This window comes from Enterococcus montenegrensis, assembly GCF_029983095.1.
GTDB lineage: Bacteria > Bacillota > Bacilli > Lactobacillales > Enterococcaceae > Enterococcus_C > Enterococcus_C montenegrensis.
On sequence record NZ_CP120467.1, the window covers coordinates 1,102,672 to 1,160,342 of the forward strand.

A 57,671-nucleotide genomic window follows, 5' to 3' on the forward strand; every position below is an offset into this window, starting at 1 on the left:
CCCCAACAATTGAGACGATTCAACGTCGTTACTATGTAAAATTACAGCAAAAACGCTTTGAACCAACGGAATTAGGCGAAATTGTCAACTCCTTAATTGAAGATTTCTTCCCACAAATCGTGGATGTTAACTTTACGGCTGAAATGGAAACAGACTTGGATAAAGTAGAAGATGGCAAAGAAAACTGGGTTAAGGTCGTGGATCGTTTTTATAAGCCATTTGAAACTGAGTTGACAAATGCAGAAGAAAAAATTGAAAAAATTCAAATCAAAGATGAACCCGCTGGCTTTGACTGTGACGTTTGTGGGCATCCAATGGTGATTAAACTGGGGCGTTATGGTAAGTTTTATGCGTGTAGCAATTTCCCTGATTGCCGCAACACCAAACCGATTGTAAAAGAAATCGGCGTTATTTGTCCGGTTTGTCACAAAGGACAAGTTATCGAAAGAAAGTCTAAGAAAAATCGCTTATTCTATGGCTGCTCTCGTTATCCAGATTGTGACTTTACTTCTTGGGATAAACCAGTTGGGCGCGATTGTCCAAAATGTGGTCAATATTTAGTTGAGAAAAAAGTTAAAGGTGGCAAACAAGTCGTTTGTATTAATGGCGACTATGAAGAAAACGTCCAAAAATAAGTAATACAAAAATAAGTGGCGCACTTTTTTACCCGTATCCAATCACTGCTAAAAATTCGCTTAGTGTGGCACTTTTTTTGTTAAAAATATAAGAACGGAAGAATAAAATGACTGAATTTGTAAATGTAATTGGTGCCGGCCTAGCCGGTAGTGAAGCAGCTTGGCAAATTGCTGAAGCAGGGGTTTTAGTACGTCTATATGAAATGCGTCCAGAAAAATCAACAGAAGCCCATCATACTTCAGATTTTGCAGAATTGGTATGTTCTAATTCCTTAAGAGGAAATAGTTTGGCCAATGCAGTTGGCGTTTTAAAAGAAGAAATGCGGCGGTTAAACTCAGTAATTATTCAATCGGCTGACGAAACGGCAGTTCCAGCCGGGGGTGCTTTGGCAGTGGATCGTGATTCTTTTTCCGCTACTGTCACAAAAAAAGTGAAAAACCATCCAAATGTGACCGTTATTTCAGAAGAAATCACGGAAATCCCAAGCGGAGTTACCGTGATTGCGACCGGTCCTTTGACTTCTTCTAAATTAGCAGAAGCCATTAAAGCATTTAATGGCTCTGACGGTTTTTATTTTTACGATGCTGCAGCACCAATTATTGATAAAAGTACCATCGATATGGATAAAGTGTATCTGAAATCTCGTTATGATAAAGGAGAAGCGGCTTATCTCAATTGTCCAATGAACAAAGAAGAATTTGACGCTTTTCGCGAAGCCTTGATTACAGCTGAAGTTGCGCCGTTAAAAACTTTTGAAAAAGAGAAATACTTCGAAGGTTGTATGCCAATTGAAGTTATGGCTGCTCGTGGTGAAAAAACGATGCTTTTTGGTCCGATGAAACCAGTGGGACTAGAAGATCCTAAAACCGGCAAACGTCCCTATGCCGTGATTCAATTACGACAAGATAATGCTGCGGCATCGTTGTATAATATCGTTGGTTTTCAAACTCATTTAAAATGGGGCGAGCAAAAGCGAGTTTTCCAAATGATTCCAGGTTTAGAAAATGCTGAATTTGTTCGCTATGGTGTCATGCACCGCAATAGTTTTATGAATTCACCAGAATTATTACGGCCAACTTATCAGTCAGTTAAACGGGATGATTTATTTTTTGCTGGTCAAATGACCGGCGTAGAAGGGTATGTAGAAAGTGCGGCTAGCGGCTTGTTAGCTGGGCGTAACGCTGCGTTATTAGCGTTGGGACAAGCAGTACAAACCATGCCAAAAGAAACAGTTATGGGTTCAATGGCTTACTACATTACCCATGCAGAAGGCAAACACTTCCAGCCAATGAATGCTAATTTTGGATTATTGCCAGAATTGCCAGAGCGTATTCGCGATAAAAAATTACGCTATCAAACATTAGCAAAGAGAGCCCTAAGTCACTTGAATACTCCAGCAGAAGTAGTTTCAGAATAATTTAGTCTAAAACTACACTAGGCCGTCAACATTTGTTGGCGGTTTTTTACTGCTTATTTTCTTTTGTTAAGTTAGGAGATGGCTTAATAAATTTCTGAGTGTCTTTAGTCAATAGAGCGAAAGTCTAATAGAAATAAAAATAAGATTGAAAAAATATGAAAGTTTTGTTAATTTGTAAGATGCTGATCTGACATCTAAATGTTAGGCTAGCAAATTTTGATTCGGTGAAAATCTTGCCGTGTTAAGCTTATTAAGCTTTATTTTGTCGTGAAAAAAGTATGACAATATTGTGTAAATTGTGACGAAAGAAGGAAATATTGTTTAAATTCTGACAATTTGTTTGTTTTTTAATTCGTTGTATGCTACATTAATTGCGGACAGAAGTGAGGTGTAAAATGACAGCTTTTGACTGGCCACAAGAATTTTTACGCTACTTGCAATTTGAACGGGGGTATTCGCAATTAACGACAGCGGCCTACCAAGAAGACTTGCAAGATTTTCGTGAGTTTTTAAAAGAAAGTGGCGATAGTGATTTTTTGAAGATTGATCATCGGGATGTGCGGGTTTACCTTAGTTTTTTAAATGAAAAAAAGTACAGTCGAAATTCGATTAGTCGTAAAATTGCCAGTCTGCGTTCTTTTTATCAATATCTGCTAAAACAAGAAGTTATTGAAGAAAATCCCTTTGCCTATATTCATTTGAAGAAACAAAATAGTAAGTTACCACGGTTTTTTTATGAAAATGAAATGGCAGCGCTCTTTCAAGCCGCACAAGGGGATAAACCTTTAGAAATTCGCAACCGTGCCTTATTAGAAATTATGTATGGCGCAGGCTTACGGGTTAGTGAGTGTGCTAATTTAACCTTGGCTGCCGTTGATTGGCAAGGAGAGGTTTTATTAATTCATGGTAAGGGCAATAAAGATCGTTATGTTCCTTTTGGCACTTATGCCCAAGTAGCATTGCAAGAATATTTAACCCTAGCCAGACCGCGTCTAATGGAAAAAGTGGCGGATCATGCTTTTATTTTTGTAAATCAAAGAGGAACTCCGATTACAAGTCGCGGCATTGAATACGTTTTTAGTCAACTGATCAAAAAAAGCAGTTTAGATAGTAAAATTCATCCCCACATGTTACGCCATACATTTGCTACCCATCTATTAAATAATGGTGCGGATATGCGAACGGTTCAAGAATTACTCGGACACGCTAATTTATCGTCAACCCAAATTTATGCCCACGTCACAAAGGAGAGTTTACAAAATAATTATCGTAAATTTCATCCGCGGGCGCATGAATAAGCTATTTCACAATTTAGGAGGAACAAGATGGAATCACAATTTCATTCCACCACAATTTGTGCAGTGGAAAAAGATGGCCAATTTGCTATGGCTGGTGACGGTCAAGTCACGATGGGAGAACAAGTAGTTATGAAGGGCACAGCCCGTAAGGTTCGCCGTATATATAACGGTGAAGTTGTTGTTGGCTTTGCCGGCAGCGTAGCTGATGCGTTTACTTTGGAAGAAAAATTTGAAGCAAAATTAAATGAATATAATGGCAACTTACAACGTGCTGCTGTTGAATTAGCCCAAGAGTGGCGGACACAACAAGCCATGCAAAAATTAGAAGCGATGTTAATTGTAATGAATAAAGAAGAAATGTTGTTAGTTTCTGGGACAGGGGAAGTTATTACACCTGATGATGGTATTTTGGCAATCGGCTCTGGTGGTAATTATGCACTAGCTGCGGCAAGAGCGATGAAAAAATACAATACTGATGAAATGACAGCAAAAGAAATCGCAGAAAACGCATTAAATATCGCCGCAGATATTTGTATTTTTACCAACCACAATATTATTGTGGAAGAAATGTAGTGAGGGATTTTTTATGAATGAAATGACAAAATCACCCCGCCAAATCGTGGCGGAATTAGATCAATATATCGTAGGACAACAAGATGCAAAAAAAGCAGTTGCTGTGGCTTTACGCAATCGTTATCGTCGCCTGCAATTAGACGAAGAAATGCAACAAGATGTGACACCCAAAAACATTTTGCTAATTGGTCCGACAGGTGTCGGTAAAACAGAGATTGCACGTCGGTTGGCAAAAATTGTTCAAGCTCCTTTTATTAAGGTGGAAGCTACTAAATTCACGGAAGTCGGCTATGTTGGCCGCGATGTTGAATCAATGGTGCGCGATTTAGTCGAAAGTGCCATTCAAATTGTTAAAAAAGAACAATACAGCCGTGTTTATACTCGTGCCGTGAAAAAAGCCAATCGTCGGTTAGTCAAAGTTTTGGTTCCTGGTATTAAAAAAGAACAGAAAAAATCGAGCAATCCTTATGAGCAGATGATGAACATTTTTAATACGCAACAAGAAGAACCAAAAGAAGAGTTGACTGAGGAAATCAAAACCAATCGACAAGCAATCTTTGAGCAATTAGAGCGCGGTGTTTTAGATGATCGTGAAGTTACAATTGAAATTGACGAGCCAAAGACCAAAGGCCCAATGATGAACAACGGTTTAGAACAAATGGGAATTGATTTAAACGAAACACTTGATGCTTTAAAACCGCAAAAGAAAGTTGAACGAACGGTAACTGTTAAAGAAGCACGGGAGCTTTTGGTGCAAGAAGAATCTGCTAAACTAGTCAATGACGCAGACATTCACAGTGAAGCCATTAGACTTGCCCAAGCAAATGGGATCATCTTTATTGATGAATTTGATAAAATCACCTCACGTTCCCAACAGTCCGGCGAAGTTTCAAGAGAAGGCGTCCAACGAGATATTTTACCAATCGTAGAAGGGTCACAAGTGAATACTAAGTATGGAACTATTCAGACCGATTATATTTTATTTATTGCCTCTGGTGCCTTCCATGTGGCAAAACCTAGTGATTTGATACCAGAATTGCAAGGCCGTTTCCCAATTCGAGTTGAATTGGATGACTTGACAGCTGCTGATTTTGTTAAGATTTTAACTGAACCGAATAATTCTTTGGTTAAGCAATATATCGCATTACTTAAAACCGAGAATATTAAAGTGATCTTTACTAAAGAAGCCATTGAAAAAATTGCAACAATTGCTTTTGATGTCAATCGAGATACCGATAATATCGGGGCTAGACGTTTGCATACGATTTTGGAAAAATTGTTGGAAGATCTATTATTTGAAGCACCAGATATGCAAATGGGTGAGATCACCATTACTGCAGCTTATGTAGAAGAAAAACTCGACGCTATTGTTGAAAATCAAGATTTAAGCCGTTACATTTTGTAATTACAGGAAGGAAAATGAAAAAGATGACAACTTTATTAGATAAAACTCGCCGTATCAACCAATTATTACAACAAAAAAATACGTTTGATATGACTTTGGATCTACCTTATAACAATATGGCGCTAATTTTAGGGGATATTTTAGATAGCAACGCCTATATTATCAGTAGTGAGGGTGTCTTGTTGGGCTTTAATGAAAAACACGATGTCAACAATGACCGCGTCAAAAATATGTTTGAAGAAAAACAATTTCCACAAATCTATACCGATATGGTAGATCATTTAACGAAAACCGAAGCAAATATTCCAATCTCTTCTGATATGACGGCATTTCCTGTTGAACAACGGGAAAAATATCCCAATGGCTTAACTACCGTTGTCCCAATTTTTGGTGCGGGAGAACGTTTGGGAACTATTATTTTAGCCCGGATGGATGCAGCTTTTAACGAAGATGACTTGGTTTTAGCTGAATATGGCGCTACCGTAGTCGGAATGCAATTCCTATATCAAAAATCTCGTGATATTGAAGCGGACGTCAGAAGTGCAACGGCTGTTCAAATGGCGATTAGTACACTTTCTTATAGTGAATTAAAAGCAGTCCAAGCGATTTTTGCCGCTTTGCAAGGGGATGAAGGACGCTTAACTGCTTCTAGTATTGCCGATGAAATTGGCATTACCCGTTCGGTGATTGTCAATGCCCTACGAAAACTAGAATCTGCTGGGATTATTGAGTCACGTTCTTTAGGTATGAAGGGAACGTATTTGCGCGTTTTAAATAAACGCTTCAAAGAAGAATTGGATAAACACAGTCACTAGGATTATAATGAAGTGTATGGTAGCAAAAAGGAAATGTTAAATTAGGAGGTGCCGTAAATGACGGTCACAATTGAAAATGATCAACTAAAAGCCCAAATTGCCTTACACGGGGCAGAGTTACAAAGTTTAGTTAGCAAAACAAACGGATTGGAATATATTTGGCAAGCAGATCCGAAATATTGGGGAAAACATGCGCCGGTTTTATTTCCAATTGTAGGTGCTTTAAAAGAAGATAGCTATCGTTATAAAGATAAAACATATCAGCTGCCAAAGCATGGTTTTGCGCGCAATATGGACTTTGAACTTTTAGAAGAGACCGGGGATGCCGCTAGCTTTGTTTTAACTGCTACGGCTGAAACTAAGGCAGTTTTTCCTTTTGATTTTGAACTGATTATTCGCTATGAACTAGGTGGCGATGGTCTAACAGTAAAATATGAAGTGGAAAACTTGGACGAAGAAGAAATGTTCTTTTCAATTGGGGGGCATCCAGCCTTTAATGTTCCTTTAGAAGAAGGATTAAGTTTTGAGGATTACTATTTAGCTTTTTCACCTCGTAAATCGCGGTTAAGCTTGCCTCTTGACGGCAATTATATCAATTTGGAACAACGGACTTTGGGACAAACCAATACGAATTTAGCCTTAACCCATGATATGTTCAAAAATGATGCAGTTATTTTTGAGACAAAAGGATTAAACGCGATTTCTATTTGTAGTGAAAAATCACCCCATAGTGTTACTTTAAGTTATAAAGATATGCCCTATGTGGGTGTTTGGTCACCTTATCCAACTGAGTCACCTTTTGTATGTATTGAACCGTGGTGTGGGATTGCTGATACGACAGACGCAACTGGCGAACTAGTTGAAAAACTAGGCATTCAACAATTAGCTGGTCGCGAAAAATTTGCTACAAAATATGCAATTACCGTTAAATAGCTAATAAAAGACCTCTAAAAGTCTTAAGACTTTTAGAGGTCTTTTTAAACTGTGAAGAGAGTACGAATTTTTTAAAGAAAAAAATTGATTTGACTCCTTTGTGCTGTCTGGCTTCATCCACTAGCTCTTGGCGGCAATAAGTCAAAATATCGAAAAATTTGAAAAGCGATTTAGAAAAATTTCGCCTTATTGCTGACAGAAAAAACGAGTTTTAAAAAACTTCTCTTATTCGAGGTAAAAAGGGGGGAGTTTACACTATCTCTTTTTTTTACTGTTTAAACCAAAAGGAATCCGACTTTCACTGCCATCTTTAATCCGTTTGATGTTGTCGCGGTGTCGATAAAAAATGAAAAGTGTCAGACCAGTTGCAATAATTGTTAACAGCCAGTTGTGTTGTGGTAAAATTTGTGGCCAGACTAGCGGCAAAATAACAGTTGATAGGGTAATTAGAACGGCTGCAATCATACTTGTTAAGCTCACCATACTTGTGATAAAGAGGCAAACAACAAAAATTGTCGCGGAGTAGATAAAAAAGATAGGGCTATAGCCTAATAACATCCCAGCACTGGTCGCGACCGCCTTGCCACCTTTAAAGCCGGCAAAAATCGGGAAGGTATGACCTAAAATTGCGCAAACGCCAAACCATAACGGGTTAATATTTGTTACATGAAATAAGCTTGGCAATAGTGTGGCTAAAGTTCCCTTCAAAATATCCATCAGTAAAACGACAGTTCCAGCTGGCTTTCCTAAAACACGAAATGTATTAGTAGTACCAGTATTACCGCTGCCGAACTGGCGAATATCTTTTTTGTAAAATAGTTTCCCAATCCAAACACCAGAAGGAATAGATCCTAATAAATAGGCGATTATCATTAAAATAATTACTTTCATAAATAACCTCAATTCTTCAAACTAGCGTAATTTTAGCATGAAAGAAATGCAGGAACAACTCTTTGCCAATATTTCTTCAATAGGATATAGTCTAGGTGGTTGATAATTAAACTTCTAAAGGAGTGGTAGTATGTTTCAAAATCCTAGTCAAGAAAAAATTCTTCAAATTTTAAAAGAAGCAAAAACGATTGCGGTAGTTGGCTTGAGCCCAAAGGAAGATCGTACCAGTTTTCAAATCGCACGGCTACTACAAAACTACGGTTATCGAATTATTCCGGTGAATCCACAACATGCTGGTAGTGAAATTTTAGGTGAAAAAGTTTATTCTGATTTAGCCAGTGTTCCTGAAAAAATTGACATTGTGGATATCTTCCGTCGCAGCGAGTTTTTGCCAGACGTTGCAGCAGACTTTTTAAAGATAGATGCCAAGGTTTACTGGGCGCAACTTGGTTTAGAAAATGAGCAAGCTTGGGAAATGCTGCATGAAGCAAAACGAGATGATGTAATTATGAATCGTTGTATCAAAATTGAGTTAAACAAAATGGGCGCATAATATTTTTAATAAAAAAATCACTAAGCAAACTTGAGGCTAAAAGAGCAGTTACAAAAAGTTTGCTTAGTTTTTTTGTCTGAAAAGGCGTGACTTTGACTGTATAACGAATACGTAAAAATTTGACGTTTAAGTAAAATAAGCTTTATTTTGAATTGTAATTGCATTTATACGTATTTTTCTTTAAAATAAAACAAGAACGTATGTTTGTGTTTTTCTTTGTGGTTTGAACATCTCCTGTACTCTTGCCTATTTAATACTTTTTTTCACAGGTTTTTTAGAGTAAGATAGAAGGAGCGCTTTTGAATTGCGCTAAAATAGTGTAGTATAACAGGGCTTGTCCCATTACTTTTATCAAAGGAGCGTTTGCTTTGGCAAAAAAAACAACTGAGTATAATGACGCCTCCATTCAAGTCTTGGAAGGACTTGAGGCTGTCAGAAAACGACCAGGAATGTATATCGGCTCGACGGATAGTCGTGGATTACATCATTTAGTTTACGAAATTGTCGACAATTCTGTCGATGAGGCTTTATCTGGTTTTGGTAATGAAATAGATGTTACGCTTAATCAAGACAATAGTATTACTGTTAGCGATAATGGACGCGGCATGCCTGTGGGAATGCACGCTTCTGGTATTCCAACTGTAGAAGTTATTTTTACTGTGTTACATGCCGGCGGTAAATTTGGTCAAGGCGGTTATAAAACTTCTGGTGGTCTTCATGGTGTAGGGGCCAGTGTTGTGAATGCTTTATCAAAATGGCTTACCGTAACCATCGTCAGAGATGGTGTAGCTTATGAAGAAAAATTTAAAGACGGCGGTAAACCCCAAGGAACGTTGAAAAAAATCGGGAAAACAAAAAAGAAAAACGGGACTACCGTCACTTTCTTACCGGATGATAGCATTTTTTCAACAATAAAATTTTCTTATGAGACATTGGCTGAACGCCTGCGAGAATCTGCCTTTTTATTACGTGGGGTCAAAATTACATTGACGGATCTTCGGGGAGAAGAACCTGTTTCAGAAGTTTTTCATTTTGAAGAAGGAATCAAAGAATTTGTTGATTACCTCAATGAAGAAAAAGATACCCTGACACCAGTAATTTATTTTAATGGGGAAAAAGATGGTATTGAAGTAGAAATCGCGATGCAATATAACGACGGCTACTCAGAAAATATTTTATCCTTTGTTAATAATGTCCGCACCAAAGACGGCGGAACTCACGAAGCTGGTATGAAGGCTTCTTTAACGAAAGCTTTTAATGAATATGCTCGTAAAGTAAGTTTATTAAAAGAAAAAGATCGTAACCTAGAAGGTAGTGACTTTCGTGAAGGGTTAGCGGCGGTACTTTCCATTCGAGTGCCAGAAAACTTGTTACAATTTGAAGGACAAACAAAAGAAAAACTAGGCACACCAAGCGCTCGAAATGCAGTGGATGGTGTCTTAGGCGAACAGCTTGGGTTTTACCTACAAGAAAATAGCGAAATGAGTCAAATGCTGGTCCGTAAAGCGATTAAAGCTCGTGAGGCTCGTGAAGCAGCTCGTAAGGCTAGAGAAGAAAGTCGTACCGGTAAAAAGCGTAAAAAAGGTGAATCTTTACTTTCTGGTAAACTAACGCCAGCTCAATCGCGAAATCCAAAGAAAAATGAATTGTATTTGGTCGAAGGAGACTCTGCCGGTGGTTCGGCAAAACAAGGACGAGATCGCAAATTTCAAGCAATTTTACCATTGCGGGGAAAAGTAATTAATACCGAAAAGGCGAAACTACAAGATATTTTGAAAAACGAAGAAATTAACACTATGATTTATACAATTGGTGCTGGTGTAGGGCCAGAGTTTTCTATTGAAGATTGCAATTACGACAAAGTTATTATCATGACCGATGCGGATACAGATGGCGCCCACATTCAAGTGTTGCTGCTAACCTTCTTTTATCGCTATATGAAACCGTTAATTGAAGCAGGAAAAGTTTATATTGCGTTACCACCACTTTATAAAGTTTCAAAAGGTGTTGGCAAAAAGGCAGTGACAGAATATGCTTGGACAGATGAAGAATTACAACAAGTCATTCAACAAGTTGGTAAAGGCTATATGCTACAACGCTACAAAGGGTTAGGGGAGATGAATGCGGAGCAGTTGTGGGAAACCACCATGGATCCTGAAACTCGTACGTTAATTCGTGTGCGAATCGATGACGCCGCCAAGGCTGAACGTCGCGTTACCACGTTAATGGGGGATAAAGTTGAACCAAGACGTAAGTGGATTGAAAGCCACGTTCAATTTTCTTTAGAAGAAGATGGCAGTATTTTAGAAAAAAAAGCAGATGAAGAAGTATCTAGTAGTGAAATTTTTGATGAAGAAAAAGCACATGCAAAAAATGCAGATGGTGCCAAAGATAATTTTGCAGAAATCAGTTTATTTGAAGAATAGGAGGTGGCAAAGTGGAACACAATCATAATATTCAAGAATTAACACTTGAGGAAGTCATGGGCGACCGCTTTGGCCGCTATTCAAAATATATTATTCAAGAACGTGCATTACCAGATATCAGAGACGGTTTAAAACCGGTACAACGCCGGATTTTATATGCTATGAACAAAGATGGTAATACTTACGAAAAAGCCTTTCGTAAGTCAGCGAAGTCTGTCGGCAATATCATGGGGAATTACCACCCCCATGGTGACAGTAGTATTTACGAAGCCATGGTTCGGATGAGTCAAGACTGGAAACTACGAGCCATCTTAATTGAAATGCACGGTAACAACGGGAGTATGGATGGTGATCCTCCTGCGGCAATGCGTTATACAGAAGCGCGCTTATCACAATTAAGTGGTGAAATGCTAAAAGATATTGAAAAAGAAACAGTTGATATGGTTTGGAATTTTGATGATACTGAAAAAGAACCGACTGTTTTACCAGCAAAATTTCCTAACCTTTTGGTGAATGGTTCAACTGGGATTTCTGCTGGTTATGCCACCGAAATTCCAACACACAATTTAGCTGAAGTAATTAACGGTACGATTTATCTCATTGACCATCCTAATGCTAGTTTGGATAAATTAATGGAATTTATTCCGGGTCCAGATTTTCCTACTGGCGGAATTTTACAAGGTAAAGCAGAACTGAAAAAAGCTTATGAAACTGGAAAAGGCAAAGCGATTGTCCGCTCTCAAACGGAGATTGAAAAAATCAAAGGGAATAAAGAGCAGATCGTTGTGAATGAAATTCCTTATGAAGTGAATAAAGCTACCTTGGTGAAGAAAATCGATGAAATTCGTTTGGCAAAAAAAATTGACGGAATTGCTGAGGTTCGGGATGAAACAGATAGAACTGGGTTGCGAATTGTTGTAGAATTGAAAAAAGATGCCAACGCCGAGGGTATTTTAAATTATCTGTTTAAAAATACGGAACTGCAAATTAACTACAACTTTAATATGGTTGCTATTGATGAGATGCGGCCAAAACAAGTTGGATTAGTCACAATTTTGCAAAGCTATGTCAAACATCGAAGAGACGTTGTGATAAAACGGAGTCGGTTTGAGTTAGATAAAGCGCAAAAACGTCAGCATATCGTTGATGGTTTAATGAAAGCATTGTCGATTTTAGATGAAGTCATCGCCACGATTCGTGGTAGTAAAGACAAAAAAGATGCTAAAAATAATTTAATTGTAGCTCATGGCTTTACTGAAGCCCAAGCTGAAGCAATTGTTAATTTGCAATTGTATCGTCTAACCAATACAGATATTACGCAATTACAACAAGAGGCAAAAGAATTAGCTGCGTATATTACGGAATTAAAAAAGATCTTGGATGATGAGACTGAACTTTTAAGCGTGATAAAAAAAGAGCTAAAAGAAGTGAAAAAACAATATGGACAGCCGCGGCTAACGCAAATTGAAGCGGAAATTAAAGAGCTGAAAATTGAGACAGAGGTTTTAGTCGCTCAAGAAGATGTTATTGTTTCTGTTACCCATGAAGGATATATCAAACGCAGTAGTCTGCGTTCTTATGCAGCTTCTAAACCAGAAGAGCTGGGAATGAAAGATGGGGACTTTGTGTTATATACAGGTGAGGTCAACACTTTGGACCATATACTGCTAATTACTAACAAAGGAAATGTTATTTATCGTCCAGTTCATGAACTACCTGATTTACGTTGGAAAGAAATTGGGGAACATATTTCGCAAACGATGTTGAATATGGCAGTGGATGAGGCGATTATTGCCGTTTATCCTTACAAGCAAATAGATCCGGCTAAAAACTTTGTTGTGATAACAAAAAATGGTTTTATTAAGCAGACGAAAATGTCGGAATTTGAGCCATGGCGAACTTATAAGAGTCGTCCGTTAGCGATTGTGAAATTCAAAGATGCTGATGATGTTATAACAGATGTCTTTTTAGTCGATGAAAACGATACGTTAGATGTTTTTCTAGTAAGTCATCGTGGTTTTGGTTTACGCTATCCACTAAGCGAGGTACCACTAGTAGGTCCAAAAGCTGCTGGCGTTAAGTCAATTAATTTAAAAGCCGAGGATTTTGTAGTAAACGGCTTGTTGGTATATCCGATGGGGGATAATCCGGTAGTTATCGTAACCCAAAGAGGTGGCGTGAAACGAATGCTAGCTCAAGAGTTAAATCAATTAGGCCGAGCTAAGCGTGGCTTAATGGTGCTAAGAGAACTTAAAAATAATCCTCATCGCATCATTTATATGGGTGATGGTGTGGATCAAACATTGTTATTAACCAATCAAAAAGGGCAACAAACAGAAATTGACGTCAAGGATTTTAATATTTCTGATCGAACTTCAAATGGTTCATTTGTTATGGATGAAAAAAATGGCGGGCAAGTAATCGATGTTAAAGAAATTAAACAGCCGGTTGTTGTCAAAAATTAATCTGTTATAATAGTTGTATTTAAAAAGCATTTCTGTGTTAATACAGAAATGCTTTTTTGTGAGCATGAAGAAGAGTGAAAGGGCTTATTTAACAAAATAATAAGATGTTTACATATGGGGTAATCATTGATTTAATGGGGTTTATAAGGACGTTCATAAGATAACGAGGTGAATAGTTCATCTACACACAAGAAAATGCTTGCAAAGTCAAAGTGATGTGTTATACTGTGTTCGTAAAGCTGTTACATAAGTATAGCTAATTTTTAAGGAGGTCCATTCAATGGAACAATGGAACGGATTTAAAGGCAAAGCTTGGCAAAACGAAGTTAACGTACGTGATTTTATCCAAGCAAACTACACACAATTTGACGGCACAGATGAATTTCTAGCTGGCCCAACAGAAGCTACCACAAAACTTTGGGATCAAGTAATGGAATTAAACAAACAAGAACGCGACAACGGTGGCGTTTTAGACATGGACACAAAAGTAGTTTCAACGATTACTTCTCATGGTCCTGGTTATTTAAATAAAGATTTAGAAACAGTGGTTGGTTTCCAAACAGACAAACCTTTCAAACGTGGTTTACAACCATTCGGTGGAATTCGTATGTCTGAACAAGCCGCTGAAGAATACGGTTTTGAAATCGATCCTGAAATTTCACATATCTTCCGCGACTACCGCAAAACTCATAACCAAGGGGTCTTTGATGCATATACACCAGAAATGCGCGCAGCACGCCGCTCAGGTGTCATTACTGGTTTACCAGATGCCTATGGCCGTGGCCGTATTATCGGCGACTACCGTCGGATTGCATTATACGGGGTGGACTTTTTAATTAAAGAAAAACAAAAAGATTTAGCCAACTGTGGGAACGGTACAATGTCAGAAGACATCATCCGTCAACGGGAAGAATTAAGCGAACAAATTCGTGCGTTAGCTGAATTAAAAGAATTAGGTAACATTTACGGTTTTGATATTTCACAACCTGCGACAAACGCAAAAGAAGCTTTCCAATGGTTATACTTAGGCTACTTAGCTGCAATCAAAGAACAAAATGGTGCAGCAATGTCATTGGGTCGGACATCGACTTTCTTAGACATTTATGTGGAACGCGACTTAGAAAACGGCGTGATTACAGAAGAAGAAGCACAAGAAATCGTGGATCATTTCGTTATGAAATTACGTCTTGTAAAATTCGCTCGGACACCTGAATACAATGCCCTATTTTCTGGGGATCCAACATGGGTAACAGAATCAATCGGTGGTGTGGGTGAAGACGGACGTCACATGGTAACAAAAAACAGCTTCCGTTTCTTACACACATTAGCAAACTTAGGTCCTGCGCCAGAACCAAACTTGACAGTTTTATGGTCAACACGTTTACCACACAACTTCAAAACTTTCTGTGCGAAAATGAGTATCCAAACATCTGCGATTCAATATGAAAACGATGATGTGATGCGTCCTCATTGGGGCGATGACTACGGAATCGCTTGTTGTGTATCGGCAATGCGCATTGGGAAACAAATGCAATTTTTCGGTGCTCGTGCAAACTTAGCGAAAACCTTGTTATACGCAATTAACGGTGGGGTTGATGAAAAATCAAAAGCACAAGTAGGACCAAAATATCAACCAATCACTTCTGAATATCTAGAATACGATGAAGTTTTAGCCAAATATGATGCCATGATGGACTGGATTACAGAATTGTACTTGAATACATTAAACATCATTCACTACATGCACGATAAATATTCTTACGAACGGATTGAAATGGCATTACAAGATACAGATATCCTACGCACAATGGCAACTGGTATTGCTGGTTTCTCTGTTGCAGTTGACTCATTATCTGCCATTAAATATGCCAAAGTGAAAACAGTTCGTGATGAAAATGGAATCGTAGAAGACTACGTGATTGAAGGCGACTATCCTAAATACGGCAATAACGATGATCGCGTGGATGAAATCGCGGTGAACTTATTGAAAACCTTCATGACGAAAGTAAAACGTAACAAAACTTACCGTGATGCAAAACACACCACATCTATTCTTACAATCACATCCAATGTGGTTTATGGGAAGAAAACAGGGAATACACCAGACGGACGTCGTGCGGGCCAACCATTTGCGCCAGGGGCTAACCCAATGCATGGACGCGACACACATGGTGCGTTAGCAAGCTTGTCTTCAGTTGCGAAAATTCCTTACGACTATTCATTAGATGGTATTTCAAATACGTTTTCTATCGTACCAAAAGCCTTAGGTCGTGACGAAGCAACCCAAGAAGAAAACTTAGCAACCATGTTAGACGGATATGCAACAAAAGGTGGTCACCACTTGAACATTAACGTCTTCAACCGGGATACCTTGTTAGATGCGCAAGCACATCCAGAAAAATACCCACAATTAACAATTCGGGTATCTGGTTATGCCGTAAACTTCATTAAGTTAACGAAAGAACAACAAGATGACGTTATTGCACGGACAATGCACGAATCTATGTAATTTCAATTTTAAACGTACTACAAGGTGGCGGATGGGAAACTATCCGTCACTTTTTATTTTTGCTTGTCCTCTTCTTCACAAAAAACGTAGTGAAAAAGAGGCTGGAATTGCGGCATAAAAAATTTCTAGCCTCTTTTTTGAGACGTTTGTTTCAAGTATTTCATATACGAAAGGAAGTCATAAGCATGACTGTGACAGGTCGTATTCATTCAACCGAAAGTTTTGGTTCCGTTGATGGACCAGGCATTCGCTTTATCGTTTTTACCCAAGGCTGTCGGATGCGGTGTGAGTTTTGCCATAATCCGGATACTTGGAAAATTGGCAGTGGTAAAGAGCGTACAGCAGATGATGTTTTAGAAGAAGCCTTAAAATATAAAGAATTTTGGGGAGAAAAAGGCGGAATCACAGTAAGTGGTGGAGAACCGTTGTTACAACTTGATTTTTTAATTGATTTGTTCAAAAAAGCCAAAGCGGCTGGGGTTCATACGACCATTGATACCTGTGGGCAACCTTTTACCAGAGAAGAACCTTTCTTTTCAAAATTCAATACTTTAATGGAATATACGGATTTATTGTTGTTTGATATTAAACATATCGACAATGATGCCCATAAAAAACTGACCAAACAAGCCAATACCCCTATTTTGGAAATGGCCAAATATTTATCTGAAATAAATAAACCGGTCTGGATTCGTCACGTATTGGTTCCTTATCGCAGTGACTATGATGCGTATTTGATCCGCTTAGATAACTTTATTAAGACGTTGCAAAATGTCGATAAGGTTGAGATTTTACCCTATCACACGATGGGCAAGTACAAGTGGCAAGAATTGGGTTTAAAATATCCATTAGAAGGAATTGAACCACCGACTGAAAATCGTGTTAAAAATGCAAAAGAACTATTGCATACAGATGAATATATGAAGTACTTAACGCGCTAAAAATTAACAGGAAAGATGCATTTATGATTGAATCTTTCCTGTTTTTTGCTATCATAAAGAAGAATGTAAAACCTATGATTACTAAAGGAGTGTCCCACATGTCAAAAATTTTAGTTTTTGGTCATCAAAACCCAGATACTGATGCAATTGGCGCAGCAATTGCATTTGCCCACTTGCAAAATACATTGCGTGATGAAGAAGTTGAGGCAGTTGCGTTAGGTACACCAAGTGAAGAAACTCAGTACGCTTTGGATCACTTTGGTCTAACTGCACCTCGCGTAATTTCAAATGTAAAAGATGATACAGAAAACGTTATGTTAGTTGACCACAATGAATTTCAACAAAGTGCTGCTGATATTGCAGAGGCAAATATCTTAGCGGTTGTTGACCACCATCGGATTGCAAACTTTGAAACTGCTAATCCATTGTACTACCGTGCTGAACCAGTGGGTTGTACGAGTACAATTGTTTTGAAATTGTATAAAGAAGCACAAGTAGAAATTCCAAAAGCTGTTGCAGGTATGATGCTTTCTGCAATTATCTCAGATACGTTGTTATTCAAATCACCAACTTGCACGCCTGAAGATGTTGCTGCGGCAAAAGAACTTGCAGCTATTTGTGAAACAGACTATGAGGCATATGGCTTAGAGATGCTAAAAGCTGGGACAAACTTAAGCGATAAATCAGCTAGCGTTTTATTAGACCTTGATGCTAAAAGTTTCCCAATGGGCGATAAAAACATCCGAATTGGTCAAGTTAATACCGTTGATTTAAAGGAAGTTTTTGATCGTCAAAAAGAATTAGAAGCCGCAATGGAAGTTGAAAATGAAAAAAATGGTTATGATCTATTTGTCTTAATTGTTACCAATATTTTAGATAGTGATTCTGAGTTACTTGTTATTGGTGAACCTAAGGATAAAGTAGAGGCAGCTTTTAATACAAAATTAGAAAATAATCGTGCGCTGCTAAAAGGTGTGGTTTCACGCAAAAAACAAGTTGTACCACAACTAACAGAGGCGTTTGCCTAAAAATAGGAACTATTAGAATGATATCCGAGCAAAAGCGGTCGCATCACTTTTTTATGGTAGTGATTGGTGCTTGTTCGGGTATTTTTCTTTAATGATATTTTTAAAGATTGGAATTATGTGAATATGAAATTTTATTATGGCGGTAATCACAAAGAAGCATATCAAAATCTGGCTCACAAGCCCACCTTTCAACAGCTTTGTCACTATCTCTTTCAACATGAAGCTGCTATTTTGCGTGATTTAAAAAAAGAGATTACCAATCATGATCTTGAAAAAACGATTGATACAGCAATAAAATTGCAATTAATAGTACGAAAAGATAGGCGCTATCGACTGCTTTTTCCTGTTGTTACACCAGCATTAGTTGCTAATATTCAGGAGGAAAAAACATTTCAGTTAGCTTTACAAACGTTAAAAAAAGAAAGTGATCAGAACGTATTGACGGCGTTAAATTATTTTAACAATCTTTTAGAACAAGATTATTTTTATGGGGTTACGGACGCGATTTCATTTGCAACTGCTACAAAACTAGAAAATGAGAAATTGCACTTAATAAGTTGTCAGTTAAAAGATCAGACGACTACATTGCCTGGCTATTTTAATGCTTTAAAGAAAAGTGAGTTGACAGAAGAAAACTCTTTATATGCCTTGTTAGGTGATGTGGAGCTAAATTATGCTCTTGATCAATTTTCTTATATTATTCAAAGGACTTATCAAAAGAAGAAAGTGCGTCCGTCTATTTTTAGGCAAGCACTAGTCATGACCGATATTTTAGCGATTGATGACAGTGACAATTTACAGCTGGCAGTACCAATTTTTGATCATTATGGTGAACAGGTAATTTCTTTAGCCGATGATGTTTTTAAATGGCAGTTATTATTTACACGGTTTTTGGATTTTAAAGAAATAGATTTTTTACAATTTATTATTCTTAAAGGATAATGATGAAAATAAGATGAGAAAACAAATTTATTTTATTTGTAACAAAAAATACTTATTTGTTTTTTTAAAGCTAATTAAATCGCAATAGACGCGAAGATAATCCTAAAATGTTACGTTAATATTTTATATTATTGATTTTTTTACACCTAACAGAATTACCCGATTAATTTAAATATCTTTAAATTAAAAAATAATAATAATATATGTTGAATTTCTAATAATAAGATGATATTATTATTATAGAATGAATCAGGGGGGCTTCTGGATGGAGAAGATCAAAAAAGAGTATGTAAAAAGTAAACCGGTAGTAAGTGGTTCGATGATTCAATTTATTTCGATGGCAGAAGTAGAGGCTGCACGAGCTGAATTGAAAGCTAATCAAATTGATGAAAATCATTTTTCTGACGGTGAAATCATTTTAGCGATTCAGCAAAAACAAGAGCTTGGCGCACAGACAATTGTTCCGATCGTGGTTGATTGGTTGGTGGAAAATAACTTTATCGTAACTGGGGCACAGGCGGTTAAATATTTATTAGATAATGCGAAGTATGACAACCAACCGTGCTTATACAAAGTTGTAGGAGAATTAGATTTTGATGCCAATGGAAAGTTCTATCTAATCGTGGCAACAAGTCCAAAACGCAAAGTTGAATCTTTATATAAAGTTTATACAAATGGTGTCATAAAAGAGTTGTGGGTAGAAAAATAGAGTTATTAGGAAGTGAGCAATCGCTTCTTTTTTTTTGTAATTTTTTATTCTTTTTCAGCTTAGTATTAGAATTCTACCTGATATTTTTTGTGAGCTATCAAGACTAGGGCTATAGTAAATTTTTAACGAGTGTTTTTCTGTTGGTTTATACAACGGTACTACACAAATAAAAGATGACGGAATCTAGAATTCCGTCATCTTTTATTTGTTATGCGTGTATTTTTATTGGTGCGCTCATAAAGAAAATACTAAAAAAAGTAATGTTAATTGTTGCGGCAATAAGGCTTCCTAAATTAGGTAAAGAAAAATCAGCAAGTAAAACACTGTAAAGAACACTGACCAAATAAATTAGGATATCAATGGCCATTAAGACGGCAAAGCTAAAAGGGTACTTCCGGTTTAAAAAGGCAATTAAAAAGAAGAATAGTGCCATTAAAGTCGTTAGTATTTGAATGCCAGTTGCTAAAAGATAGAAAAACGAATGAATATTCCCAGTAGGAAGAAACGTACGTAGAAATAAAATTGAAAAAGCAATAAAATAAAAAATTGTGGCTTCTTTAAATTCAGTCTTTTCTGTTTTCCTACAGTAGTAATAAAGCAGTCCACTAAAGATAACTGTAAATAAAATAAGGAGGTGATTAAAGAAGCTCCCCAGGTTACTACTTTCGCCCAATGCATTTAACGATAATTTAATCGCAAGGGTATCAACTACGTAATCGATACAAAATGTTGATACAAAAAGAATCGTAGCGATAAACCCACAAACTACCGTAAGATATTTTAATAATTTTAAATTTGACATATACTCTCTCCAAACAGTTCTTCTGTTCAATAATAACAAAATAATAAGTAAATGTCGAATGTTTCTCATAAAAAGAAAGTTTCATTAATTTAATATGAAAAAAGACACCGCTAATTTGCTAAACAAAGGACTAGCAAATTAGCGGTGTTTTCTTATTGCCGTAGTTGTCTTTTACGAACTTTTTTGGTCCAAAAACCACCAGAAATGTATTTTGGCTCATAGGAGATAATAAAAGCACGTTCTTCCACACTTTTGATTAATTGATAAAGTTGGCGCTCATTTTTTCGTGGTGACAAAATCTCAAGCACAACACGTTCACCTTCTAAACCTTGTGCATTACTTTGCGTAACGCCATAGCCATTGTCGCGTAAAACTTTAGGTAAATGATTTTCTTCACTGGTATTTGAAGGCAGGATAGCTGTAACCATAATATAGCCTAAAGCCAGTTTATCTTCTATTTTAATCCCAACACTAATCCCAACAGCATAACCGAGTGCGTATACGAATAAGTTGATAGGATCATCCAGACGATCTAAAACCATTGAAAGTCCTAAAATATAAATCGTAATTTCAACCATACTCACAAGTGGTGCAATGACACGATAACCCTTCATTGTTAACATAAAGCGGAGCGTATTCAGGGTGATATAGGCAAAATTAATAGCAAAGATCATAAATAATAATTTGAAATCCAATTAAAAACCCCCTTATTGCTCCAAAATACACTACAAATTCAGAAATTACAATTGAAAGACTAATCAAAATAGAATATTATTGCAAAAATATTAAGAATAGATTACAATCGTTATATAGAACGATTGTTATGGAATGTGGGAGGTGAGGAAATGACGCGACGTCTTTTATTAGCAAGTCATGGTTTGATGATATTTTTTGGTCTTTATTATTCAATTTATTTACTTTTGATTAATCCCGAAACGCTTTTTACAGTGGAAGATGCTTTACGTTACCATCCTGCTTTTGATCATCTGTTAGTGGTCTTTTTCAAATTCATCTTGATTTCTGTTAGTAGTTTTTTTGCATTTGTGGCGTTGCGGTTCTTTTTACCGTTTTGTCATTCATACTCATTTATACAAGGAATCATCTTATTGTCACTGGCTTTAATTATCCCATACTTGCCGCTTACCATTCGCATATTTTTAGCTATGATGGGTTTATTTCAATGTGGGATAGTTAGCTATCATAAACTTGTGATGTTGTAAACGATTTTTTTATAATTGGTAAATCTCTAAATAATAAATTATTTTTAAGCACTTGATTTTTTTTAAAATCAAGTGCTTTTTTGTTTGCTAAAAATCACAACATTTTTAAACAATAATGCTCATTGTTGTCTCATATAAAGTTCCGTCATCTTTTAGAATGTTCGGATTTAGTTATATAATTTTTATTTTTTATTGTGCAAAAATATTTTTAAAGTAAATATCACTTATACATCACCATTGTTATCGCATTCATCAATAACGGTGTAAACGCTTTATATTTTGAGCGGTTTAACTGTTACGAAATAGAATGAATTTCTTTTATAGAAACCGAGTTATTTTTTTACACAAAATACTTTTCAAAGATTAGAAGTGTGTTATTATTATATTAGAAAAAGTTAGCAGTTTAACTGAGTTTATTTCTAACTTTTGATTGGAATTTAATTGTCTGATGGGGAAGATTCATTATAGAAAGGAAACTGGTATGGTTGAAAAAAAGCAAGAAGTTGAAGTGCTAGCAGCAGAAGAACGGTTTTTAACAGGGGAAAATTTTTATAGCCAGCATTTTTTGGGTGCACATAAATTAACTGATGACAGTTTTGTTTTCCGAGTTTGGGCTCCTAATGCGCAACAAGTTTGGTTGGTGGGAGATTTTAATGAATGGGATGATTCACTACCTTTACTAAAGCGAGAATCAGGAATTTGGGAAGTTATAACAGATAAACCTCACGAGGGAGATCTTTATAAGTTTAAGGTGCGCCAAGCAAACGGACGCGAGATTTTTAAAATTGATCCTTTTGCCATTCGTTTTGAAGAACGTCCCGGAAGTGCAGCGGTTTTACATACTTTACAGGAGAAAAAATGGAAAGATGGGTTATGGCAAGGGCGCAAAAAGCGGACGAATCATTTTAAGCGGCCTCTTAACATTTATGAAGTGCATGCAAGTTCTTGGAAGCATCATGAAGACAATACACCTTATACCTTTTCTGACTTAACAAAAGAACTCGTTCCGTATGTTAAAGAAATGGGCTATACCCATATTGAGTTTATGCCATTAATGGAGCATCCCTTAGGAAAATCTTGGGGTTATCAATTAGTTGGGTATTTTGCTTTAAGTTCTTATTATGGTACACCAGAAGAATTTCAAGATTTTGTTGAAGCTTGTCATAAAGAAAATATTGGCGTTTTAGTCGATTGGGTTCCGGGGCATTTTTGTATCAATGAAGATACCTTACCCTACTATGACGGCACGCCAACTTTTGAGTATGAAGATAGAAATCGGGCTCGAAATGTTCGTTGGGGTTCAATTAACTTTGATTTAGGTAAACCACAAGTTCAAAGCTTTTTAATCTCCAGTGCACTTTTTTGGTTGGAATTTTACCATCTCGATGGTATTCGTGTGGATGCTGTGTCTAACATGATTTACCGCGATTACGATGAAGGTCCGTGGACGCCAAATCATGAAGGAGGCAATCGTAATTTTGAAGGTTATTACTTCTTGCAAAAATTAAATGCTGTGGTGAAGTTAGCACATCCTGAAGCCTTAATGATTGCTGAAGAAAGTTCTTCTGATACGAAAATTACCGGTATGATTGAAAGCGGTGCGCTTGGCTTTGATTATAAATGGAATATGGGTTGGATGAATGACGTCTTGCGTTTTTACGAAATGGATCCAATTTATCGTGGGCATAATTTTAATCTTTTGACATTTTCTTTCATGTATATGATGAGTGAAAACTATATTTTACCTTTGTCTCATGACGAAGTGGTTCATGGTAAAAAAAGCCTGATGCATAAGATGTGGGGAGATCGGTACAAACAATTTTCACAACTACGTAATCTATATACTTATATGATTGCTCACCCGGGTAAGAAGCTGCTCTTTATGGGAAGCGAATGGGGACAATTTTTAGAGTGGAAATATGACCATGGTTTGGAATGGGTTGATTTAAATGACGAGATGAATTCTAAGATGCAACATTTCACTAAGACGTTAAATGAACTTTATCGAACAGAAAAAGCGCTTTGGGAACTAGAAGGCAGCTATGACACGATTGAAATTATTGATGCCGATAATGATGCCGATACAGTATTAAGTTTCATTCGGCGGGGGAAAACCAAAAAAGATTTTGTCATTGTCGTTTTAAATTTAACGCCTGTCGAGCGAAAAAACTTTGCCGTGGGTGTGCCATATAAAGGAACTTACCAAGAAATTTTGAATACGGAAATGAAAGAATTTGGCGGAACGTGGGTTAAACCTAATGCTATAAAAGAGGCAATTACTGTTCCGTTTAAAGATTATGATTATCAAATTCAGACTATTGTGCCAGCACTTGGGGCATTATTGATTAAACCAGCTGAAATTAATACACGGGTGAAATCAAGTAGTAAGCGCAAAAATGTAAAAGCTGAAAAATAAAAGGGGGGAATGGTGAAATTTCACCGCAAAAATGAAAACAGAAATGTTAGCAATGATTTTAGCCGGCGGTCAAGGAACGCGGCTAGGAAAATTAACCAAAAATATTGCCAAACCAGCAGTCCCGTTTGGCGGACGTTATCGAATTATTGACTTTACTTTAAGCAATTGTGCCAACTCAGGAATTCGCAATGTTGGTGTGGTTACACAATATCAACCATTAGCATTAAACAATCATATTGGTAATGGCGCTAGTTGGGGATTAGACGGCATCAATTCAGGGGTAACGATTTTACAACCATTCTCAAGTTCTGAAGGAAGTAAGTGGTTTGAAGGCACGGCCCATGCAATTTATCAAAATATCGCCTATATTGATCAAATGGATCCACAATATGTTTTAGTTTTGTCTGGCGACCACATTTATAAAATGGATTACGAAGACATGTTAGAAACCCATAAAGCCAATAATGCTTCATTATCTGTCGCTGTTATTGAAGTCCCAATTAAAGAAGCTTCACGTTTTGGGATTATGAATACAGATGAAAGTGATCGCATTATTGAATTTGAAGAAAAACCAGAGGAACCCAAAAACAACTTAGCATCGATGGGGATTTATATTTTTAACTGGGGACGCTTACGGAATGTCTTAATGAACAGCTACTCAAAAGATGGTCAAATGATCGACTTTGGGAAACACGTTATTCCAAACTATCTTGAATCAGGTGAAAATGTATTTGCTTACCGTTTTTCTGGCTATTGGAAAGACGTAGGCACAATTGATTCACTTTGGGAAGCCAATATGGAATTCATCGAGCCGGATATGGAATTAGAAATTCGAGACAAATCATGGCGCGTATTTTCAAAAAATACGATTTCACCTCCGCACTTTTTAACCGAAACAGCTGCAGTGAAAAATTCATTAATTGTGGATGGCTGTTATGTTTCAGGTGAAATTAATCATTCCATTTTATCAGACGACGTACAAGTGAAAGAAGGAACCGTTATTACTGATAGCGTGGTAATGCCTGGGGCAACGATTGGAAAAAATGTTAAAATTCATCGGGCGATTATCGGGGAAAATGCGATTGTCGGGGACGATGCGGTTATTGATGGCAGCGAGGAAATTGCTGTTGTCGGCTATTCTGAAGTGATTGGAGTGACTCTTGATGAGAACTAATAAAATGTGTGCGATTTTGGGTAATTTACATCGTTATAATGAGTTATTACCATTAACCGAAAACCGTCCGCTAGCAACATTACCCTTTGATTGTAAGTATCGTTTAATCGATTTTAATTTATCCAGTATTGTAAATGCCAACATTAATACGGTGTTTATGGTCTTTAATGAAGGGGAAACACAGTCGGTTTTTGACCACATCGGCGGTGGCAAAGAGTGGAACTTAGACAGCGTTCGCAATCGTTTCTTTATTCATGTCTACCAAGATTTCTTAAAACAAAAAGCAGAAAATAAACATTATTACGATACCGTAATTGATTACTTACGCAAATCAAAGTCAGAATATACGGTCTTTATGGGCAGCAAAATGCTTTGCAACATTGATTTACGCGCTGTTTTAAAAATTCATCAAATGCAAGAAAACGATATGACGGTTGTCTATAAACGGATGCCAAAATCACAAGTTTATTCAACCGATATTGTTTTAGACGTTGAAGAACACGGCAAAATTATTGGTGCAACACAAGCAAAAGATGCGCAATTGACAGACTTGGTGAATTTATCAGCCGATATTTATATCGTTCAAACTAACCGCCTGATCGAGGCCTTATCTCAAGGTCAAAATGAGGGAGTATCTGTTAACTTAGAAAGCTTCTTACGTTCTAATATTACCAACGTGAAAAGCTCTGCTTATGAATATACTGGTTATCTAAACAATATTTTTGATATTAATTCTTACTATCAAGCGAATATGGATATGTTGGAACCACAAAAATTTAGTTCACTGTTATATTCAAGTAAGAAAATTTATACTAAATTAAAAAATGAAGTGCCGACATATTATGCACCGACTTCACAAGTAGAGAATTCGCAATTTGCAACAGGTTCAATTATTGAAGGAACCGTGAAGAATTCGTTAGTTTCTCGTCACACACTAATTAGTGAAGACGCGACAGTAGAAGATTCTATCATTATGGCAAATAATAAAATTGGTACTGGGGCGCTAGTAAAATATGCGATTTTAGATAAAGAAGTTCAAGTGGCCCCTGGCGTTAAAATCATTGGGACAAAAGAAGAGCCGTTAGTAATCAAAAAACAAAGTCATGTGATTTCAGATATTTACGGAGGCGAATAAAATGAAGGTATTATTTGCTGCCGCTGAATGTGCCCCTTTTTTTAAAACAGGCGGACTTGGGGATGTTGCAGGTGCCCTGCCAAAGGAATTAGTAAAAAAAGGAATTGATTGTCGTGTCGTATTGCCTTATTTCGCTAAAAAAATTCCGGAAAAATACGCTGATCAGTGTGAAGATTTATTTTCTTTTTATGTAAATGTTGGTTGGCGCAGGCAGTATTGCGGGGTAAAACAGTTAGTTTTAAATGATGTTACCTATTATTTTTTAGACAATTTATATTACTTTGGTAATCGGGATGGTTTATACGGTTATTATGACGATGGCGAACGGTTTGCCTTTTTCCAATTGGCATTAATTGAAATGCTGGAACGAATTGGTTTTGTTCCAGATGTTTTACATGTTAATGACTACCATACTGCCATGGTTCCTTTCTTATTAAAAGAGAAGTATCGTTGGATTAATGCGTATAACAGCATCAAAACGGTTTTAACCATCCACAATATTGAATTTCAAGGACAATACGACGGCAGTGTTTTACCTGATTTATTTGGTGTGGGGATGGAGCGTTATGAAGATGGAACTGTGCGCATGAATGATTGCTTGAATTTTATGAAAGCAGGAATTTTATACGCTGATCGCGTCAATACGGTGAGTCCTTCTTATGCTGAGGAAATACAAACACCACAATTTGGTTCTGGCCTGGATGTTATTTTGCGAATGGAAGCTGGCAAGTTAAGCGGTATTTTAAATGGGATTGATTACGATTTAAACGATCCCAAAACAGATCCTGCGTTACCTTTTCATTATGACAACACAGACTTGACGGGAAAAGCGCAAAATAAAGCTGCGTTGCAAGAAAAAATGGGACTACCTCAAAGAGCCGATGTGCCGCTTTTAGCAGTTGTCAGCCGTCTAACTTACCAAAAAGGCTTTAACCTTTTATTAGATGAACTACACAATATTTTACAAAATGATGTCCAATTAGTCCTACTTGGAACAGGAGATAAGGATTTTGAAAATGGCTTCCGCTATTTTGCAGCGACTTATCCAGAAAAATGTTCCGTTAGCATCTCTTTTGATGTGAACTTAGCTCAAATGATGTATGCAGCTGCAGATGTCTTTTTAATGCCTTCTGCATTTGAGCCATGTGGCTTATCACAAATGATTTCGATGCGTTATGGAACGTTGCCGATTGTTCATGAAATCGGGGGCCTAAAAGATACGGTTACACCTTTTAATATCGTGAGCGGCGTCGGAACTGGTTTTGGTTTTGCTGAATTTAGTTCCTATCAGCTTTTAAAAGCAATTGAAAGAGCGCTGATTTTGTACACTGATGATTTTACAACTTGGCAAAGCTTAATCAAACAAGCGATGGTCAAAGATTTTAGTTGGAAAACTTCTTCAAAAGAATATGTTGCGTTATATGAAACGCTAATTTAGCAAGTAGGCAGAGGAAACCGAGAAACAGCTGACTGTTTTTCGGTTTCTTACCTGTCGAATTAAAAAGGAAATTACTAAAAAATATTTAGCTGAAGAAGGAATCTTCTTCAACTTTTTAATATCCGGGAGGAAAAGAGATGAAAATTACCAAGAAGGTTTTTAAAGAGGAAATGATCCAGCGGCTCAAAGAAAAATATGCGATGGATATCAGTGATGCAACACCGCAAGAACTTTTTCACGTTTTGGGAAGCGTGGTAAAAACGTATTATGCTGATGATTGGGTACAAACGTGGAAAGATTATTTAACTGAGGAAACAAAGCAAGTTTATTACTTTTCCATTGAATTTTTACCCGGGAAAATGCTCAAAAGTAATTTATTAAATTTAGGAATTTTAGACACCGTTCGGGATGGTTTAACCGAATTAGGTTTTTCATTGGATTCGATTGTGGAACAAGAAAAAGACATGGCTTTGGGAAATGGGGGCTTAGGGCGCTTAGCTTCTTGTTTTATGGACTCGATTGCTTCTTGTGGCTTACCAGGAAACGGCAATGGTATTCGCTATGATTATGGCTTGTTTAAACAGCGTTTTGTTGATGGGTATCAAGTCGAATTACCAGACGAATGGTTAAATAATGGGAATGTTTGGGAAGTGCGCAAAGAAAGTAAGGCTGTCGATGTGCGCTTTGGTGGAAATGTTTACATGATGCCACTAGCCGATGGTCGCTTAAAACCAGTCTATGAAAATAGTCGTCTCATTAAAGCTGTTCCTTATGATACAGCAATGGTAGGGTATCAAAATGATGTGGTAAATACCTTAAGACTATGGTCTGTCGAAATTCCAGCTTCAGAAGAAAGTAAGTATCGCAGTTTAGAAGACCGCCGCGAATTAGAAGATTTAACCGCAGTTTTGTATCCTGACGATTCTAATGAAAGAGGTCGTAGAATCAGACTTTTACAAGAGTATTTCTTTGTTTCGGCAGGTGTTCAAAGTATCGTTCGCTACTTTAAAAAATTAAATAAACCGCTAACTGCCATGAGCCAATCTATTGCCATTCACATTAACGATACCCATCCGGCTTTATGTATACCAGAAATGATGCGAATTTTGCTGGATGAATGTGATTTATCTTGGGAGCAAGCCTGGGAAGTGACTGTTAAAGTAATGAGTTACACCAATCATACGATTATGGCAGAGGCACTGGAAAAATGGCCGATTGAGTTAATGCAGGAAATGCTGCCACGGATGTATCAAATCATTGCTGAAATTGACCGTCGTTTTGTTACGCAATATCGCAAATATTATGAAACAAATTTAATCGAGCGTACTCGGATTATCCAAAATGGCCAAGTTCACATGGCGAATTTAGCAATTATTGGTAGCCATAGTACCAATGGTGTTGCTAAATTGCATACCGACTTATTGAAAAATGTCGTGTTACATGATTTTTACGTGATTTTCCCAAGGCGCTTCAATAATAAAACCAATGGTATTGCCCAAAGACGTTGGCTGCAACTTTCTAACGAACCTTTGGCAAAGATTTTAGACGAAACAATTAAAACTTCGTGGCGTAAAAAACCAAATGACTTGCATTTGCTACAAAATTTCGTTGAAGATGATGACGTTTTGACAGCCTTAGCAAAAGCAAAACGAGAAAATAAAGTTGCTTTAGCCAAATATATTAAAGAGACAACTGCTATTACCGTTTCTCCTGATGCGATTTTCGATGTCCAAATAAAACGACTGCATGCATATAAACGACAGCTGCTAAATCTTTTACACATTTTGAAATTATACTTTGATCTAAAAAAACAGCCAGATTTACCGATAGAACCGCGGGTATTTATTTTCGGGGCTAAGGCGGCGCCGAGTTACACATATGCTAAAGCCATCATTAAAGCAATCAATGAAACTGCGCAATTAATTAATAATGATCCAGACATTAAAGATCGACTGAAAATTGTCTTTTTAGAAAATTATAATGTGACATTAGCAGAACGGATTATTCCAGCTGCTGATGTAAGTGAGCAAATTTCACTGGCCTCAAAAGAAGCCTCTGGTACTAGCAATATGAAATTAATGTTAAATGGTGCAGTTACCTTGGCAACTTTAGACGGTGCTAATATCGAAATTCGCGATGCCGTAGGGACAGAAAATATTGTTATTTTTGGCTTAACTGAAGAAGAAGTTTATGCCTATTATCATGCACAAAACTACAATGCGATGGGAATTTATGAGGATTCACCGACTATTCAAAAGGTTTTGAATGCCTTTATCGATGGCACGATTCCTAATATCCATTCTGAAGGACAAGAAATTTTTGATTCGTTAATCAAATACAATGATGAATTCTTTGTACTAAGAGATTTTGATTCTTATTGTCGCGCACAAAAACAAATTGAAGAACTTTATCAAGATAAGAGACATTGGCAACAAATTAGCCTAATTAACATCGCCAATGCCGGTCAGTTTTCGGCCGATCATACAGTAGAACGTTATGCAGAAGATATTTGGCAAATTGAACCAGTTTTTGCCCATAAAGAAGCTATGAGGTAATCCCATGACCAAAGTGTATTTTAATTCATGGTTAGAAGAGTATAAAAAGCCCTTTGGCGCGATTTTGGTTAATGAGTTTATATCCTTTAAGTTTAAAGCAGATGATCCTAACGTCACAGGGGTAACGTTAGTAATAGCCCATGATGGCGGTCAAAGCCATACGATTAAGATGGAAAGTTATGGCACGGCAATTTATCATTTTGATTACTTTTTTAACGAGGGGAAAGGTGTTTATTTTTATTATTTTGAATTACATTATTTAGACGCCAACCACGCAGAATATACCCGATATTATGGTGCAGTAGCAGGAGGCGGCCCAGGAAAGCTGGTCGATCACTTAGAGGAGATAAATGCCTATCAAGTGACCTGTTTTGAAAAAAAAGAAACAGCTCCTAATTGGTATCGTAAAGGCGTTTTTTATCAAATTTTTCCCGACCGTTTTTATAATGGTAATCCCAAGGAGTTAGTAAATAATCCTAAGGCCAATACATTTATTTATGGTAGTAAAGAAGATACTCCGATGTATATTAAAGATGAAAATGGCGATATTGCCCGCTGGGATTTTTTTGGAGGCAACTTTAAAGGAATTAAAGCTAAAATTCCCTACTTAAAAGAATTGGGAATTACAGGGATTTATTTGAATCCGATTTTTGAAGCCAGAAGTAATCATCGTTATGATACGAGTAACTATCTGAATATCGACCCCATTTTAGGAACAGAAGAAGACTTTGCTGATCTTTTGGATGCGTTGCATCAAAATGATATTCATGTCATTTTAGATGGTGTATTTAGCCACGTAGGGCGTAACAGTCTTTACTTTAATTACGACGGCGCTTACGGTATTGATAAAGGAGCATATCGTAATATTCATAGCCAGTATTATCCTTGGTTTACCTTTAATCGCTATCCAGATGAATATAATTCTTGGTGGGGAGTAAAAGATTTACCAGAAATTAATAAAGAGAACAAAGAATTCCAAGATTTTATTTTTGGTTCTGCTGGTGTTTTACAAAAGTGGAATAAATTTGGTATTGACGGCTGGCGCTTAGATGTGGCGGATGAATTGCCAGACGAGTTTATTGCCGGTATTCGAAGCAATTTGGACCAATTTGCGGACAAAGTTTTGTTAGGTGAAGTCTGGGAAGACGCCTCTAATAAAATTTCTTATGGCAAAAGACGCCAATATATTTTAGGAAACCATCTCCAAGGGGTTATGAACTATCCTCTAAGAGAGCAAGCACTAGCTTTTCTTATGGCAGATTGTCGTCCAGAAACTATTGCCAGCCATTTTACAACCTTACAAGAAAATTATCCTCGGGACATTTTTTACAATAGTTTCAATAATATTGGGACCCACGATACGGAGCGAATTTTAACGCAATTAAATGGCGATAAACGAAAACTGTCACTGGCTTTTGCTCTGTTGCATCTTTTTCCGGGTGTCCCTTGTGTCTATTATGGTGATGAAGCTGGTTTAACTGGGGGCAAAGATCCAGATAACCGCAAGTTTTTCCCTTGGGATAATATTGAGGAAGACTGTTATGAAGCTTGTCGTAAATGGATTTCTTTACGGGCAGAAAATCCGGTTATTTACGAGGGAGATTTTTTGCTGTTGTACACAGAACGGATTTTAGGAGTACTGCGTTATGATGCAGAAGACTTTGTTTTGGTCTTTTTTAATCCGACAAACGGGCTTCAAGTTTTGAATGTAGCAGAAATTCAAACATTGCGTCCCTTACCGATTGCTAAAGAACGCTTGCAGGCGATTATTGGGCGTAACAATACGATTCAAGAGGCCGGAACGCTAACTTTTAGTGGTAAGTTGTTTGAATAATTTATCTTTTTGATTAATAAAAATATTCCTGAACAAAATAAAACTGCAAGTAAGCTCCTACAGATAAACTGCGCTTGTGGCAAATTTTGTTCAGGTTTTTTTGTATATTTTTTTAAAACAATTGTTATTCGTGGCGAATTTCGCTAGATTTTGGTACTTTATGGTATGATGAAACAAAGTAGATAAAGGATGAATTAAAATGGGAAAATATACAGATATTAACCGTAAACATTACCGTTTTCCAGCCTATGATGATAATGAAAACGTAAAAATTCAAAAAGAAAAGCGGAATCTCTTTGCTAAAGATCGCAGCTGGCTTTTAACTGATGAGCCAGAAGACAAGGGAACCGCCTTTTATACACCACCTAAAAAAAGTGTTTTAAAAAACACACAGATGCAAGAAGAACGGGCCTTGCGCCGTTCCCGTAAAGCGACTGCTGCAAAACAAGGACATACCTTGGCGCAGCAAGAAGAGCTAAAAAAACATCGGGAAAATTTACCAGACTACAGCAAGAAAATTAAACCTGAAACAGATTTAGCCGGTCGAACTTCTCTTTTTGGGAAAGATTATAAGCGCTCCACCTATAAAGTGAAGAACAAACCGCAAATAACACCTGAAGAAAGTACAATGAAGCGTTATTCTTCAGGGCGTTCTTATTTTGTCCCCAAATATATTCCAGCTTCTTTAATTCCTGATGAGAAAAAAGCAGCTGTGGAGGAAACAGAATTAATCGACTCCTTACACAAAAACAAAGAACAGTATTTGCTGTTTGATCATGAACCGGCTGCTTTTCAAGAAAAAAAAGGTGATGATCCTACTGTTGAAAAATTTCATCATGAAAAAAATTCCGAAAAAGAGGATACAACTGCTAAAGCAGCAGTAAATAAGGAAAAAAAGGGGAAAGTTTTAGAGCGCGATTTAAAAGGCTTAATTGAAGAGGGGCAATCAGAAAGTCGCCGCAGCCCCAGCTATTTTGAAGAGTAAGAGGTTTTGATTAAATGGAAGCATATGATTTACAACTAGAGAAATTGAAAAATGGTGAAATTGAAAAAATTGAAGTGACACAGGAAAATTTTTTCCTTTTTCGCAATGCTTGGGCTAGTCGTGAAGATAAAAAATACTTTGTCGGTGAAGCGCATCATAATGGCGATATTACGTATCATTATGACCCGACTGTTTTGTAGAAATGGGCTAGTGCAAAAGGCTCAGATATCTACTGCGCTAAAAAAAGTTAGGTATTTAGGTCAGTTGTGTTGCAGCAAGTACGGTCTCTTTTGTAATAAATTGGCTAATTAAAAAAATTTATATATATTTTTGATTATTTGCTTTATTTTAAGGCGAAGTATTTAGAAAAGGCTATTTATAAAAAGGACTGTCCAAGGTTTTGTTTTGGTCTTATTTAGCAACTGCAAATAAGTGATTCCATTTCACTTTTTTAAGCGCGATAAAAAGATAAAAGGATACAAATCTTAGAAAAATAAGATTTGTATCCTTTTAAACATACTGGAGTGATGCAGAAGACGGGAGTCGAACCCGCACGAGCTTTACGCCCACAAGACCCTCAATCTTGCTTGTCTGCCAATTCCAACACTTCTGCGAAAACAACAACTTATGATACCTTAGAAAAAAATCCTTTGTCAAGATTAAGATTGAAAAGGAAGGTTAATATGAAAAAATCTGACGGTACGTTTCTTTTGCCTGCAGTTTTGTTGGGGCTTTTAGTTGGCTTAATTTTAGATAAGCTTTTATTGGGAATTTTTCTGGGAATTGTGGCAAGTATCGCTACTGACATTGGTATTAATTCTTGGTGGAAAAAAATTAAAACTTTTGCGAAAAATCACAGGAAAGATTGCTTTTTAAAGGATAAAAAAGTAAAGTAATTAAAAGAATTCAATTAAAAAGGGGCGATGATGATGAAACACTTTGAGAAATCAAATAAATTAGAAGGTGTCAGCTATGACGTGCGCGGTCCGGTGTTGGAAGAGGCCGATCGCATGCAAGAAGAAGGCGTTAGTATTTTAAAACTAAATACTGGTAATCCTGCACCTTTTGGCTTTGAAGCCCCGGATGAAATTGTTCGTGATTTGATTATGAATGTCCGTTCATCAGAAGGCTATTCTGATTCTAAGGGAATTTTTTCGGCACGAAAGGCAATTGAACAATATTGCCAATTAAAGGGATTTCCTAATGTTACGATAAATGATATTTATACTGGCAACGGTGTTAGCGAATTAATTACAATGTGCATGCAAGGCTTGTGTAATGACGGTGATGAAATATTGGTACCCTCCCCAGATTATCCACTGTGGACAGCCTCTGTTTCTCTTGCTGGTGGTAAACCCGTTCATTATATTTGTGATGAAGAAAGTGAATGGTATCCTGATCTTTCGGATATGCGTGCTAAGATTAACAGTAAAACCAAAGCAATTGTAGTCATTAATCCCAATAACCCTACAGGTGCTCTATATCCAAAAGAGATATTAGAAGGTATCGTGGAATTAGCGCGGGAATTTGATTTGATTATTTTTTCAGATGAAATTTACGATCGTTTAGTTATGGATGGTCTAACCCATGTCCCAATTGCAACTTTGGCCCCAGATCGGTTTGTCGTTACTTTAAATGGTCTGTCAAAATCACATCGTGTTGCGGGTTTTCGCGTGGGGTGGATGGTTTTAAGTGGGGATAAAAAAGGTGTGAAAGATTATATTGAAGGGCTAAACATGTTGTCTTCCATGCGCCTGTGTTCTAATGTATTATCCCAACAAATCATTCAAACTGCTCTTGGAGGGTATCAAAGTAGTGATGAATTATTATTGCCGGGTGGTCGAATTTATGAGCAGCGGGAATATATTTACAATGCTTTAAATGATATTCCCGGACTTTCAGCAGTAAAACCAAAAGCTGCCTTTTATATTTTTCCTAAAATTGATATTAAACGGTTCAATATCAAAAATGACGAACAATTTGTTCTGGACTTTTTACATGAACACAAAATTTTATTGGTGCATGGTGGCGGCTTTAACTGGCAAGAGCCCGACCATTTTCGGATTGTCTATTTACCAAAAATGGACGACCTGAAATTTACAGCCGAAAAATTACGAGAGTTTTTAGCAACCTATCAACAAAAATAAAATAAAAAAGAGAATGATAAAATTGTGCCGTTGAAAAGTTTAACTTTTTAACGGGGAACACAATTGTTCATTCTCTTTTTACACATATGTAAAAACAAGTATTGTGGTTATGTAAATGTATTTTTATTCGGTTTGTTAAAGAAGCTCGCAGACTTTTTTACTGATGATAATCCTTTTTGCGTACTTGGTTTCTAATTCTTCGTTTGGATCGGTGACATTGATTAAAAATGAATTTTGATATTCTTTTTCAATCCAGCCATAAAATTTTTCGTCTTGCCAGATAAAGCTAACATTTGATGGTTGTTTCATTCTAAAATCCTCCTTATTTTTTCAATTGTTGCGAAAAAGTTGCTCGTTTTCGGTAGCGCCTTTGCGGGTATTATGTGATAAAATATACAAAAAGGGTAATGCTAATTCGCATAATTGGAGGCAGTTAGAATAATGACAGCAGAAAATGTTTCGTTTGGCCACGTTTTAAAACAAATTCGTAAAGATCGTAAATTAACGCAAAAAATGTTGTCGCAAAATATTTGTTCGCAAAGTGTCTTAAGTCGGATTGAAAATGATGAAGAATTACCAAATGTCTTGGTGATGCAAAATTTGTGCGAACGCTTAGGCGTAACAATCGATCAAGTTATGACGCTCCACTTTGAGGAGATTAGAAAAGTAAATTTACTCTTAGATCAAATGGCCTATCACTTTTTTCATAAAGAGTATATAAAGCTTGCTGCCTTATTAAACCAACCAGCTATTTTAGACCAGTTGTATTTAGACACAGATTTACAGCTCTATTACTATTATCTAGGTAGTTGTGAATACTTTTTGGGTAAAGATTTGGAGTTGGCTTTACAACATTTAAAACACGGTCTTTCTTATACATTTCAAGCAGATAAACATTTTATTGCTTCAAATGAAATTCAATTAATTTCTTGTATCGGTCGCGTGCAAGTGGATTTAGGCCAAAAAAAAGAAGGCGAGTTCAACTTAACCTATAGTATGGAACTCTTTTATACATTGCCAAATGAACGTATCGACTGTCGGCTTGCAAAAGTTTTCTATAATTACGGTCTGTTTTTATATCGAGAAAAGCGTTATGACGAAGCGATGGACGTTGTCAAACGAGGAACGGAAATGGTGCGCAAACAAAAAAGTTATTATTATTTGGAAGAACTTTTCCGCCTTGAGGGCTTGATTTATGAAGCGCAGGGCAAAAATGAGCAATGCGAAAAATATTTCAAAATATCTAGCGCTGTCCAACGGATTACAAATCTGTAAAATGGTGTAGACCTTTCTTGACTTCTGGGAAAAGAAGGAGTAATTTTAAGTTAGTAAATCAAAGGAGCGATTTAAATGCGAACATTTATTTATGCTGACAAGTTTTTCTTAAACTCTGATACCAAATCAGCCGGCTATTTAGAAATTATTGACGGAAAATTTGGTAACTACTATGCTGAACTACCTGAAAAAGATGCGAATATTATTGACCATAGTGGCAAATGGATTGCCCCAGGTTTAGTGGATACACATATTCATGGTTACAAAAACCAAGATGTTATGGACAATAATGCTGAAGGTTTGAAAATCATGTCTGAAGGTTTGTTGGAATGTGGCGTAACTTCTTATTTGCCAACAACTTTAACTTCTACAAAAGAGTTATTAAAAGATGTTGCAAAAACAATTGGCGACACATACCAAGATGTAAAAGGTGCTAAAATTCAAGGGATTTATTTTGAAGGACCATTCTTTACAGAAGAACATAAAGGTGCGCAAAATCCATCTTACTTTGGCGACCCAGATATTGATACTTTCCATGAATGGCAAGAAGCTTCTGGCGGCTTGATTAAAAAAATTGCGTTAGCTCCTGAACGTAAAGGCGTTAGCGAATTTGTTAACCAAGTAACTGAAGAAGGTGTTGTTGTTGCATTGGGTCACAGCAATGCAACGCTAGAAGAAGCAACGGAAGCTGTTGAAGCTGGAGCAAGCGTGTTTGTTCACGCTTATAATGGGATGCGTGGTTTGAATCACCGCGAACCCGGTATGGTTGGTGCGCTACTTAGCCTGCAACATGTATTTTCAGAATTAATTTGTGATGGTCACCATGTTCACCCACAAGCGGCTGAAATTTTAATGGAAAAAGCAGGACATGATCATGTAGCATTAATCACGGACTGCATGATGGCTGGCGGTATGCCAGATGGAAATTATATTTTAGGCGAATTTCCTGTAGTCGTAAAAGATGGTACTGCTCGTATGAAAGAAGGCAATTTAGCCGGTAGTATTTTGAAATTAAAAGAAGCAATCAAAAATGTAGTGGATTGGGAAATTGCCACACCAGAAGAAGCGATTATGATGGCAACTTGGGTTCCAGCTGTCAGCTGTAAAATCGATGACAAATGTGGTTTGATTAAAAAAGGGCGGGATGCAGACTTTATCGTCTTGAATCCCGATATGACATTAGCTGCCACTTATTTAGATGGCACAAAACGCTACGAAGCTTAATTTAAATAGATTTTTTTGACGATAGCCAAAATATTGGTTATCGTCTTTTTTTGTTGCAGGAAATACTTTGCGTTATTTTAAATTTCCGTCAAAGAAAAAATGAAATTCGACAGTTGAATTTTTGTGTAAGAAATATCTTGTGTTAAACTTAAATTAACGAGAATTTTTTTGTGAGGGAGCTAATTTTATGAGTTATATCGAAGTATTTAATGAGGTGAAAAAGTATCAAATGGGCAACACTGAAATCATCGCCAATGATAATATTACCTTCAGTGTTGAAAAGGGTGAAGTTGCTGTTATTTTAGGGCCAAGTGGTGCTGGAAAATCGACAGTTCTAAATATATTGGGAGGAATGGATACTTGTGATAGTGGCCAAGTTACAGTGGACGGCGTAGACATTGCCCGTTTTGATGCCAAACAATTAACCGGTTATCGAAGAAATGACGTGGGTTTTGTCTTCCAGTTTTATAATTTAGTTCCTAACTTGACTGCCAAAGAAAACGTAGAATTAGCATCACAAATTGTAACTGATGCTATGGATGCAGAAGAGGTTTTGCTTAAAGTTGGTTTAGGCAAACGTATGAATAACTTCCCGGCACAATTGTCCGGAGGGGAGCAACAAAGAGTAACGATTGCTCGGGCTTTGGCAAAAAAACCTAAAATCTTGCTTTGTGACGAACCAACTGGGGCATTGGATTATGAAACAGGGAAACAGATTTTGGAAATTTTAAAAGATACAGCAGCGGAATTTCAAACAACGGTAATTATTATTACCCATAATTCTGCTATTGCACCAATGGCCGATCGGGTGATTAAAATTAACGACGCCAAGGTTAGAAGTATCACGCTAAACGAAAACCCACTTTCTGTTGCAGAGATTGCGTGGTGAGGAATAGATGAAAAGTGCTTTGCTCAAAACAAGTTTGAAAGAGATAAAAAATTCACCGGCTCGCTTTTTGTCGATTCTAGGTATCATCTTTTTAGGAACAGCCTTTTTTGTTGGGATTGGTGCAACAGGACCAGACATGATCACCTCTAGTGATAATTATTACGATCAAACGCAATTAGCAGATGCTACCATAATAGCAACATTAGGTCTATCCGATACGGATCTTGATTTAATCAAAGAAGATAGCCAAGTCGCAACCGCAGAACCGGAATATATGCTTGATTTAAATTTAAGCGATAAAAACCAAGTATTGCGATTTTTGGGTTATGATAAAAAACAAAAGCTAAATCAGTATCACATCGTAAAAGGGCGCTTACCCAAACAGTCAGGTGAAATTGCATTAGATGATTTAGCAGACTATCACAAAGACTACCGCATTGGTGACAAATTTACAGTGGCAGTTGATGATGATAAAAAACAACAGCTAAAAAGAAGAGAATTTAAAGTTGTGGGGTTTGTGAATAGCCCGGAATACATTGAAAATATTAAACGTGGGAATACCAATGTTGGCACTGGTACGGTCGATTATTTTGCAGTCGTTGATAAAAGTGACTTGAATCTTAAAGCCTATAGCCGGATTTTGGTGCAATTTAAAGATAGTAAAAAACAGGTGGCCTATTCAAAAACTTATGAAGATACTACGGATAAAGGAATTAAAAGTCTAAAAAGAAAGTTGGCTAAAAGACCACAGTTACGTCTAGTTGAGGTCAAAGAAGAAGCTCAAGTACAATTAAAAGCAGTTCAAGCTGAAATTACAAAAGGCGAGAAAGCTTTAGACACAGGCGAAGATAAACTAAAAGCAGCCAAAGAAAAAATTGACAATGCCAAAAAGGAATTAGCCACCAAAACAAAAGACGGCAAAATAGCCCAAGAAACAGCGGCAAAAAATTTGGCCACAGAAGAAGAGGAACTCCAGCAGCAAAATGAAGAATTAAACCAACAGGAGCAATTGTTAAAAACTGAGCAAGAAAATGTAAGAAAAGCGCGTAAAGCGGCAACTACTGCTCCAGCTTCCCAGGAAAATGATTTGAAAATCAAACAAGTTCAAGCACAAATTACGAGTGGAAATGATTTGAAAAGTCAGTTAGAGCAACTGACGGTTGATGAAGAAGAACTTTCAGATCTGATTAGTGAACAGAAAAGTTCCCTTTTGCAACTGGCAGAATCATTGCAAGCCGACGAGCTGGTTAAAATGATCAACAATTGGGATGAAGAAAATACGACGTCAGCCGATATTACGGCAGCTTTAAAAGAAGTCACCAAACAAGTGAGCGACTTAAAAAATCAGTTAACACAATTGTAAAATAGTCAAACAGACAGCTCTTTTGATCTTCGTGAGATTGAAGAAAAAGAACGGAGCTTAGCCCAAGAAAAAACAAAATTGGAAGAAGCAAAAAAAGCACTGGAACAAGATGCTGAAAAATTGAGCACAACTAAACAAACCCTAGCCAAAGAAAATGAAAAGGCCAAAGAGGATTTGCAAAAGGCTGAAACTCAAATCTCAGATAGCGAAAAAGAATACCAAAAGCAATTGGCAGATTTTCAAGCAGAAACAAGTGCCAATATGCCTAAATTACTAGATGCAGAATTACAATTAAAAAATGAGCAAAAACGTTTAAGTGACCTAAAGCCAGCCGAGTATATTTTTAGTGATCGCAATGATAATCCTGGCTATACAGAATACAAGCAAAATGCCGATCGCATTACCTCGCTAGCGACCGTTTTTCCTCTGATATTTTACTTGATTGCAGCATTGGTTAGTTTGACTACTATGAGTAGAATGGTAGAAGAAAAAAGAGGCGAGATTGGAACTTTTAAAGCGTTAGGGTATCGCAATTATGAAATTGCTTTGAAATTTCTTATTTATTCCTTATTAGCGGGAATTATCGGTTCACTACTGGGGTTATTGGTTGGCTTCAAGTTGTTTCCAAGTATTATTATTGAAGCCTATGGTCAACTTTATAACTTGCCTTCTTTTGTTACACCATGGTATTTAAATTATACGATCATCGGTATTGTCGTTGGTTTGATTTGTACCGTTGGAGTCGCGATGTTGACGGTGCGACTTGATTTAATTGCACCCCCTGCAACTTTGCTGCGTCCTAAAGCACCAAAGGCCGGAAAACGCGTGTGGTTAGAAAATATTAAACCGTTGTGGAAACGCCTGAACTTTAATCAAAAAGTCACACTGCGAAACTTATTTCGGTATAAATTGCGGATGCTGATGACAATTGTCGGGATTGCCGGCTGTACGGCCATGATTGTGACCGGATTTGGTTTGCGGGACTCCATTACCGATATCATCCCTTTGCAATTTGAGAAATTGTGGCATTACCAAGCTGTTGTTTCCTTTAGTGATGATCAGGCAGCAAAAGATCGTTACCAAAAAGATGCCAAACAATTAAATCGCTATCAAGACACGCTGTCAGTTAGCATGGAGACCTTCAACGTTTCCGGTCATGGTAAAACACCGCAAGATGTTAGTGTCTATGTACCGCAAAATGCCAAAGATTTAGACCAGTTCATTTTATTAAATAATCGTCAAAGTAAGCGGGAATACCAATTACAAAACAAGGGTGCTGTAATTAATGAAAAATTGGCGCAACTTTTTGACCTAAAAATTGGGGACACCATTCAATTAAAAGATAACAATAAACAAAGCTATCCAGTTAAAGTCGCGGGAATTGCTGAGAACTATACCGGACATTTTGCTTATTTGAGCCCAGCTTATTATGAACAAGTCTTTCGTAAAAAGCCGGATTACAATGCTGCTTTCTTATTATTTAAAAAGGATTTAACCAGCAGTCAGGAAAAAGACGTAGCCGAAAAGTTGATGGACAATCCTGGTATTGTCAATGTAACTTTTCTATCAGACTCACTAAATGCACTAGATGACACGACCCAAGCGTTGACGATTGTAGTTTGGGTATTGATTATCTCAGCGGGACTTTTGGCCTTCATTGTTTTGTATAACTTAAACAATATCAATATCTCCGAGAGAATTCGCGAGCTTTCAACCATCAAAGTCTTAGGATTTTACGATAATGAATTAACTATGTATATCTATCGGGAAAATATTATTTTAACAATCTTCGGTATTTTACTTGGATTAATCTTAGGTAAAATTGAACACGATTTTGTCTTGAAGACAGTAGAGTTAGATATGGTCATGTTTTCACCAACTATTCAGCCTTTGAGCTATTTGTATGCCAGTCTCATTACAATCTTCTTTACGATAATTGTGGGTATTTTTGTCTATGTTAAGTTAAAAAACGTGGATATGATTGAAGCCTTAAAATCAAATGAATAAAAAAGATCAAGTCCGTTTTGTTTTTTGTCTTAAGAGACAAGCGGACGGATCTTTTTTATTTTTCTTTGTATCCGTTTTCGTTTTGTGTCTTAGGACAGTTTTGTTACAATTAAAGTAATAACAACAAAGGAGGAGAAAAATGTCTTTAAAAGAAGCAGGAATGATTACAATTGTTGCCATGTTATTTGTCTTTTTTATTTTAACGGCATTATGGGGTGCGTTACTTTTATTTAAAAAGATTTTTAAGGAGATGAAAGATGACTGAGATTATACAAAATATGATAGAAACATCGGGTTTTGCCGGCATGACGGGAAAACATTTGATTATGATTTTAATTGCGATTATTTTTTTATACTTGGCGATTTTTAAAGAATATGAGCCTTACTTACTATTACCCATTTCTTTTGGTATTTTATTGGTGAATTTACCTTTTACAGGAATTTTTGCTAGCCCGACAGATGTTGAACCAGGGGGACTTTTGTATTATTTGTATCAAGGAACAAATCTGGGAATTTATCCACCGCTTATCTTTTTATGTTTGGGGGCATCCACTGACTTTGGTCCTTTAATAGCTAATCCCAAAACCCTACTTTTAGGTGCGGCAGCGCAATTTGGAATTTTTGCGGCCTTCTTTGGGGCGATTTTACTCGGTATGACTGGACCAGAAGCGGCAGCAACCGGAATTATAGGTGGTGCAGATGGTCCGACTGCCATTTATTTGACTACCAGATTAGCGCCGCATCTATTGTCTGTGATTGCAATTGCCGCATACTCTTATATGGCGCTAGTACCGTTGATTCAACCGCCAATTATTAATGCCTTAACTACAAAAAAAGAGCGGAAAATTAAAATGCAAATGCAACGGACAGTAACAAAAAAAGAACGGATTGTTTTTCCAATTTTTACCACCATTTTTGTAGCGCTGGTGGTTCCGGCAGCGACGACCTTAATTGGTTGTCTGATGTTGGGTAATTTGATTCGTGAATCACAAGTGGTACCTAAGTTAACTGAAACGCTGCAAAATGCTATGATGTATATTATTACCATTTTGCTAGGGTTAACGGTTGGTGCCAAAGCAGAAGCGGACATTTTTTTATCGTTAGAAACAATCAAAATTATCATTTTAGGATTATTTGCTTTTGCCATTGGAACGGCCGCAGGAATATTATTTGGCAAATTAATGTGTAAACTAACAAAGGGCGAAATAAATCCGATGATAGGTGCAGCCGGTGTCTCAGCAGTGCCGATGGCAGCCAGAGTGGTGCACAAGGAAGGTTTAAAAAATGACCCGACGAATTATTTGTTAATGCATGCCATGGGGCCTAATGTAGCTGGCATTATTGGTTCTGCCGTGGCAGCGGGAACGTTGTTAGCTTATTTTGGTTAAAAAAAGAAGATGGCCATCATTGACCATCTTCTTTTTCATTTCTTTTTTTTATTTCGCTTTGTACTTCTGCAAGCATAAAGTGTAATTTTTCTTCTTTTTTCTTTAATTCCACTAAATCTTCGGCAATCTCTTTTTCTTTTTCGTTGGTCGGTGGCCGCAATATGAAGTTAATCGCTAAGGCAATAAACGTCCCTATAAAGGTGTCCAACACCCGATCAATGGCAAAATAAACCGATTGGCTTTCGGTTACACTTAGCGTAATTAAAAGCATGGTGGCAATTGCTGAAATAATGCCAGAATTATTATTAATTCCATCAGAGACAATAATCACCAAAGCTACAAAAATCGGTAACGCAACCAATTCTACTAAGAAATCATGGTGAAAATATTGTTTGATAAAAAAATAAAGAATTGCGGCAATACCGCCAATTGAATTACCCAAGACGCGAGATTTGCCAAAAGAAACGGTTGTGGTTAAATCTTGACGCAATGAAAAAACAGCAGCTAGCGCGGCAATCAAAGGTTGCCCACGGTCGATAAAATGAAAAAGCAAGATACAAATCATAACTGCTAGTGCTGTTTTCATGGTGCGCATTCCAATTCGAAAACGTCCTAATCGCATTATTTAGCTCCTGTTCTATAATTTTTGCTTTGTAAATAAGATGGTGAAATTTGATTGTTCTTCTATAAATATGATAACGAAAATCCATTAAGATTGCCAGTTTACTGTGAAATCGGTAAACTAAAAGCAAAGGAGGGTCTTATGAAAATTGGATTACGTACGATTAAAACAGTAATTGCTGCCAGTTTTGCGATGTTTTTTGCGCAATTATTAAATTTATTATATGCACCAGCAGCCAGTATTATTGCCGTCTTAAGTGTCGGCAATACCAAAAAAGCTACGCTACTCACCGCTTTTTATCGCGTCGTATCTTTGATTATTGCGACGATTATCGCCTTTTTTATTTTTAATTTATTGGGCTTTAATCCTTTTTCCTTTGGTATTTTTTTATTGCTATTTATTCCAGTTTCCGTTTATTTCAAACTAGATGACGGCATCGTTGTCAATTCGGTTTTAGTTACCCATTACTTAACGGAACAATCTTTTGCGTGGCAAATTATTACTAACGAATTTCTATTAATGAGTTTAGGTGTAGGGCTTGCCTTATTGGCAAATTTGTATATGCCTGATATTGGCAAAAATTTAAAAGAAGAACAGACAATTATTGAGGTGATGTTTAAAAAGCTTTTAGCCCAACTGGCAAGTGGGTTAAATACACCTGCTGCTGCCAAAAAGGCCCAACAAACCTGTGGACAGCTCGTGGCATATTTACACGAAGCACAAATTAAAGCCAAGCGGCATCAGCAAAATCAATGGTTTCAAGAAGACACGACTTTTGCCACCTATTTTACGATGCGGCGTGGGCAAGTATTGATTTTAAGAGACATGATAAACTTATTGGATCAGATTGAAGTCGAAGAAGAATATGTAGCTGACATGCGTTATTTGTTGCAAACAACCGCCAAAACATTTGGGTATGACAATGATGGCCGCGAATTGTTACAGTTAATTGCAGCAATTGGTCGTAACTATGAAGAAAGTCCACTGCCTAAAGACCGTTTAGAATTTGAAAATCGGGCCCGGTTGTTTCAATTTCTGCAATTGTTTACCAGTTTTATTGAAACAAAGGTGGAATTTAGTAGTAAGTTAGAAAATTAAAAAAGAGGGCGCAAAAATTACTTATAAAACACCGCTTATTTGTAAAAGAGAAGGGACTAAAATCAGTCAAGCGCTTTTACGAATAAACGGTGTTCCAAATGTTTTAGGAAAAATGTTCGGTAAGTAGTTTATGTTGCTTTTTAGTTAGTGACTTGTTAAGTACCCGGTTGTAAAACTGTGCTATTTAGCCCAATCTTTTTGCATTTGATCTAAAATAGCAATAACATCATGGGTTAAAAAGAGAGATTTATTGGGTTTGCCTTCAATAGTTGCGGTTAAGTTATCAATTTCATAACCAAAAGCTGCGTTACTGGCACCGCTAATAATAGTTTCTTTGCTGCCGTCTGTATAGGTTAATGTCGCTTTATCTGCTCTAGGATAGTCATTAATTTCCAAATAGCCATTTTCAAAAGCTACAATACCAATTTTGGGCATTTTTGCTTGGAAGGTTAAGCTAACGGTAGCCAATTCATCTTCTTTTGTACGTAAAATGGTCACCGACTGTTCATCGACGCCAGTTGAAAAAGGTACCATAGTAGTTGCAACAACAACTGGTGTGCTAGATAAAAAGTAACGGGCAAAAGAAACCGCATATGTGCCAATATCAAGTAAAGCACCACCGGCTAATGCTGGATTAAAAAAGCGGTTTTTAGGATCGGGTTCTTTGTAGCTGCCAAAAGGTGCTTGAATCATTTTTAATTTGCCTAATTTGTTTTGATCAATTAAGCGTGTTAGTTCATCGTATAATGGCATGTTAAAGATTGTCATTGCTTCTTGTAAGATTAATTTTTTCTCTTCTGCAATTTTCATGACATCTTCTAGTTCAGCTAAGTTCATTGTGATGGCTTTTTCACATAAGACGTGTTTGCCTGCTATTAAAGCTTTTTTGATATAATCATAGTGAGTGGCATTTGGGACCGCAACATAGACAATATCGATATCACTATTGAGCATTTCCTCATACGTGCCGTAACTATTGGCAATTTGATAACGAGTGGCAAATTCTTTTGCTGTTTCTTCTTTACGAGAGGATACAGCGGTAAGGGTACTTTGTTTACCGGTAAAATTTTCCGCAAATTCGTGGGCAATCCCACCAGTACCGGCAATTCCCCATTTGTAATTTTTCATAAAATCAGCTCCTTTGCTTTAGTTTAGCAATCTTTTAAAAATTAGGAAAGTTACAGGCCTATACCTATCTTAAACAAATAATTTAAGTAAAATAAATAAGAGGAGGATTCTTATGCACGAAGTATATATCACCATTTTAGTACAAACAATTAAAGAACAGTACACAAATGAAGTAACATTTTATCAAAATGTGTTAAATACTGACAAGGTCAGCTGGGAAAAATGGAAGAGTGGAAACGGTACATTAACTCCAGAGCAAAATCAAAAAATTAAGAATCTTTTTAGCGATTATGAATGGATGCTCATGCAAAAAGTGCTGCGCCAAACGATTATTTTCCCCGAAAAAAGAACGCAGGCAGTTAGTGAATATCGCCGTTTGAAAACGCAGATTGCACAAAAATGGTTACAAAAAAAGTTGGCTGATGTTGAAGTAATTACCCATAATGAAGAAAAAGAGAATAATCAGTTGCTTGATTTACGCGTTTTTATTACGTATGATGAGTGGGGTTTTGATGATATCTTAAGTTTTCGCTTGCCAGCACGGATTCAACAACAGTTACAACAAGAAAAAGTTGGCCTGTTAGCTTGGGTTAATGAAAATTTAGAAGAAACCTACAATCAATAGCTATTAAAGGAGCGTTTTAGACTTTTGAATAAATTAATCGGAGTAGGTGCGGTTTTAATCGTAGCTTGTGCCACTTTTTTTGTTTTTTTTGGTCAATATCAACAAAATTATGCGAATAAAACAGTGGCATCCACAGCCATTAGTGCCAAAAAGACAACAACCACCACCTCTTCAGCACCTATGCGACCAACAGACTTGCCACAGATTGCACGAGATGATTGGAGGTTAGTCTTAGTTAGCCCGGATCATAAAATCGTAACAGAAGTACCAGAAGAACAATTAACCACCTTAGCTGATGGGCATATTGTCGATCAAAGGATCGTGAAAAGTTATGAAGAATTAACGGACGCTGCTAAAAAAGACAATATCAAGCTCCATCTGGTTTCTGCGTTTCGCTCAGTTGCTTATCAAAAACAAGTTTTTAATGAGCGCGTGACGCAATTAGAAAATCAAGAGCAGTTAACTAAAGAAGCCGCAACACAAAAAGCCAAATTGACCATGACCGAACCTGGTTATAGTGAACATCATACCGGACTTGCAGTAGATGTTGTAGATGAAAATTGGTTAGCCTCTAATCCCAATATGGTGTTAGATGAAAGCTACAGTAGTCAACCAGGCGCGCAATGGTTACAAAAAAACGCCAGTCGCTTTGGTTTTGTCGTGCGCTATCCTGATGGTAAACAAGCTATTACGAAAATCACCTATGAACCGTGGCATTTACGTTATGTTGGAGTAAAAAGCGCCGAATATATGACAAAACATAATTTAACACTGGAAGAGTATCTTGACCTATTAGAAAAGTGGGAGGGTTATGAGCATTAAAAGAAAATACACGAAACGTAAAAAGGCCGGCTTTCCAGCAATTTTAGCCGGATTTTTGCTTATTTTAGCGGCTTTTGTTTTTTCAATTAAACAATTAAGCCAGCCGACTACACCGACACAAGTGGCATCTGTAACAAATGAAGAAGTCAGCCGCAAAGAATTTATAAAAAAATTAGTTCCCCACGCCCAAGAACTTCAAAAAGGCTATGGTGTTTTGCCTAGTATTATCCTAGGTCAGGCCGCGCTAGAGTCGAATTTTGGTCAAAGTCAATTAGCCAGTGAGTATAAAAATTTATTTGGCATTAAAGCTTATGGGGATGTCCCGAAAGTAAAATTAGATACCCAAGAATTTGTCAACGAACAATATATCACCATTAAGGGTGAATTTAAAGTTTATAATTCTTGGGAAGCTTCTATGGATGATCACACGATGCTTTTTGTTAACGGTGTGAACTGGGATCGACAAAAATATGAGTCTGTATTATTAGCCCAAGATTATAAACAAGCTGCAAAAGCCTTACAAGAGGCGGGATATGCGACAGATCCTCAATATGCTGATAAAATTATAAGTATGATAGAAGAGTATAATTTAATGCAATATGACTAGTTTTCAATCAAAGGAGGAGTGTTTTCATGGAGCAAAAAATGCCGAAAATCTCGACTGAATTACGCAAAGATATCGTGCGCGTTCCTAAAATTATCCGCGAAGCAACCGGCATACAAATTTTTGGACGTCGGATACGTTCCATTATCTTTACAACTGATATCGCGATTATTCGCAATACCGATGCCGATGCGGTTATTGCTGTGTATCCTTTTACACCACACCCGGCTATTACCAAATCGATTATTGAGGCTGCTGATATCCCCGTTTTTTCTGGTGTAGGTGGCGGCTTAACACAAGGTGAACGTTCGACTTATATGTCGATGTTTGCTGAGGCACAAGGATCGATTGGCGTCGTTTTAAATGCACCAACATCAGTAGACACCGTTCAAATGGTTTGTCGCGTAGTAGATATTCCTGTTGTAAGTACAGTGACCTCTAAATTAACACCAATTGATGAAAAATTAGCGGTGGGGGTTAAAATTATTAATATCAGTGCGGGCAAAGATACGGCAGATACTGTTCGACATTTCCGTGAAAACTATCCTGATTTACCCATTATGGCAACGGGTGGTCCAACAGAAGAAAGTATTTTTGAAACGATTCAAGCTGGCGCCAATGCCATTACCTTTACACCACCATCTAATGGGGAATTATTTAGTCGTAAAATGGAACATTATCGTCAAATGGAAATTGATAAGGAAGGCTAAATAAATTGTAGTAAAACCGATAAAAAACCAGTCCAAAGTTCGCTGAATTGCTAGATTTTTGACTGGTTTTTATTCAATTATAACCTGTTATTAAAAGTGCGAGCCAATTTAAGTTTCTTTAAAAAATAAATTTTTACGCTGAAATTTCGTATCTTATCACTCGTTTTCTAATTTAGCTTTTATAAGGTTAAAGCGCATTCATAAAATAATTTTGGCGTCTTTTTCTTTAATTCCGTAGATTTTTTGTTTGTGATTGTCTTGCCAATAATACAGTTCACGACTTTTATTGGTCATAAGAGCAATCAGTAAATCTTTAATGGTTAAAGGTGCTTTATTTTTTTCGGCAATGAAAACAAAGTCGCCTTTTTGATCGATTTTGATAGCTGTAACGAAAGCATCTTCGATATAAAGACCTTGGTAATTTTCTTTTTTTGGCATAGTAGCCAAAATAGTGACGAACTCTTTTGCTTGCATAATCTTCCTCCAACGACGAACTAGTAAGGTCACTATAGCATAGTTTTTAAAAAAAAGTTTCTGCCTTTTTATGACAGAAATGCCATGAGCTAAAATTTTGTCGTAACTGTTATTCACCAGCAGTTGAGAAGGAATGAAAAAATCTTACAGAAATTATCATTCTTTCAAGAAAATTGGTTGCCAGTTTTCAATGAAGGTGTTATACTCCAATACATAATTTATTGCGCATGGCGCAGTAAGCTACATACCTGCTTATATATCGTCGTAATCTGGTCGACAGTCTCTACCCAGTACCGTAAATACTGGACTATAAGCAAAAAACGTGCGTAAGGCGCTTTTTTTGCTTAGACTGGCAAAAAGCGTCTTTTTTTGTTAGTTTGGCAGTAAAGATGAAAAATTAAGAAGGAGCAGTGTGATTATGAAAGAATTAGTAGCAAGAATCAAAGAAGATGGACGTGTATTAGGTGACGGTGTTTTAAAAGTGGATAGTTTTGTAACCCACCAAGTTGATCCCGTTTTAATGGAGGCAATCGGCAAAGTTTTTGCAGATGTCTTTAGAGCAGCTAATATCACAAAAGTCGTGACGATTGAAGCTTCCGGCATTGCTCCAGCGCTTTATACGGCACAAGAATTAGGTGTTCCTTTAGTCTTTGCCCGCAAGTCTAAAAGTTTAACGATGAACGAAGAACTTTTGACAGCGCAAGTTTATTCCTTTACAAAACAAGTAACGAGTACTGTTTCGATTTCAAAAAAATTCTTAACAAAAGACGACAATGTATTATTAATCGATGACTTTTTAGCAAATGGACAGGCAGCAAAAGGCTTAATTGAGCTTTGTCAACAAGCTGGTGCTCATGTTGAAGGAATCGGCATTGTGATTGAAAAATCTTTCCAAGATGGCCGCGAACTTTTAGAAGACATGGGGATTAAAGTTGTTTCATTAGCACGAATTGCATCATTAAAAGCAGGTGAAGTTGAATTTATCGAGGAGGATGCTTAATTGGATAAGCAGACACAAAACGGAAAAGCAGCCGTATTAGGGTTGCAACACTTACTTGCGATGTATGCCGGTGCCGTGGCAGTGCCACTTTTAATCGGAACAGGTTTAGGTTTTAACGAAACACAAATGACCTATTTAATTTCTATTGATATTTTCATGTGTGGGATTGCAACGCTTTTACAATTAACAGTAACGAAATTTTTTGGCATTGGCTTACCGGTAGTTTTAGGGTGTGCCATTCAAGCTGTTGCCCCGTTGATTTTGATTGGTAGTAAATCAGGTGTTGGTGCCATTTATGGTTCCATTATTGCTTCTGGAATTTTTGTAGTTTTAGTAGCAGGTTTCTTTTCAAAGATTAAAAAATTGTTTCCCTCATTGGTAACAGGAACAGTTATTACAGTGATTGGATTAACTTTAATTCCGGTTGCCATTACCAAAATGGGTGGCGGCGATGTGACAGCTCAAAATTTCGGTGATCCCAATCAATTGATTTTAGCTTTTGTCACCATTTTATTAATTGTTGGTGTTCAAGTTTTCGCTAAGGGATTCTTGCGATCAATTTCTGTTTTAGTCGGACTTGTGGGGGGAACACTACTGGCTTGTTTGATGGGATTAGTTGATTTTGCTGCAATTGGTCACGCACCTGTTTTCCATATTCCGCAACCATTTTACTTTGGAAAGCCAACTTTTGATGTTTGGTCGATTTTACTTATGATTATCATCTCGATTGTCAGCATGGTAGAGTCAACGGGCGTTTATTTTGCGCTAGGAGATATTACGGGTAAAAAAATTACAGAAGATGATCTTAAACGCGGGTACCGCGCAGAAGGTTTGGCAGTTATTTTAGGTGGCATTTTTAATACATTTCCATATACTGGTTTTTCTCAAAATGTTGGCTTGGTACAACTATCAGGGATTAAGACGAAAAAACCAATTTATTTTTCAGCTATTTTCTTAATTATTTTAGGACTTTTCCCTAAAATTGGTGCTATTGCTCAAATTATTCCTGAACCCGTTTTAGGTGGGGGGATGTTAGTTATGTTTGGTATGGTGGCTGTTCAAGGGATGAAGATGTTGTCAAAAGTTGATTTTAACAACGATAAAAATTTGTTGATTATTGCTGTGTCCATTAGTTTTGGCTTAGGCTTTAACTTAATGCCACAACTTTTTAGCCAATTACCAGAGACTGTTCAAATGTTCACCGGTAATGGGATTGTTATGAGTAGTTTAACTGCGATTATTTTAAATCTTGTCTTTAACGGTTTGAAAGATGATGAAAAAGTCGTGATTGATTAGGCAATAAAGCAAAATAGAAAATTGATGCAAATGACAGTGCGTTTGTCATTTGCATTTTTTTATTTTAAATAAAACACGAACGAAAAAACTAAAAACAATATTATTATTCGAGTAATTATTTACAGTCGAAATTATCCTTGTTACAATAAAAAAAAGTCAACGATAAAGGAGCAAATCATGACAGCAGAAGTTGCAATAATTATGGGAAGCGTATCCGATTGGGAAACAATGAAACACGCTTGTGAGCAGTTGGATGAATTAGAAATCAGCTATACAAAACAAGTTGTATCTGCCCACAGAACACCAGATTTAATGTTTGAATTTGCCGAGGGTGCAAGAGAAAAAGGAATAAAAATAATCATTGCCGGTGCCGGTGGCGCTGCACATTTACCTGGTATGGTCGCTGCCAAAACAACGTTGCCAGTAATTGGTGTTCCAGTTAAATCACGAACATTAAATGGTTTGGATTCTTTGCTTTCGATTGTGCAAATGCCAGCTGGAGTGCCGGTTGCGACGACGGCAATAGGACAAGCTGGTGCAACAAACGCCGGACTACTTGCGGCGCAGATGCTTTCCATGTATGATTTAGGCATAGCGCAAAAATTAGCTGAAAAGAGAGCGAAGATGCGTGAGATTGTGATGGAAAGTAGTGATCAACTTGGTTAAGCCTTTATTACCAGGAGCTGTAATTGGGATTGTCGGTGGCGGACAACTAGGTCGAATGATGACCATTAGTGCAAAGGAAATGGGTTTTCGTGTTGGTGTTTTAGATCCAGCCGAAGACTGTCCAACAGCGCAAGTGGCAGATTGGCATATTGTTGCAGCATATGACGATGTTTTTGCTTTAGAAGAAATGGCACGACGCTGTGATGTAATTACTTATGAATTTGAAAATGTGAGCGTTGATGCATTAAATGCGATTATTTATAGCGCCAATGTCCCACAAGGAACAGATCTTTTAGCAATTACCCAAGACCGTTTAATGGAAAAAGCATTCTTGGAAGAAAATAATATTGTTATTGCTCCTTATGAAACAATCATTAGCCCAACTGATATTCAAGATGCTATTGACAGTATCGGTTATCCTTGTGTGTTAAAAACCACGCGGGGAGGTTATGACGGAAAAGGACAGTATGTTTTATATAGTACTGCTGATTTGGCGCCGTCCATGAATCTATTGCGTTCAGGTACTTGTGAACTAGAAGCGTGGATTCCTTTTGAAAAAGAAATTTCCGTGATGGTTGCTGGTAATGGCAGCGGTGAATTTATGGTGTTTCCAGTAGTAGAAAATATCCATCGTAACAATATTTTACATGAAACGATTGCGCCAGCACGAGTTGCAACCGAAGTTTCACAAGAAGCACAACGAATTGCCAGAGTGATCGCAAAAGCGCTGGATTTACGAGGTGTTTTGGCCATTGAAATGTTTTTAACCAAAACAGGTAGCATTTATGTTAATGAATTAGCGCCTCGGCCGCATAATTCTGGTCACTATTCTATTGAAGCTTGCAGCCAAAGCCAATTTGACGCCCATATACGTGGGATTTGTGGTTGGCCACTAGGTGAAGTCAAATTATTAAGTGATGCTGTTATGGTCAATATCTTAGGTGATGAGCTAGGGGAAACCTATGACTTGATTGCACGAAAACCCAATTGGCAGTTTCATTATTATGGAAAAGCACAAGCAAAATCTGGCCGTAAAATGGGACACATTACCATTACCACAGATGATATTTATGGCACCTTAGAGGAAATCTACCAAACCAATATTTGGGATTAGATAACGCGTGTCTTAAAAGTTTAAATAGAATATAAAATAGAGGAGCTATTGCATGTTAGAACGTTATACACGCCCCGAAATGGGTGCAATTTGGACAGATGAAAATCGTTATAAAGCGTGGTTAGAAGTAGAAATTTTAGCTGATGAAGCTTGGGCTGAATTAGGTGAAATCCCAAAAGATGATGTAAAAAAAATTCGCGAACATGCAACATTTGATATTCCAAGAATTTTAGAAATTGAAGAGGAAACGCGGCATGACGTGGTTGCCTTTACCAGAGCAGTCTCAGAAAGTTTAGGAGAAGAACGCAAGTGGGTACATTACGGCTTAACGAGTACCGATGTCGTTGACACAGCTTACGGTTACTTATTAAAACAAGCTAATGATATTTTACGCAAAGACTTACAAAACTTTTTAGAAATTATCGGCAATAAAGCTATCGAGCACAAAAACACAGTCTGTATGGGTCGGACGCACGGTGTCCACGCAGAACCAACTACTTTTGGCTTAAAATTAGCTACTTGGTATTCTGAAATGAAGCGAAATATCGAACGCTTTGATCATGCTGCCAAAGCAGTTGAAGCTGGCAAAATTTCTGGTGCAGTGGGAACATTTGCAAACATTCCGCCTTTTATTGAAGAATATGTCTGTGAACACTTGGAAATTCGGTCCCAAGAAATCTCAACACAAGTATTGCCTCGCGATTTACATGCAGAGTACTTTGCTGCAATGGGATTAATTGCAACTAGTATCGAACGTTTTGCTACTGAAATTCGTGGATTACAAAAATCTGAAACAAGAGAAGTAGAGGAGTATTTTGCCAAAGGTCAAAAAGGCTCATCTGCTATGCCGCACAAACGTAATCCGATTGGCTCTGAAAATATGTGTGGACTGGCGCGGGTGATTCGTGGTCATATGCTAACTGCCTATGAAAACGTACCGTTGTGGCACGAGCGGGATATTTCTCACTCTTCAGCAGAACGTATCATTGTTCCGGATACAACAATTTTATTGAACTATATGTTAAATCGTTTTGGCAACATCGTTAAAAATTTGACAGTCTTTCCGGAAAATATGAAACGAAATATGGATGCTACTTTTGGCCTGATTTACAGTCAACGGGTAATGTTAAAGTTAATTGATAAAGGAATGACCCGAGAAGCAGCATATGATTTGGTACAACCAAAAACTGCCTTTGCATGGGATCATCAAACGGCTTTTCGACCTTTGTTAGAAGAAGATGAAAAAATCACTTCTATTTTAAGTAATAAGGACTTAGATGATGCCTTTGATTATCATTACCACCTTAAAAATGTAGATGCAATCTTTAAACGTGTCGGTCTAGAATAAAAAAACGACGAACTCGCAAATGGGTTCGTCGTTTTTTATTTCTGGTTGTTTAACTTTATAAATAACTCTGCAGCTATTTGAATCTTATGCCGCAAAACCAAAATTTCTATAAAAAAAAGACGCTGATAATAAATCAGCATCTTTAACCAAATACTACTTTTGGTTGTGTATAATGGCGCATTCTTTCATCTCGCAAAACAGCGAGGATGTTCTCTACAAAGGAAAAATTATACTCTTCTAAATTAAAAAATACTTTAAAAGTATAGTTGTTTTTAAAGAAACGTTGTTCATGAATCTGTTCGATAATTAACTCTTCGTTGTGACTGTTTTGATATCGAAAAATTCGTTTGCGACAGTCAACATGACGTTTTGATGCTTGTTTTACCTTGCGAAAAGTATAAAACGAAGTATTTTTATTCATTTGATAAACTTCTTCTACTGCTAATAAGTCGTTAAACAGCCGACGTTTTTCTTCAAATACAAGGGAATCCAAAAAGCTGGCAACCAGTTGACTTTCTTCCATGCATAGGCCTCCTAAAAATAATCCTATCAATGAGTCTAAAAATACTATAACACTTTTTTATTTCACTGTAAACGCTTCATTAAAAGCCGCTTTGAAAAACTATTTTAAAAAATTTTACGAATAGTTATATCAATAAAAATATTTTTTTTTTGAAAAAAAGTTAAACACGAACAATTAAGTGCGTTTTGATAATTATTATCCAGATAAATGTTGACCCGTATCCTTGCGATTGTTAAAATAAACACAAGCTAAACACGAACGATTTTGGCGATGCAAAATTTAATGTCAATAAAATGAGGTGCAAAATGCAAAAAAAAGAATTACGTTACGCCGGCAAAGCTAAAAAACTTTATACGACTGACGATCCAACTGTTTATTGGGTAGAATATCTTGACCAAGCTACTGCGTTAAATGGCGCTAAAAAAGATCAAGTATCTGGCAAAGGGGCACTAAATAATCAAATTACCAGCTTAATTTTCCAACAACTAAAAAACGAAGGAATTCCCTCTCATTTTGTCGGAAAAATATCAAAAACCGAACAATTGATAGAATGTGTAGAAATAATTCCACTGGAAGTTGTTGTTCGGAACACTGCTGCAGGTAGCTTCTCAAAACGATTACAAGTTGCAGAAGGAACACCCCTTAGTTTTCCGGTTGTAGAGTTTTATTACAAAGAAGATAAACTAGATGATCCATTCATTAATGACGATCACGTAAAGTTACTAAAATTAGCTACAGGCAAAGAGATTAACGATATTAAACATTTAGCTCGAAATGTAAATGTGGCGTTACAACGAATTTTTGCCCAAATTGGCATTAAATTAATTGACTTTAAAATTGAAATTGGACGCACCACTTCCGGGCAACTGCTCTTGGCGGATGAAATTTCACCAGATACTTGTCGACTTTGGGATTTGGCAACCAATGAACATTTAGATAAAGATATTTACCGACGTGATTTAGGGGATTTGGTTCCTGTTTATGAAGAAGTTTTAAAGCGTTTAGAAAATCAATTTTTAGTGGAGGAGCAATAGCATGTATTTCGTAAAAGTTTATGTAACGTACAAAGAATCAGTTTTAGATCCACAAGGGCAAGCAGTTAAAGGTGCCGTTCATCGTATGGGTTATGAAGAAATTGATGAGATTCGCATCGGAAAATATTTTGAAATTAAAGTAGCTAAAGGCGATCGACCCGTTGAGGAAATGATTGAAAATATTTGTGACAAGTTACTTGCTAATGTCAACATGGAAACTTATCGTTACGAAATTACTGCAATGGAGGAAGTTTAATATGAAATTCGCCGTAATTGTATTTCCCGGCTCTAACTGTGATATGGATATGCTTTGGGCGATTAAAGATATAATGGGATCACAAGCCGAATATGTCCGTCATGATGTTAATTCTTTAGCGGGTTTTGACGGTGTGTTATTACCTGGGGGATTTTCATATGGTGATTACTTGCGCTGTGGTGCAATTGCTCGTTTTTCACCAATTATGGCTGAAGTGAAACGATTTGCCGAAGAAGGAAAGCCTGTATTTGGCACTTGTAATGGTTTTCAAGTGTTAACAGAGGCGGGCTTGTTACCGGGGGCTCTAATTCGGAACAAGTCGTTACACTTTGTTTGCAAGACGACACCTTTAAAGGTGAACAATCAAACAAAATTTACTTCTGAATATGAAAACGATGAGGTAATCAAAATCCCCGTCGCTCATGGGGAAGGCAATTATATCTGCGATGAAAAGACATTAGCAAAATTAAAAGCCAATAATCAAATTGTTTTTACGTATGAAGAAGATGTGAATGGCAGTATGGCAAATATCGCTGGCATTTGTAATGAAGCTGGTAATGTTATGGGAATGATGCCCCATCCAGAACGTGCGATGGAAGAATTATTAGGTTCAATAGATGGTCGTCGTTTTTTTGCCTCAATTTTGAAAAATTTTGGAAAGGTGCCAGTTAAATAATGATGAAAATAAGTGAACCAACACCACAAGAAATAAAAGAGCGTAAAATTTACGCGCAGTGGGGCTTAACTGATGAAGAATATCAGATGATTTCAGAAGATATTTTAGGGCGCTTACCTAATTATACTGAAACTGGTCTTTTTTCTGTCATGTGGAGTGAACATTGCTCTTATAAAAATTCAAAGCCCGTTTTACGCAAATTTCCAACTAGTGGACCCCAAGTTTTACAAGGACCTGGTGAAGGTGCTGGGATTGTTGACATTGGTGATGGCCAAGCGGTTG

Annotated in this window: 55 protein-coding genes, 1 tRNA gene and 1 riboswitch (2 of these 57 only partly in view); of the genes, 47 read left to right on the plus strand and 9 right to left on the minus strand. The window is 37.0% G+C overall.

The window, feature by feature from the left end:
• The 7 genes from topA to P3T75_RS05475 all read left to right on the plus strand — a co-directional run.
• Window positions 1–635, plus strand: partial view of a type I DNA topoisomerase gene (gene topA, locus P3T75_RS05445; protein WP_206905399.1) — the final stretch only. 1,444 nt of this gene lie to the left of the window's left edge; 635 of the gene's 2,079 nt are visible here — the last part of the coding sequence; its start codon lies off the left edge, out of view; it ends in the stop codon at window positions 633–635.
• Window positions 636–742: 107 nt separating this feature from the next.
• The gene (gene trmFO, locus P3T75_RS05450) at window positions 743–2,053 is read left to right on the plus strand and encodes a methylenetetrahydrofolate--tRNA-(uracil(54)-C(5))-methyltransferase (FADH(2)-oxidizing) TrmFO (RefSeq protein ID WP_230711516.1); all 1,311 of its coding nucleotides are present in this window, start codon (window positions 743–745) and stop codon (window positions 2,051–2,053) included.
• Window positions 2,054–2,448: 395 nt separating this feature from the next.
• Window positions 2,449–3,351, plus strand: coding sequence for a tyrosine recombinase XerC (gene xerC, locus P3T75_RS05455; protein ID WP_206905396.1), 903 nt, complete (start codon window positions 2,449–2,451; stop codon window positions 3,349–3,351).
• 27 nt (window positions 3,352–3,378) lie between these two features.
• Complete coding sequence (hslV, locus tag P3T75_RS05460; protein WP_206905394.1) at window positions 3,379–3,924, plus strand: ATP-dependent protease subunit HslV; 546 nt, start codon at window positions 3,379–3,381, stop codon at window positions 3,922–3,924.
• Between the two features lie 13 nt (window positions 3,925–3,937).
• Entirely contained in the window at window positions 3,938–5,329 is a 1,392-nt protein-coding gene (hslU, locus tag P3T75_RS05465; RefSeq protein ID WP_282462401.1) for an ATP-dependent protease ATPase subunit HslU, read from the plus strand.
• A 23-nt stretch (window positions 5,330–5,352) separates the two neighbouring features.
• Window positions 5,353–6,144 (plus strand): GTP-sensing pleiotropic transcriptional regulator CodY, encoded by a 792-nt coding sequence (codY, locus tag P3T75_RS05470; protein ID WP_206905453.1) that lies wholly within the window; start codon window positions 5,353–5,355, stop codon window positions 6,142–6,144.
• Between the two features lie 57 nt (window positions 6,145–6,201).
• Window positions 6,202–7,077, plus strand: coding sequence for an aldose 1-epimerase family protein (locus tag P3T75_RS05475; RefSeq protein ID WP_230711515.1), 876 nt, complete (start codon window positions 6,202–6,204; stop codon window positions 7,075–7,077).
• 255 nt (window positions 7,078–7,332) lie between these two features.
• On the opposite strand, the gene plsY is transcribed toward P3T75_RS05475, so the two are convergent.
• Entirely contained in the window at window positions 7,333–7,968 is a 636-nt protein-coding gene (gene plsY, locus P3T75_RS05480; RefSeq protein ID WP_282462402.1) for a glycerol-3-phosphate 1-O-acyltransferase PlsY, read from the minus strand.
• A 130-nt stretch (window positions 7,969–8,098) separates the two neighbouring features.
• On the opposite strand from plsY, the gene P3T75_RS05485 reads away from it, so the two are divergent.
• The 8 genes from P3T75_RS05485 (at window position 8,099) to P3T75_RS05520 (ending at window position 19,541) form a co-directional block, all read left to right on the plus strand.
• Window positions 8,099–8,521, plus strand: a complete 423-nt coding sequence (locus tag P3T75_RS05485) for a CoA-binding protein (protein WP_282462403.1) — start codon at window positions 8,099–8,101, stop codon at window positions 8,519–8,521.
• Between the two features lie 368 nt (window positions 8,522–8,889).
• Entirely contained in the window at window positions 8,890–10,947 is a 2,058-nt protein-coding gene (parE, locus tag P3T75_RS05490; protein ID WP_206905382.1) for a DNA topoisomerase IV subunit B, read from the plus strand.
• A gap of 11 nt (window positions 10,948–10,958) precedes the next feature.
• Window positions 10,959–13,412, plus strand: a complete 2,454-nt coding sequence (parC, locus tag P3T75_RS05495; protein ID WP_282462404.1) for a DNA topoisomerase IV subunit A — start codon at window positions 10,959–10,961, stop codon at window positions 13,410–13,412.
• Window positions 13,413–13,692: 280 nt separating this feature from the next.
• Entirely contained in the window at window positions 13,693–15,921 is a 2,229-nt protein-coding gene (gene pflB / locus P3T75_RS05500; protein WP_282462405.1) for a formate C-acetyltransferase, read from the plus strand.
• A gap of 185 nt (window positions 15,922–16,106) precedes the next feature.
• Window positions 16,107–16,862, plus strand: coding sequence for a pyruvate formate-lyase-activating protein (gene pflA, locus P3T75_RS05505; RefSeq protein ID WP_282462406.1), 756 nt, complete (start codon window positions 16,107–16,109; stop codon window positions 16,860–16,862).
• A 98-nt stretch (window positions 16,863–16,960) separates the two neighbouring features.
• Entirely contained in the window at window positions 16,961–17,890 is a 930-nt protein-coding gene (locus P3T75_RS05510) for a manganese-dependent inorganic pyrophosphatase (RefSeq protein ID WP_206905892.1), read from the plus strand.
• A gap of 123 nt (window positions 17,891–18,013) precedes the next feature.
• Window positions 18,014–18,832 (plus strand): DUF1803 domain-containing protein, encoded by an 819-nt coding sequence (locus P3T75_RS05515; protein ID WP_282462568.1) that lies wholly within the window; start codon window positions 18,014–18,016, stop codon window positions 18,830–18,832.
• A gap of 265 nt (window positions 18,833–19,097) precedes the next feature.
• On the plus strand, window positions 19,098–19,541 hold the full coding sequence (locus P3T75_RS05520; protein WP_206905890.1) for a hypothetical protein: 444 nt from the start codon (window positions 19,098–19,100) through the stop codon (window positions 19,539–19,541).
• A gap of 208 nt (window positions 19,542–19,749) precedes the next feature.
• Here the strand turns inward: P3T75_RS05520 and P3T75_RS05525 are convergent, their stop codons facing one another.
• The gene (locus P3T75_RS05525; protein WP_282462407.1) at window positions 19,750–20,412 is read right to left on the minus strand and encodes a hypothetical protein; all 663 of its coding nucleotides are present in this window, start codon (window positions 20,410–20,412) and stop codon (window positions 19,750–19,752) included.
• A gap of 83 nt (window positions 20,413–20,495) precedes the next feature.
• Complete coding sequence (locus P3T75_RS05530; protein ID WP_206905895.1) at window positions 20,496–21,017, minus strand: DUF2179 domain-containing protein; 522 nt, start codon at window positions 21,015–21,017, stop codon at window positions 20,496–20,498.
• A 171-nt stretch (window positions 21,018–21,188) separates the two neighbouring features.
• Here P3T75_RS05530 and P3T75_RS05535 point away from each other — a divergent pair, with 171 nt between their 5' ends.
• The 9 genes from P3T75_RS05535 to P3T75_RS05575 all read left to right on the plus strand — a co-directional run bounded on the left by P3T75_RS05535 (window position 21,189) and on the right by P3T75_RS05575 (window position 33,300).
• Complete coding sequence (locus P3T75_RS05535; RefSeq protein ID WP_282462408.1) at window positions 21,189–21,563, plus strand: hypothetical protein; 375 nt, start codon at window positions 21,189–21,191, stop codon at window positions 21,561–21,563.
• A 481-nt stretch (window positions 21,564–22,044) separates the two neighbouring features.
• Window positions 22,045–23,979 (plus strand): 1,4-alpha-glucan branching protein GlgB, encoded by a 1,935-nt coding sequence (glgB, locus tag P3T75_RS05540; protein ID WP_282462409.1) that lies wholly within the window; start codon window positions 22,045–22,047, stop codon window positions 23,977–23,979.
• A 31-nt stretch (window positions 23,980–24,010) separates the two neighbouring features.
• Window positions 24,011–25,153: a glucose-1-phosphate adenylyltransferase gene (locus P3T75_RS05545; protein ID WP_230710508.1), complete on the plus strand. Its 1,143-nt coding sequence runs from the start codon at window positions 24,011–24,013 to the stop codon at window positions 25,151–25,153.
• A complete protein-coding gene (glgD, locus tag P3T75_RS05550; protein ID WP_282462410.1) occupies window positions 25,143–26,288 on the plus strand; it encodes a glucose-1-phosphate adenylyltransferase subunit GlgD in 1,146 nt (381 codons plus the stop codon). The genes P3T75_RS05545 and glgD overlap by 11 nt, the downstream gene beginning before the upstream one ends.
• A 1-nt stretch (window position 26,289) precedes the next feature.
• Window positions 26,290–27,726 (plus strand): glycogen synthase GlgA, encoded by a 1,437-nt coding sequence (gene glgA, locus P3T75_RS05555; protein ID WP_282462411.1) that lies wholly within the window; start codon window positions 26,290–26,292, stop codon window positions 27,724–27,726.
• A 143-nt stretch (window positions 27,727–27,869) separates the two neighbouring features.
• Window positions 27,870–30,281 carry a glycogen/starch/alpha-glucan phosphorylase gene (locus P3T75_RS05560; protein ID WP_407649841.1) on the plus strand — a complete coding sequence of 804 codons (2,412 nt, stop codon included), beginning with the start codon at window positions 27,870–27,872 and terminating at the stop codon, window positions 30,279–30,281.
• A 4-nt stretch (window positions 30,282–30,285) separates the two neighbouring features.
• Window positions 30,286–32,115, plus strand: coding sequence for a glycoside hydrolase family 13 protein (locus P3T75_RS05565; protein WP_282462413.1), 1,830 nt, complete (start codon window positions 30,286–30,288; stop codon window positions 32,113–32,115).
• A gap of 199 nt (window positions 32,116–32,314) precedes the next feature.
• Entirely contained in the window at window positions 32,315–33,100 is a 786-nt protein-coding gene (locus P3T75_RS05570) for a hypothetical protein (RefSeq protein ID WP_282462414.1), read from the plus strand.
• A gap of 14 nt (window positions 33,101–33,114) precedes the next feature.
• A complete protein-coding gene (locus tag P3T75_RS05575) occupies window positions 33,115–33,300 on the plus strand; it encodes a hypothetical protein (RefSeq protein WP_206903741.1) in 186 nt (61 codons plus the stop codon).
• Window positions 33,301–33,628: 328 nt separating this feature from the next.
• Here P3T75_RS05575 and P3T75_RS05580 read toward each other — a convergent pair.
• Window positions 33,629–33,713, minus strand: a tRNA-Leu gene (locus tag P3T75_RS05580).
• On the opposite strand from P3T75_RS05580, the gene P3T75_RS05585 reads away from it, so the two are divergent.
• The gene (locus tag P3T75_RS05585; protein WP_282462415.1) at window positions 33,688–33,996 is read left to right on the plus strand and encodes a hypothetical protein; all 309 of its coding nucleotides are present in this window, start codon (window positions 33,688–33,690) and stop codon (window positions 33,994–33,996) included. The genes P3T75_RS05580 and P3T75_RS05585 overlap by 26 nt on opposite strands.
• Before the next feature lie 33 nt (window positions 33,997–34,029).
• Window positions 34,030–35,247 carry a pyridoxal phosphate-dependent aminotransferase gene (locus tag P3T75_RS05590; protein ID WP_206903739.1) on the plus strand — a complete coding sequence of 406 codons (1,218 nt, stop codon included), beginning with the start codon at window positions 34,030–34,032 and terminating at the stop codon, window positions 35,245–35,247.
• Window positions 35,248–35,382: 135 nt separating this feature from the next.
• Here P3T75_RS05590 and P3T75_RS05595 read toward each other — a convergent pair whose 3' ends face one another.
• Window positions 35,383–35,556 (minus strand): DUF2187 domain-containing protein, encoded by a 174-nt coding sequence (locus tag P3T75_RS05595; RefSeq protein ID WP_206903738.1) that lies wholly within the window; start codon window positions 35,554–35,556, stop codon window positions 35,383–35,385.
• 132 nt (window positions 35,557–35,688) lie between these two features.
• On the opposite strand from P3T75_RS05595, the gene P3T75_RS05600 reads away from it, so the two are divergent.
• The 7 genes from P3T75_RS05600 to P3T75_RS05630 all read left to right on the plus strand — a co-directional run bounded on the left by P3T75_RS05600 (window position 35,689) and on the right by P3T75_RS05630 (window position 43,393).
• Window positions 35,689–36,522, plus strand: a complete 834-nt coding sequence (locus P3T75_RS05600) for a helix-turn-helix domain-containing protein (protein ID WP_282462416.1) — start codon at window positions 35,689–35,691, stop codon at window positions 36,520–36,522.
• Window positions 36,523–36,597: 75 nt separating this feature from the next.
• Window positions 36,598–37,746, plus strand: a complete 1,149-nt coding sequence (gene nagA, locus P3T75_RS05605; RefSeq protein WP_206903736.1) for an N-acetylglucosamine-6-phosphate deacetylase — start codon at window positions 36,598–36,600, stop codon at window positions 37,744–37,746.
• Between the two features lie 187 nt (window positions 37,747–37,933).
• On the plus strand, window positions 37,934–38,635 hold the full coding sequence (locus P3T75_RS05610; RefSeq protein ID WP_206903735.1) for an ABC transporter ATP-binding protein: 702 nt from the start codon (window positions 37,934–37,936) through the stop codon (window positions 38,633–38,635).
• A 7-nt stretch (window positions 38,636–38,642) separates the two neighbouring features.
• A complete protein-coding gene (locus tag P3T75_RS05615) occupies window positions 38,643–39,998 on the plus strand; it encodes an ABC transporter permease (RefSeq protein WP_282462417.1) in 1,356 nt (451 codons plus the stop codon).
• A 78-nt stretch (window positions 39,999–40,076) separates the two neighbouring features.
• A complete protein-coding gene (locus P3T75_RS05620; protein ID WP_282462418.1) occupies window positions 40,077–42,005 on the plus strand; it encodes an FtsX-like permease family protein in 1,929 nt (642 codons plus the stop codon).
• A gap of 139 nt (window positions 42,006–42,144) precedes the next feature.
• Window positions 42,145–42,270 (plus strand): OadG family protein, encoded by a 126-nt coding sequence (locus P3T75_RS05625; RefSeq protein ID WP_206903733.1) that lies wholly within the window; start codon window positions 42,145–42,147, stop codon window positions 42,268–42,270.
• The gene (locus tag P3T75_RS05630) at window positions 42,263–43,393 is read left to right on the plus strand and encodes a sodium ion-translocating decarboxylase subunit beta (RefSeq protein ID WP_230710545.1); all 1,131 of its coding nucleotides are present in this window, start codon (window positions 42,263–42,265) and stop codon (window positions 43,391–43,393) included. Before P3T75_RS05625 ends, P3T75_RS05630 begins: the two co-directional genes overlap by 8 nt.
• Before the next feature lie 16 nt (window positions 43,394–43,409).
• On the opposite strand, the gene P3T75_RS05635 is transcribed toward P3T75_RS05630, so the two are convergent.
• Window positions 43,410–44,015 (minus strand): FUSC family protein, encoded by a 606-nt coding sequence (locus tag P3T75_RS05635; RefSeq protein ID WP_206903731.1) that lies wholly within the window; start codon window positions 44,013–44,015, stop codon window positions 43,410–43,412.
• Window positions 44,016–44,156: 141 nt separating this feature from the next.
• Between P3T75_RS05635 and P3T75_RS05640 the strand changes: the two genes are divergently transcribed.
• A complete protein-coding gene (locus P3T75_RS05640) occupies window positions 44,157–45,113 on the plus strand; it encodes an aromatic acid exporter family protein (protein ID WP_282462419.1) in 957 nt (318 codons plus the stop codon).
• 180 nt (window positions 45,114–45,293) lie between these two features.
• On the opposite strand, the gene P3T75_RS05645 is transcribed toward P3T75_RS05640, so the two are convergent.
• Entirely contained in the window at window positions 45,294–46,241 is a 948-nt protein-coding gene (locus P3T75_RS05645) for a Gfo/Idh/MocA family protein (protein WP_206903729.1), read from the minus strand.
• 112 nt (window positions 46,242–46,353) lie between these two features.
• On the opposite strand from P3T75_RS05645, the gene P3T75_RS05650 reads away from it, so the two are divergent.
• From P3T75_RS05650 to P3T75_RS05665, 4 genes are read left to right on the plus strand one after another with little or no spacing between them, the layout of a single operon-like run.
• Window positions 46,354–46,866 (plus strand): hypothetical protein, encoded by a 513-nt coding sequence (locus tag P3T75_RS05650; RefSeq protein WP_206903728.1) that lies wholly within the window; start codon window positions 46,354–46,356, stop codon window positions 46,864–46,866.
• Window positions 46,867–46,890: 24 nt separating this feature from the next.
• Window positions 46,891–47,688 (plus strand): M15 family metallopeptidase, encoded by a 798-nt coding sequence (locus P3T75_RS05655; protein ID WP_282462420.1) that lies wholly within the window; start codon window positions 46,891–46,893, stop codon window positions 47,686–47,688.
• Entirely contained in the window at window positions 47,678–48,295 is a 618-nt protein-coding gene (locus tag P3T75_RS05660) for a glycoside hydrolase family 73 protein (RefSeq protein WP_206903726.1), read from the plus strand. The genes P3T75_RS05655 and P3T75_RS05660 overlap by 11 nt, the downstream gene beginning before the upstream one ends.
• 26 nt (window positions 48,296–48,321) lie before the next feature.
• On the plus strand, window positions 48,322–49,002 hold the full coding sequence (locus P3T75_RS05665; protein ID WP_206903725.1) for a hydrolase: 681 nt from the start codon (window positions 48,322–48,324) through the stop codon (window positions 49,000–49,002).
• A gap of 198 nt (window positions 49,003–49,200) precedes the next feature.
• Here the strand turns inward: P3T75_RS05665 and P3T75_RS05670 are convergent, their stop codons facing one another.
• The gene (locus tag P3T75_RS05670; protein WP_282462421.1) at window positions 49,201–49,509 is read right to left on the minus strand and encodes a hypothetical protein; all 309 of its coding nucleotides are present in this window, start codon (window positions 49,507–49,509) and stop codon (window positions 49,201–49,203) included.
• 199 nt (window positions 49,510–49,708) lie between these two features.
• Window positions 49,709–49,806, plus strand: a riboswitch (purine riboswitch).
• Between the two features lie 88 nt (window positions 49,807–49,894).
• On the opposite strand from P3T75_RS05670, the gene P3T75_RS05675 reads away from it, so the two are divergent.
• The 5 genes from P3T75_RS05675 (at window position 49,895) to purB (ending at window position 54,900) form a co-directional block, all read left to right on the plus strand.
• Window positions 49,895–50,476 carry a xanthine phosphoribosyltransferase gene (locus P3T75_RS05675; RefSeq protein WP_282462422.1) on the plus strand — a complete coding sequence of 194 codons (582 nt, stop codon included), beginning with the start codon at window positions 49,895–49,897 and terminating at the stop codon, window positions 50,474–50,476.
• On the plus strand, window positions 50,477–51,772 hold the full coding sequence (locus P3T75_RS05680; RefSeq protein WP_206903722.1) for a nucleobase:cation symporter-2 family protein: 1,296 nt from the start codon (window positions 50,477–50,479) through the stop codon (window positions 51,770–51,772).
• A gap of 177 nt (window positions 51,773–51,949) precedes the next feature.
• Window positions 51,950–52,438 carry a 5-(carboxyamino)imidazole ribonucleotide mutase gene (gene purE / locus P3T75_RS05685; RefSeq protein ID WP_282462423.1) on the plus strand — a complete coding sequence of 163 codons (489 nt, stop codon included), beginning with the start codon at window positions 51,950–51,952 and terminating at the stop codon, window positions 52,436–52,438.
• On the plus strand, window positions 52,422–53,552 hold the full coding sequence (gene purK / locus P3T75_RS05690; protein ID WP_282462424.1) for a 5-(carboxyamino)imidazole ribonucleotide synthase: 1,131 nt from the start codon (window positions 52,422–52,424) through the stop codon (window positions 53,550–53,552). Before purE ends, purK begins: the two co-directional genes overlap by 17 nt.
• Window positions 53,553–53,604: 52 nt before the next feature.
• Window positions 53,605–54,900, plus strand: coding sequence for an adenylosuccinate lyase (gene purB / locus P3T75_RS05695; RefSeq protein ID WP_282462425.1), 1,296 nt, complete (start codon window positions 53,605–53,607; stop codon window positions 54,898–54,900).
• 142 nt (window positions 54,901–55,042) lie between these two features.
• Here purB and P3T75_RS05700 read toward each other — a convergent pair whose 3' ends face one another.
• Window positions 55,043–55,423 carry a hypothetical protein gene (locus P3T75_RS05700; protein WP_282462426.1) on the minus strand — a complete coding sequence of 127 codons (381 nt, stop codon included), beginning with the start codon at window positions 55,421–55,423 and terminating at the stop codon, window positions 55,043–55,045.
• 305 nt (window positions 55,424–55,728) lie between these two features.
• Here P3T75_RS05700 and purC point away from each other — a divergent pair, with 305 nt between their 5' ends.
• The 4 genes in view from purC to purL are tightly spaced (at most 1 nt apart) and all read left to right on the plus strand, a layout consistent with a single transcriptional unit that may run on beyond the window.
• Window positions 55,729–56,457: a phosphoribosylaminoimidazolesuccinocarboxamide synthase gene (gene purC, locus P3T75_RS05705; RefSeq protein WP_282462427.1), complete on the plus strand. Its 729-nt coding sequence runs from the start codon at window positions 55,729–55,731 to the stop codon at window positions 56,455–56,457.
• A gap of 1 nt (window position 56,458) precedes the next feature.
• On the plus strand, window positions 56,459–56,713 hold the full coding sequence (purS, locus tag P3T75_RS05710; protein WP_206903716.1) for a phosphoribosylformylglycinamidine synthase subunit PurS: 255 nt from the start codon (window positions 56,459–56,461) through the stop codon (window positions 56,711–56,713).
• A gap of 1 nt (window position 56,714) precedes the next feature.
• Entirely contained in the window at window positions 56,715–57,389 is a 675-nt protein-coding gene (gene purQ / locus P3T75_RS05715; protein ID WP_282462428.1) for a phosphoribosylformylglycinamidine synthase subunit PurQ, read from the plus strand.
• Window positions 57,389–57,671, plus strand: partial view of a phosphoribosylformylglycinamidine synthase subunit PurL gene (gene purL, locus P3T75_RS05720; protein WP_282462429.1) — the start only. Its footprint extends 1,940 nt past the window's final position; the window shows 283 of its 2,223 coding nt (coding positions 1–283); its start codon is at window positions 57,389–57,391; its stop codon lies beyond the right edge, outside the window. Before purQ ends, purL begins: the two co-directional genes overlap by 1 nt.

Bases quoted from the DNA above. Each gene is read 5' to 3' on its own strand.
- P3T75_RS05510 (WP_206905892.1), top strand. From the start codon at position 16,961: ATGTCAAAAATTTTAGTTTTTGGTCATCAAAACCCAGATACTGATGCA.
- P3T75_RS05570 (WP_282462414.1), top strand. From the start codon at position 32,315: ATGGGAAAATATACAGATATTAACCGTAAACATTACCGTTTTCCAGCC.
- P3T75_RS05525 (WP_282462407.1), bottom strand. From the start codon at position 20,412: ATGAGAAACATTCGACATTTACTTATTATTTTGTTATTATTGAACAGA.
- P3T75_RS05640 (WP_282462419.1), top strand. From the start codon at position 44,157: ATGAAAATTGGATTACGTACGATTAAAACAGTAATTGCTGCCAGTTTT.
- P3T75_RS05520 (WP_206905890.1), top strand. From the start codon at position 19,098: ATGGAGAAGATCAAAAAAGAGTATGTAAAAAGTAAACCGGTAGTAAGT.
- P3T75_RS05635 (WP_206903731.1), bottom strand. From the start codon at position 44,015: ATGCGATTAGGACGTTTTCGAATTGGAATGCGCACCATGAAAACAGCA.
- P3T75_RS05535 (WP_282462408.1), top strand. From the start codon at position 21,189: ATGACGCGACGTCTTTTATTAGCAAGTCATGGTTTGATGATATTTTTT.
- P3T75_RS05675 (WP_282462422.1), top strand. From the start codon at position 49,895: ATGAAAGAATTAGTAGCAAGAATCAAAGAAGATGGACGTGTATTAGGT.
- nagA (WP_206903736.1), top strand. From the start codon at position 36,598: ATGCGAACATTTATTTATGCTGACAAGTTTTTCTTAAACTCTGATACC.
- P3T75_RS05615 (WP_282462417.1), top strand. From the start codon at position 38,643: ATGAAAAGTGCTTTGCTCAAAACAAGTTTGAAAGAGATAAAAAATTCA.
- P3T75_RS05645 (WP_206903729.1), bottom strand. From the start codon at position 46,241: ATGAAAAATTACAAATGGGGAATTGCCGGTACTGGTGGGATTGCCCAC.
- hslU (WP_282462401.1), top strand. From the start codon at position 3,938: ATGAATGAAATGACAAAATCACCCCGCCAAATCGTGGCGGAATTAGAT.
- purS (WP_206903716.1), top strand. From the start codon at position 56,459: ATGTATTTCGTAAAAGTTTATGTAACGTACAAAGAATCAGTTTTAGAT.
- P3T75_RS05485 (WP_282462403.1), top strand. From the start codon at position 8,099: ATGTTTCAAAATCCTAGTCAAGAAAAAATTCTTCAAATTTTAAAAGAA.
- P3T75_RS05475 (WP_230711515.1), top strand. From the start codon at position 6,202: ATGACGGTCACAATTGAAAATGATCAACTAAAAGCCCAAATTGCCTTA.
- P3T75_RS05595 (WP_206903738.1), bottom strand. From the start codon at position 35,556: ATGAAACAACCATCAAATGTTAGCTTTATCTGGCAAGACGAAAAATTT.
- purE (WP_282462423.1), top strand. From the start codon at position 51,950: ATGACAGCAGAAGTTGCAATAATTATGGGAAGCGTATCCGATTGGGAA.
- P3T75_RS05600 (WP_282462416.1), top strand. From the start codon at position 35,689: ATGACAGCAGAAAATGTTTCGTTTGGCCACGTTTTAAAACAAATTCGT.
- plsY (WP_282462402.1), bottom strand. From the start codon at position 7,968: ATGAAAGTAATTATTTTAATGATAATCGCCTATTTATTAGGATCTATT.
- P3T75_RS05700 (WP_282462426.1), bottom strand. From the start codon at position 55,423: ATGGAAGAAAGTCAACTGGTTGCCAGCTTTTTGGATTCCCTTGTATTT.
- P3T75_RS05630 (WP_230710545.1), top strand. From the start codon at position 42,263: ATGACTGAGATTATACAAAATATGATAGAAACATCGGGTTTTGCCGGC.
- P3T75_RS05665 (WP_206903725.1), top strand. From the start codon at position 48,322: ATGGAGCAAAAAATGCCGAAAATCTCGACTGAATTACGCAAAGATATC.
- purC (WP_282462427.1), top strand. From the start codon at position 55,729: ATGCAAAAAAAAGAATTACGTTACGCCGGCAAAGCTAAAAAACTTTAT.
- P3T75_RS05575 (WP_206903741.1), top strand. From the start codon at position 33,115: ATGGAAGCATATGATTTACAACTAGAGAAATTGAAAAATGGTGAAATT.
- P3T75_RS05565 (WP_282462413.1), top strand. From the start codon at position 30,286: ATGACCAAAGTGTATTTTAATTCATGGTTAGAAGAGTATAAAAAGCCC.
- P3T75_RS05545 (WP_230710508.1), top strand. From the start codon at position 24,011: ATGAAAACAGAAATGTTAGCAATGATTTTAGCCGGCGGTCAAGGAACG.
- glgD (WP_282462410.1), top strand. From the start codon at position 25,143: ATGAGAACTAATAAAATGTGTGCGATTTTGGGTAATTTACATCGTTAT.
- pflB (WP_282462405.1), top strand. From the start codon at position 13,693: ATGGAACAATGGAACGGATTTAAAGGCAAAGCTTGGCAAAACGAAGTT.
- P3T75_RS05590 (WP_206903739.1), top strand. From the start codon at position 34,030: ATGAAACACTTTGAGAAATCAAATAAATTAGAAGGTGTCAGCTATGAC.
- purB (WP_282462425.1), top strand. From the start codon at position 53,605: ATGTTAGAACGTTATACACGCCCCGAAATGGGTGCAATTTGGACAGAT.
- trmFO (WP_230711516.1), top strand. From the start codon at position 743: ATGACTGAATTTGTAAATGTAATTGGTGCCGGCCTAGCCGGTAGTGAA.
- glgB (WP_282462409.1), top strand. From the start codon at position 22,045: ATGGTTGAAAAAAAGCAAGAAGTTGAAGTGCTAGCAGCAGAAGAACGG.
- P3T75_RS05625 (WP_206903733.1), top strand. From the start codon at position 42,145: ATGTCTTTAAAAGAAGCAGGAATGATTACAATTGTTGCCATGTTATTT.
- pflA (WP_282462406.1), top strand. From the start codon at position 16,107: ATGACTGTGACAGGTCGTATTCATTCAACCGAAAGTTTTGGTTCCGTT.
- hslV (WP_206905394.1), top strand. From the start codon at position 3,379: ATGGAATCACAATTTCATTCCACCACAATTTGTGCAGTGGAAAAAGAT.
- xerC (WP_206905396.1), top strand. From the start codon at position 2,449: ATGACAGCTTTTGACTGGCCACAAGAATTTTTACGCTACTTGCAATTT.
- purQ (WP_282462428.1), top strand. From the start codon at position 56,715: ATGAAATTCGCCGTAATTGTATTTCCCGGCTCTAACTGTGATATGGAT.
- P3T75_RS05650 (WP_206903728.1), top strand. From the start codon at position 46,354: ATGCACGAAGTATATATCACCATTTTAGTACAAACAATTAAAGAACAG.
- codY (WP_206905453.1), top strand. From the start codon at position 5,353: ATGACAACTTTATTAGATAAAACTCGCCGTATCAACCAATTATTACAA.
- glgA (WP_282462411.1), top strand. From the start codon at position 26,290: ATGAAGGTATTATTTGCTGCCGCTGAATGTGCCCCTTTTTTTAAAACA.
- P3T75_RS05515 (WP_282462568.1), top strand. From the start codon at position 18,014: ATGAAATTTTATTATGGCGGTAATCACAAAGAAGCATATCAAAATCTG.
- P3T75_RS05530 (WP_206905895.1), bottom strand. From the start codon at position 21,017: ATGATCTTTGCTATTAATTTTGCCTATATCACCCTGAATACGCTCCGC.
- P3T75_RS05660 (WP_206903726.1), top strand. From the start codon at position 47,678: ATGAGCATTAAAAGAAAATACACGAAACGTAAAAAGGCCGGCTTTCCA.
- P3T75_RS05610 (WP_206903735.1), top strand. From the start codon at position 37,934: ATGAGTTATATCGAAGTATTTAATGAGGTGAAAAAGTATCAAATGGGC.